The 56160-nt window shown below is 70.2% G+C and carries 54 protein-coding genes, 1 tRNA gene and 1 pseudogene (2 of these 56 running past the window's edge); 20 read left to right on the top strand and 36 right to left on the bottom strand.

Annotation, left to right across the window (positions count from 1 at the left end):
- From prfA to NGB36_RS07280, 10 genes are all read right to left on the bottom strand, one after another.
- Nucleotides 1-753 carry the 5' portion of a peptide chain release factor 1 gene (gene prfA / locus NGB36_RS07325; RefSeq protein WP_255919297.1) on the bottom strand. It extends 318 nt beyond the left edge of the window, so only the first 753 of its 1071 coding nucleotides appear in the window; the start codon lies at nt 751-753; the stop codon falls past the left edge of the window.
- A 227-nt stretch (nt 754-980) separates the two neighbouring features.
- Nucleotides 981-1205, bottom strand: coding sequence for a 50S ribosomal protein L31 (gene rpmE / locus NGB36_RS07320; protein WP_255919296.1), 225 nt, complete (start codon nt 1203-1205; stop codon nt 981-983).
- A 171-nt stretch (nt 1206-1376) separates the two neighbouring features.
- Nucleotides 1377-1553 (bottom strand): hypothetical protein, encoded by a 177-nt coding sequence (locus NGB36_RS07315; protein ID WP_255919295.1) that lies wholly within the window; start codon nt 1551-1553, stop codon nt 1377-1379.
- Nucleotides 1554-1715: 162 nt separating this feature from the next.
- Nucleotides 1716-3752 (bottom strand): transcription termination factor Rho, encoded by a 2037-nt coding sequence (gene rho, locus NGB36_RS07310; protein ID WP_255919294.1) that lies wholly within the window; start codon nt 3750-3752, stop codon nt 1716-1718.
- A 468-nt stretch (nt 3753-4220) separates the two neighbouring features.
- Nucleotides 4221-5207: a homoserine kinase gene (gene thrB / locus NGB36_RS07305; protein WP_255919293.1), complete on the bottom strand. Its 987-nt coding sequence runs from the start codon at nt 5205-5207 to the stop codon at nt 4221-4223.
- Between the two features lie 352 nt (nt 5208-5559).
- Nucleotides 5560-6672, bottom strand: coding sequence for a threonine synthase (gene thrC / locus NGB36_RS07300; RefSeq protein ID WP_255919399.1), 1113 nt, complete (start codon nt 6670-6672; stop codon nt 5560-5562).
- Between the two features lie 41 nt (nt 6673-6713).
- On the bottom strand, nt 6714-8084 hold the full coding sequence (locus NGB36_RS07295; RefSeq protein WP_255919398.1) for a homoserine dehydrogenase: 1371 nt from the start codon (nt 8082-8084) through the stop codon (nt 6714-6716).
- A gap of 117 nt (nt 8085-8201) precedes the next feature.
- Nucleotides 8202-9602 (bottom strand): diaminopimelate decarboxylase, encoded by a 1401-nt coding sequence (gene lysA / locus NGB36_RS07290; RefSeq protein ID WP_255919292.1) that lies wholly within the window; start codon nt 9600-9602, stop codon nt 8202-8204.
- A 16-nt stretch (nt 9603-9618) separates the two neighbouring features.
- Nucleotides 9619-10629, bottom strand: coding sequence for an ArgS-related anticodon-binding protein NrtL (gene nrtL / locus NGB36_RS07285; protein WP_255919291.1), 1011 nt, complete (start codon nt 10627-10629; stop codon nt 9619-9621).
- A 95-nt stretch (nt 10630-10724) separates the two neighbouring features.
- On the bottom strand, nt 10725-11135 hold the full coding sequence (locus NGB36_RS07280; RefSeq protein WP_255919397.1) for a response regulator: 411 nt from the start codon (nt 11133-11135) through the stop codon (nt 10725-10727).
- Nucleotides 11136-11356: 221 nt separating this feature from the next.
- Between NGB36_RS07280 and NGB36_RS07275 the strand changes: the two genes are divergently transcribed.
- Nucleotides 11357-11428: transfer RNA gene (locus NGB36_RS07275), tRNA-Arg, on the top strand.
- 259 nt (nt 11429-11687) lie between these two features.
- On the opposite strand, the gene NGB36_RS07270 is transcribed toward NGB36_RS07275, so the two are convergent.
- The 3 genes from NGB36_RS07270 to NGB36_RS07260 form a co-directional block, all read right to left on the bottom strand.
- Complete coding sequence (locus NGB36_RS07270; protein ID WP_255919290.1) at nt 11688-12083, bottom strand: nuclear transport factor 2 family protein; 396 nt, start codon at nt 12081-12083, stop codon at nt 11688-11690.
- 96 nt (nt 12084-12179) lie between these two features.
- Entirely contained in the window at nt 12180-13121 is a 942-nt protein-coding gene (locus NGB36_RS07265) for a M56 family metallopeptidase (protein WP_255919289.1), read from the bottom strand.
- Nucleotides 13122-13125: 4 nt separating this feature from the next.
- Nucleotides 13126-13545: a BlaI/MecI/CopY family transcriptional regulator gene (locus NGB36_RS07260; protein WP_255919288.1), complete on the bottom strand. Its 420-nt coding sequence runs from the start codon at nt 13543-13545 to the stop codon at nt 13126-13128.
- 234 nt (nt 13546-13779) lie between these two features.
- Between NGB36_RS07260 and NGB36_RS07255 the strand changes: the two genes are divergently transcribed.
- Nucleotides 13780-14427 (top strand): phosphatase PAP2 family protein, encoded by a 648-nt coding sequence (locus tag NGB36_RS07255; protein ID WP_255919287.1) that lies wholly within the window; start codon nt 13780-13782, stop codon nt 14425-14427.
- A 27-nt stretch (nt 14428-14454) separates the two neighbouring features.
- Here NGB36_RS07255 and NGB36_RS07250 read toward each other — a convergent pair whose 3' ends face one another.
- Nucleotides 14455-14874: a hypothetical protein gene (locus NGB36_RS07250; RefSeq protein WP_255919286.1), complete on the bottom strand. Its 420-nt coding sequence runs from the start codon at nt 14872-14874 to the stop codon at nt 14455-14457.
- Between the two features lie 163 nt (nt 14875-15037).
- Between NGB36_RS07250 and NGB36_RS07245 the strand changes: the two genes are divergently transcribed.
- From NGB36_RS07245 to NGB36_RS07225, 5 genes are all read left to right on the top strand, one after another.
- Complete coding sequence (locus NGB36_RS07245; protein WP_255919285.1) at nt 15038-16003, top strand: acyl-ACP desaturase; 966 nt, start codon at nt 15038-15040, stop codon at nt 16001-16003.
- A 148-nt stretch (nt 16004-16151) separates the two neighbouring features.
- Nucleotides 16152-16448, top strand: coding sequence for a hypothetical protein (locus NGB36_RS07240; RefSeq protein WP_255919284.1), 297 nt, complete (start codon nt 16152-16154; stop codon nt 16446-16448).
- 87 nt (nt 16449-16535) lie between these two features.
- A complete protein-coding gene (locus NGB36_RS07235) occupies nt 16536-17030 on the top strand; it encodes an NUDIX hydrolase (protein WP_255919283.1) in 495 nt (164 codons plus the stop codon).
- A 164-nt stretch (nt 17031-17194) separates the two neighbouring features.
- Nucleotides 17195-17980: a VOC family protein gene (locus NGB36_RS07230; protein ID WP_255919282.1), complete on the top strand. Its 786-nt coding sequence runs from the start codon at nt 17195-17197 to the stop codon at nt 17978-17980.
- A gap of 26 nt (nt 17981-18006) precedes the next feature.
- Nucleotides 18007-18249 (top strand): DUF2277 domain-containing protein, encoded by a 243-nt coding sequence (locus tag NGB36_RS07225; RefSeq protein ID WP_255919281.1) that lies wholly within the window; start codon nt 18007-18009, stop codon nt 18247-18249.
- On the opposite strand, the gene NGB36_RS07220 is transcribed toward NGB36_RS07225, so the two are convergent.
- Nucleotides 18212-19798 (bottom strand): glycosyltransferase family 39 protein, encoded by a 1587-nt coding sequence (locus NGB36_RS07220; protein ID WP_255919280.1) that lies wholly within the window; start codon nt 19796-19798, stop codon nt 18212-18214. The two genes, NGB36_RS07225 and NGB36_RS07220, sit on opposite strands and share 38 nt — an antisense overlap.
- 176 nt (nt 19799-19974) lie before the next feature.
- A complete protein-coding gene (locus NGB36_RS07215) occupies nt 19975-22260 on the bottom strand; it encodes an NEW3 domain-containing protein (protein ID WP_255919279.1) in 2286 nt (761 codons plus the stop codon).
- Between the two features lie 194 nt (nt 22261-22454).
- Here NGB36_RS07215 and NGB36_RS07210 point away from each other — a divergent pair, with 194 nt between their 5' ends.
- Genes NGB36_RS07210 through NGB36_RS07200 form a run of 3 tightly spaced genes read left to right on the top strand, consistent with a single transcriptional unit; the run spans nt 22455 to nt 25653 of the window.
- On the top strand, nt 22455-23774 hold the full coding sequence (locus NGB36_RS07210) for an ABC transporter substrate-binding protein (protein ID WP_255919278.1): 1320 nt from the start codon (nt 22455-22457) through the stop codon (nt 23772-23774).
- On the top strand, nt 23771-24733 hold the full coding sequence (locus NGB36_RS07205) for a carbohydrate ABC transporter permease (RefSeq protein WP_255919277.1): 963 nt from the start codon (nt 23771-23773) through the stop codon (nt 24731-24733). The genes NGB36_RS07210 and NGB36_RS07205 overlap by 4 nt, the downstream gene beginning before the upstream one ends.
- A complete protein-coding gene (locus tag NGB36_RS07200) occupies nt 24730-25653 on the top strand; it encodes a carbohydrate ABC transporter permease (protein ID WP_255919276.1) in 924 nt (307 codons plus the stop codon). The genes NGB36_RS07205 and NGB36_RS07200 overlap by 4 nt, the downstream gene beginning before the upstream one ends.
- A gap of 11 nt (nt 25654-25664) precedes the next feature.
- Here NGB36_RS07200 and NGB36_RS07195 read toward each other — a convergent pair whose 3' ends face one another.
- From NGB36_RS07195 to NGB36_RS07180, 4 genes are all read right to left on the bottom strand, one after another.
- The gene (locus NGB36_RS07195; protein ID WP_372509389.1) at nt 25665-26093 is read right to left on the bottom strand and encodes an MFS transporter; all 429 of its coding nucleotides are present in this window, start codon (nt 26091-26093) and stop codon (nt 25665-25667) included.
- 354 nt (nt 26094-26447) lie between these two features.
- Nucleotides 26448-28529 carry a DUF6114 domain-containing protein gene (locus NGB36_RS07190; protein WP_255919275.1) on the bottom strand — a complete coding sequence of 694 codons (2082 nt, stop codon included), beginning with the start codon at nt 28527-28529 and terminating at the stop codon, nt 26448-26450.
- Nucleotides 28530-28627: 98 nt separating this feature from the next.
- Nucleotides 28628-29263, bottom strand: a complete 636-nt coding sequence (locus NGB36_RS07185) for a DUF6230 family protein (RefSeq protein WP_255919274.1) — start codon at nt 29261-29263, stop codon at nt 28628-28630.
- Nucleotides 29264-29442: 179 nt separating this feature from the next.
- Complete coding sequence (locus tag NGB36_RS07180) at nt 29443-30075, bottom strand: DUF6230 family protein (protein ID WP_255919273.1); 633 nt, start codon at nt 30073-30075, stop codon at nt 29443-29445.
- Between the two features lie 262 nt (nt 30076-30337).
- Here NGB36_RS07180 and NGB36_RS07175 point away from each other — a divergent pair, with 262 nt between their 5' ends.
- Nucleotides 30338-30532 (top strand): hypothetical protein, encoded by a 195-nt coding sequence (locus NGB36_RS07175; RefSeq protein WP_255919272.1) that lies wholly within the window; start codon nt 30338-30340, stop codon nt 30530-30532.
- Between the two features lie 355 nt (nt 30533-30887).
- Here the strand turns inward: NGB36_RS07175 and NGB36_RS07170 are convergent, their stop codons facing one another.
- From NGB36_RS07170 to NGB36_RS07160, 3 genes are all read right to left on the bottom strand, one after another.
- Nucleotides 30888-31379 carry a hypothetical protein gene (locus NGB36_RS07170; RefSeq protein ID WP_255919271.1) on the bottom strand — a complete coding sequence of 164 codons (492 nt, stop codon included), beginning with the start codon at nt 31377-31379 and terminating at the stop codon, nt 30888-30890.
- A 91-nt stretch (nt 31380-31470) separates the two neighbouring features.
- Nucleotides 31471-33708 carry an MMPL family transporter gene (locus NGB36_RS07165; RefSeq protein ID WP_255919270.1) on the bottom strand — a complete coding sequence of 746 codons (2238 nt, stop codon included), beginning with the start codon at nt 33706-33708 and terminating at the stop codon, nt 31471-31473.
- Complete coding sequence (locus NGB36_RS07160) at nt 33705-38129, bottom strand: type I polyketide synthase (RefSeq protein WP_255919269.1); 4425 nt, start codon at nt 38127-38129, stop codon at nt 33705-33707. Before NGB36_RS07160 ends, NGB36_RS07165 begins: the two co-directional genes overlap by 4 nt.
- A gap of 167 nt (nt 38130-38296) precedes the next feature.
- Here NGB36_RS07160 and NGB36_RS07155 point away from each other — a divergent pair, with 167 nt between their 5' ends.
- Nucleotides 38297-38605 carry a hypothetical protein gene (locus tag NGB36_RS07155; RefSeq protein WP_255919268.1) on the top strand — a complete coding sequence of 103 codons (309 nt, stop codon included), beginning with the start codon at nt 38297-38299 and terminating at the stop codon, nt 38603-38605.
- Nucleotides 38606-38689: 84 nt separating this feature from the next.
- Here the strand turns inward: NGB36_RS07155 and NGB36_RS07150 are convergent, their stop codons facing one another.
- On the bottom strand, nt 38690-39667 hold the full coding sequence (locus NGB36_RS07150) for an FAD-dependent oxidoreductase (RefSeq protein WP_255919267.1): 978 nt from the start codon (nt 39665-39667) through the stop codon (nt 38690-38692).
- A 199-nt stretch (nt 39668-39866) separates the two neighbouring features.
- On the opposite strand from NGB36_RS07150, the gene NGB36_RS07145 reads away from it, so the two are divergent.
- Nucleotides 39867-41042: a PP2C family protein-serine/threonine phosphatase gene (locus tag NGB36_RS07145; RefSeq protein WP_255919265.1), complete on the top strand. Its 1176-nt coding sequence runs from the start codon at nt 39867-39869 to the stop codon at nt 41040-41042.
- Here NGB36_RS07145 and NGB36_RS07140 read toward each other — a convergent pair.
- The 6 genes from NGB36_RS07140 to NGB36_RS07115 are packed head-to-tail and all read right to left on the bottom strand — an operon-like array spanning nt 41017 to nt 46125.
- Nucleotides 41017-41352: a DMT family transporter gene (locus tag NGB36_RS07140; RefSeq protein ID WP_255919263.1), complete on the bottom strand. Its 336-nt coding sequence runs from the start codon at nt 41350-41352 to the stop codon at nt 41017-41019. The genes NGB36_RS07145 and NGB36_RS07140 overlap by 26 nt on opposite strands.
- A 10-nt stretch (nt 41353-41362) precedes the next feature.
- Nucleotides 41363-42025 carry an HAD family hydrolase gene (locus tag NGB36_RS07135; RefSeq protein WP_308288814.1) on the bottom strand — a complete coding sequence of 221 codons (663 nt, stop codon included), beginning with the start codon at nt 42023-42025 and terminating at the stop codon, nt 41363-41365.
- Entirely contained in the window at nt 42022-43140 is a 1119-nt protein-coding gene (locus NGB36_RS07130; RefSeq protein WP_255919394.1) for an ABC transporter ATP-binding protein, read from the bottom strand. The genes NGB36_RS07135 and NGB36_RS07130 overlap by 4 nt, the downstream gene beginning before the upstream one ends.
- A 47-nt stretch (nt 43141-43187) precedes the next feature.
- A complete protein-coding gene (locus NGB36_RS07125) occupies nt 43188-44063 on the bottom strand; it encodes an ABC transporter permease (protein ID WP_255919262.1) in 876 nt (291 codons plus the stop codon).
- The gene (locus NGB36_RS07120; protein WP_255919261.1) at nt 44051-44971 is read right to left on the bottom strand and encodes an ABC transporter permease; all 921 of its coding nucleotides are present in this window, start codon (nt 44969-44971) and stop codon (nt 44051-44053) included. Before NGB36_RS07120 ends, NGB36_RS07125 begins: the two co-directional genes overlap by 13 nt.
- A complete protein-coding gene (locus NGB36_RS07115) occupies nt 44968-46125 on the bottom strand; it encodes an ABC transporter substrate-binding protein (protein WP_255919259.1) in 1158 nt (385 codons plus the stop codon). The genes NGB36_RS07120 and NGB36_RS07115 overlap by 4 nt, the downstream gene beginning before the upstream one ends.
- A gap of 222 nt (nt 46126-46347) precedes the next feature.
- On the opposite strand from NGB36_RS07115, the gene NGB36_RS07110 reads away from it, so the two are divergent.
- The gene (locus NGB36_RS07110) at nt 46348-47109 is read left to right on the top strand and encodes a GntR family transcriptional regulator (protein ID WP_255919258.1); all 762 of its coding nucleotides are present in this window, start codon (nt 46348-46350) and stop codon (nt 47107-47109) included.
- Nucleotides 47110-47302: 193 nt separating this feature from the next.
- Nucleotides 47303-47632 carry a helix-turn-helix domain-containing protein gene (locus NGB36_RS07105; RefSeq protein ID WP_255919257.1) on the top strand — a complete coding sequence of 110 codons (330 nt, stop codon included), beginning with the start codon at nt 47303-47305 and terminating at the stop codon, nt 47630-47632.
- 17 nt (nt 47633-47649) lie between these two features.
- Here the strand turns inward: NGB36_RS07105 and NGB36_RS07100 are convergent, their stop codons facing one another.
- The 3 genes from NGB36_RS07100 to NGB36_RS07090 form a co-directional block, all read right to left on the bottom strand.
- Complete coding sequence (locus NGB36_RS07100; protein WP_255919256.1) at nt 47650-48585, bottom strand: bifunctional helix-turn-helix transcriptional regulator/GNAT family N-acetyltransferase; 936 nt, start codon at nt 48583-48585, stop codon at nt 47650-47652.
- 114 nt (nt 48586-48699) lie between these two features.
- On the bottom strand, nt 48700-48900 hold the full coding sequence (locus NGB36_RS07095) for a DUF397 domain-containing protein (RefSeq protein ID WP_255919255.1): 201 nt from the start codon (nt 48898-48900) through the stop codon (nt 48700-48702).
- Between the two features lie 10 nt (nt 48901-48910).
- The gene (locus NGB36_RS07090) at nt 48911-49786 is read right to left on the bottom strand and encodes a helix-turn-helix domain-containing protein (protein WP_255919254.1); all 876 of its coding nucleotides are present in this window, start codon (nt 49784-49786) and stop codon (nt 48911-48913) included.
- Between the two features lie 236 nt (nt 49787-50022).
- Here NGB36_RS07090 and NGB36_RS07085 point away from each other — a divergent pair, with 236 nt between their 5' ends.
- On the top strand, nt 50023-50412 hold the full coding sequence (locus NGB36_RS07085) for an ATP-binding protein (protein ID WP_255919253.1): 390 nt from the start codon (nt 50023-50025) through the stop codon (nt 50410-50412).
- Between the two features lie 48 nt (nt 50413-50460).
- Here NGB36_RS07085 and NGB36_RS07080 read toward each other — a convergent pair whose 3' ends face one another.
- The 3 genes and pseudogenes from NGB36_RS07080 to NGB36_RS07070 all read right to left on the bottom strand — a co-directional run bounded on the left by NGB36_RS07080 (nt 50461) and on the right by NGB36_RS07070 (nt 52682).
- Nucleotides 50461-50835 carry a four-helix bundle copper-binding protein gene (locus tag NGB36_RS07080; RefSeq protein WP_255919252.1) on the bottom strand — a complete coding sequence of 125 codons (375 nt, stop codon included), beginning with the start codon at nt 50833-50835 and terminating at the stop codon, nt 50461-50463.
- Nucleotides 50796-51430 (bottom strand): annotated as a pseudogene (locus NGB36_RS07075) (class I SAM-dependent methyltransferase). The gene NGB36_RS07080 and the pseudogene NGB36_RS07075 overlap by 40 nt, the downstream one beginning before the upstream one ends.
- A gap of 145 nt (nt 51431-51575) precedes the next feature.
- Nucleotides 51576-52682, bottom strand: coding sequence for a ferritin-like domain-containing protein (locus tag NGB36_RS07070; protein ID WP_255919251.1), 1107 nt, complete (start codon nt 52680-52682; stop codon nt 51576-51578).
- 167 nt (nt 52683-52849) lie between these two features.
- On the opposite strand from NGB36_RS07070, the gene NGB36_RS07065 reads away from it, so the two are divergent.
- From NGB36_RS07065 to NGB36_RS07050, 4 genes are all read left to right on the top strand, one after another.
- Nucleotides 52850-53782 carry an AurF N-oxygenase family protein gene (locus tag NGB36_RS07065; protein WP_255919249.1) on the top strand — a complete coding sequence of 311 codons (933 nt, stop codon included), beginning with the start codon at nt 52850-52852 and terminating at the stop codon, nt 53780-53782.
- A 116-nt stretch (nt 53783-53898) separates the two neighbouring features.
- Nucleotides 53899-54639 (top strand): TetR/AcrR family transcriptional regulator, encoded by a 741-nt coding sequence (locus NGB36_RS07060; RefSeq protein WP_255919248.1) that lies wholly within the window; start codon nt 53899-53901, stop codon nt 54637-54639.
- 15 nt (nt 54640-54654) lie between these two features.
- Nucleotides 54655-54915: a DUF8847 domain-containing protein gene (locus NGB36_RS07055; RefSeq protein ID WP_255919247.1), complete on the top strand. Its 261-nt coding sequence runs from the start codon at nt 54655-54657 to the stop codon at nt 54913-54915.
- 60 nt (nt 54916-54975) lie between these two features.
- A protein-coding gene (locus NGB36_RS07050) for an outer membrane protein assembly factor BamB family protein (protein ID WP_255919246.1) crosses the window boundary here: on the top strand, nt 54976-56160 show its 5' portion. Its footprint extends 48 nt past the window's final position; only the first 1185 of its 1233 coding nucleotides appear in the window; its start codon is at nt 54976-54978; its stop codon lies off the right edge, out of view.

Below are 56160 nucleotides of genomic sequence, written 5' to 3'. Positions count from 1 at the left end.
GCCCGTCGGCAGGTGGGTGATGCGCACCGCGGAGTCGGTGGTGTTGACGGACTGGCCGCCGGGCCCGGAGGAGCGGTAGACGTCGATCCGCAGGTCGTTGGGGTTGACCTCGACCTCGACCTCCTCCGCCTCCGGGGTGACGAGCACGCCGGCGGCGGACGTGTGGATGCGCCCCTGGGACTCGGTGGCGGGCACGCGCTGCACGCGGTGCACGCCGCCCTCGTACTTCAGCCGCGCCCAGACGCCCTGGCCGGGCTCTGCGTTGCCGCGGGCCTTGATCGCGACCTGGACGTCCTTGTAGCCGCCGAGGTCGGAGGGGTTGGCGTCGAGGATCTCGGTCTTCCAGCCGATGCGCTCGGCGTAGCGCAGGTACATCCGCAGCAGATCGCCCGCGAACAGCGCGGACTCCTCGCCGCCCTCGCCTGCCTTGACTTCGAGGATGACGTCCTTGTCGTCGCTGGGGTCGCGCGGGACGAGCAGCAGCCGCAGCTTGTCGGTGAGCTCCTCCCGGTGGCGTTCGAGCTGCTTGACCTCGACGGCGAAGTCGGGGTCGTCCTGGCCGAGTTCGCGTGCCGTCTCCAGGTCGTCGCCCGTCTGCTTCCAGGCCCGGTAGGTGCCGACGATGGGCGTCAGCTCCGCGTAGCGCTTGTTGAGCCTGCGCGCCTCGGCCTGGTCGGCGTGGACCGCCGGGTCGGCAAGTCGCTTCTCGAGGTCGGCGTGTTCGCCGATCAGTTCCTCGACCGCCTCGAACATTGTCGGTTCCCTTGTATGAGCTGTGTGAGCGGGCCTGCAGGACACAGACCCTTGGTTCGCTTCTCCGCCCGCTCACAAGCTTCGCGGACGGCCTGTCGTGCCGGAGGCACGCCCCTCGATCGGGGTCTCGGCCAGCCACTACGCCTGCTCGCGTGCGTCGCTCACGACAAAGCGCCGGTCCGGCCGCCCTTGGTCGAGGGCGGCCGACGACCGGCGCCTGCGGCTCGCTACTTCTTGGCGGAGCCGGCGTTCTTGCCGAAGCGGGCCTCGAAGCGGGCCACGCGGCCGCCGGTGTCAAGGATCTTCTGCTTGCCGGTGTAGAAGGGGTGGCAAGCGGAGCAGATGTCGGCTCGGATCGAGCCGTCGGTCTTGGTGCTGCGGGTGGTGAACGAGTTGCCGCAGGTGCAGGTGACCTGCGTCTCGACGTACTCCGGGTGGATGTCGCGCTTCAAGGGTTCTCCTAGGTTCGGGAGGGCGCCGGGTCGTGCCGCGGGATTGCGTCACGTGAACCGGGGCCGACGGACCAGTTTGCCAGGACCGGGCCGTACTCCCAAAACCGGGGGCGCACCCGAAGTATTCCGGCGGTGGTTCGGGGGCGCACCCGGGCCGTGGTCACGGCCGGGTCAGGGCCGTACGACGCCCCTTGGCCTCGGTGCTGTCACCCGCCGAACCCTGTGTGGCGCGGAGGCCGGCACCGGCGCGCCGGCCTTGAGGGCGTCCCAGACCTGCTGGGCCCGGCCGGTGAGCGGTACGACGCGGTTCGGGTCGGTGGTGTCGTAGGTGACCGGCATGGTGCTCATGGTGAGATCGCCTGCCTTGATCGCCTTTAGGCTCTCTGTCCTGTACTGGGGACGTTGGGCCATCCGGACCAGTTCCGGTTTGGGCGGAATGTGACGCGGCGGACACGACGAAGCCCCCGGCGTGTGCACGCCGGGGGCTTTGTTCGTGTCCGTCGTACCGGATCAGTCGCCGTTGCCGTTGCCGGGCGTGGTCTTGGCGATCTGCATCAGGAACTCGGCGTTGGACTTGGTCTGCTTCATCTTGTCCAGCAGCAGCTCGATGGCCTGCTGCGAGTCGAGCGCGTGCAGCACCCGGCGCAGCTTCCACACGATCGCCAGCTCGTCGTTGGCGAGCAGGATCTCCTCCTTGCGGGTGCCGGACGGGTCGACGTCCACCGCGGGGAAGATCCGCTTGTCGGCCAGCTTCCGGTCGAGCTTGAGCTCCATGTTGCCGGTGCCCTTGAACTCCTCGAAGATCACCTCGTCCATCCGCGAGCCTGTCTCGACCAGTGCGGTGGCCAGGATGGTCAGCGAGCCGCCGTCCTCGATGTTCCGCGCGGCGCCGAAGAACTTCTTCGGCGGGTAGAGCGCGGTCGAGTCGACACCACCGGACAGGATGCGTCCGGAGGCGGGAGCCGCGAGGTTGTACGCGCGGCCCAGACGGGTGATGGAGTCCAGCAGCACGACCACGTCGTGACCCAGCTCGACCAGGCGCTTGGCCCGCTCGATGGCCAGCTCGGCGACGGTGGTGTGGTCCTCGGCCGGGCGGTCGAAGGTCGAGGAGATGACCTCGCCCTTCACCGACCGCTGCATGTCGGTGACCTCTTCGGGACGCTCGTCGACGAGGACGACCATCAGGTGGCACTCGGGGTTGTTGCGGGTGATCGCGTTGGCGATCGACTGCATGATCATCGTCTTGCCCGCCTTCGGCGGCGAGACGATCAGGCCGCGCTGGCCCTTGCCGATGGGCGCGACCAGGTCGATGATCCGCGGCGTCAGGTTGTTCGGCTCGCTCTCCAGGCGCAGCCGCTCCTGCGGATACAGCGGGGTGAGCTTGCCGAACTCCGGTCGGGCGCGGCCGGTCTCTGGCGACATGCCGTTGACCGAGTCCAGGCGCACCAGCGCGTTGAACTTCTCGCGGCGCTCGCCGTCCTTGGGCTGGCGCACGGCGCCGGTGACGTGGTCGCCCTTGCGCAGGCCGTTCTTGCGGACCTGGGCGAGCGAGACGTACACGTCGTTCGGGCCCGGCAGGTAGCCGGAGGTGCGAATGAACGCGTAGTTGTCGAGGATGTCGAGGATGCCGGCGACCGGGATCAGCACGTCGTCCTCGGCCACCTGCGGCTCGCCGTACTCGTCACGGCCACGACGGCCACGACGGTCACGGTAACGGCCGCGCCGGCCACGGCGGCCGGCCGCGAACTCGTCGTCGCCGCCGTCCTGCTGGCGCTGCTGGCGGCCGCCCTGGTCCTGCCCGGCGCCGCCCTGGCCGCCCTGGCCGCCCTGGTTCTGGTCGCCACCGTCCTGGCGGTCACGGCGGTCGCGCTGACGATCGCGGCGGTCGTTCTTCTGGCCCCGCTCCCCGCGGTCGCGACGCCCGTCGCGGTCGCCCTGCTGCTCGCCACTGTCGGCCTTGCCCGCGGCCTGCCCGCCCTCCTGGCCGTCCTTGGTCTGGACGGCGGTGGCGGTGGCGGTGGCCGTGCCGGCCTGCGCGGATCCGGCGGACGCCGCCGCGGGCACGCTCGCGGCGGCCTGCTGCGCGACCTTCTCGGCGGCCTGCGGCTCATCGGCGGCGGCGCGGCGCGTACGGCGCTCACCCGCCTTGTCTCCGGCCGGCTGGCCGGGGATGTCGATCTGCTGCTGGCCCTCGGACTGCGGCGCGGACTTCTCGGCAGCAGCGCCGCTCTGGCTCTCGCCGGTGCGGGCCCGGGAGGTGGTCCGGCGCTTGGGCCGCTCGGCCGCACCGGTGTCGACGACGACGCCGCCGCCCGCCTGCCTCTCCTTGATGACCTCGATCAGCTGGCCCTTGCGCATACGCGCAGTGCCCCTGATCCCGAGTGCGGACGCAACCTGCTGGAGCTCGGCCAGCACCATGCCCTCGAGGCCGGTGCCCGACCGGCGGCGCCGCGTGGCGGTACCGGCGGCAGCGGCAGGCGCGGCAGAGGCGTCCGAAGCGGGCGCGGTGTCGTTGGCAGCGCCCATCAGATCGGTGGTGTCGCTCACGAAGGGTCCTTCCCTGGAGCGGGCGTCGGCCTGATCGGCTCGGCGACCGGTTGTGCTGTCCGGATTCGGGCTTTCGTTGCGCTGCCCGGATCCGGGGCGGTGGTCCGCCTGACGGCGGCAGAATTCATGCGTGGTTCCGGCGCGAAGAGGTCACACGGAGGTGGCGTATCGCTCGCACCGACTCCGGAGCGGGCTCGGCACTGCAAAGGCAGGCTGCTCAGGCAGTGTGGGAGGCTCCCGGAAGAATGACGGTCCCGAGACGGGACGCTCAACAGCGTGCCCTTGGGGCATCGTCTGCAGCATTGAGGTTAACACTACCGGATCCAACAAACATTCCCCCTCTCCGCGCCCGGCAATCGTGCATCGGGTTCGAGCCGGACCCGCCGCATGGGCCTGTCCTGCCGGTACGGGGCGCGGTTCCGCCGCGCGCAGTTCTTCCCTTGTCGTACACCGGCTCAAACCCCCAGATCATCGCAGGCCGGCTCCCGGCCCCGTTCCCTGCCCGGCGGCCGGGGCGCCGCCCGGGTCCGCGGGGCCCTTGCCCGTCAGCGGCAGGACGGCCGCTCCGTTCGCGTCGAGCGCGAGCCGCGCGGCGGCCCAGCCCTCCCCCGCCACCTGGGCGACCTTCTCCGCCTGCGCCTCCTCGGTGAGCGCAAGCACCGTCGGGCCCGCGCCGGAGATAACCGCCGGTACTCCGTCCGAGCGGAGGCGGTGCATCAGGGCGAGGCTCTCCTCCATCGCGGGTGCGCGGTACTCCTGATGGATGCGGTCCTCGGTGGCGGTGAGCAACAGCTCGGGGCGGCGGGTGAGCGCCTCGACGAGCAGTGCGGCGCGCCCGGCGTTGGTGGCAGCGTCCACGTGCGGCACGCTGCGCGGCAGCAGCCCGCGCGCGGTCTCGGTGAGCAGCGGCTGTCCGGGGACGAAGACCACCGGTACGACGGACGCGGCCGGGTCCATACGGACCGCGCGAGCCGCTCCGGCCTCCGTCCAGGCGAGGGTGAAGCCGCCCATCAGGCACGCGGCCACGTTGTCCGGGTGGCCTTCGATCTCGGTGGCGAGTTCGAGGAGCGCGGCGTCGTCGAGCTTGTCGGGGCCGCCTATCGTCACCGCGCGCGCCGCCGTGATGCCGGCGCAGATGGCGGCGGAGGAGGAGCCGAGGCCGCGCCCGTGCGGGATGCGGTTGGCGCAGACGATCTCCAGGCCGCGCGGCTGGCCTCCGAGCAGGTCGAAGGCGGTGCGCAGGGACCGTACGATCAGGTGCTTCTCGTCACGGGGCAGGGTGTCTGCGCCTTCCCCGGCGATGTCGACGTGGAGGCCGGAGTCGGCGACCCGGACCACGACGTCGTCGTACAGCCCGAGGGCCAGGCCGAAGGCGTCGAAGCCGGGTCCGAGGTTGGCGCTGGTCGCGGGGACGCGCACTCGGACGGCGGCGGCGCGGAAGGCGGGACCGGCCATCGGTGGATGACTCTCCTTGTGTGGGGCAAGTGCGGTACTGCCTCGGGGCCTTGGGCCTGGGTGGCCTGATGGGCGGCGCGAGGGCTTGTCCGTCACGTTCGACCGTCGCCCAGGGGCAGCGACGGCGGTGACTGGGGGCCAATGCCGGTGGCTGAAGCCGGTGGCATGAACCGGGACGGTACTCGGCGGTGCCGAGCCGATGAGTGCAGCCTATCGAAGGAAGGTTCTGCTGCGACATAGGGCGCATGGAGAGCGCGCGTTGCGTGTCGCACGCCGGAGCGTGCGCCCCATGTCGCATATGGGGACGTACGGGATGTGCGGGGCGCAGGGCCGATGGGCCAGGTGGTGGGGCTCAGGCGAGGCCGAGGCGCTCGGCGGCTGCGTCCGCGTCCACCGGGACGGTGATCGGCTGGGGGGCGCCGGCGACGGCCCAGTCGGGGTCCTTGAGCCCGTTGCCGGTGACGGTGCACACGATCCGCTGGCCGGGGTCGACCTTCCCCTCCTCGGCGGCCTTGAGCAGGCCGGCCACCGATGCGGCGGAGGCGGGCTCCACGAAGACGCCCTCGCGAGAAGCCAACAGCCGGTAGGCGGAGAGGATCTGACGGTCAGTCACCGCTTCGATGAGGCCGCCCGACTCGTCCCGCGCCGCCTCGGCGAAGGACCAGGAGGCCGGGTTGCCGATGCGGATCGCGGTGGCGATCGTCTGCGGGTTGCGCACCGGCTCGCCGCGGACGATCGGCGCCGCGCCCGAGGCCTGGAAGCCCCACATCCGCGGCCGGTGCGTCGAGATGGCCGGAAGGATGTGGCTCGAAGCGCCTCCGTTGAGGGTGGCGGCGGGCGACGGGCGCGCGTATTCGCAGTAGCCCTTCCAGTAGGCGGTGATGTTGCCCGCGTTGCCCACCGGGAGGATGTGGATGTCGGGCGCGTCGCCGAGCGCGTCGACGATCTCGAACGCGGCCGTCTTCTGACCCTCAATACGCGCCGGATTGACTGAATTGACCAGAGCGACCGGGTACTTCTCGGACAATCCACGGGCGAGATCAAGACAATCGTCGAAGTTCCCGTCCACCTGCAGGATGCGCGAGCCGTGCACCAGCGCCTGGCCCATCTTGCCGAGCGCGATCTTGCCCTGCGGCACCAGCACGGCACAGACCATCCCGGCGCGCACCGCGTAAGCGGCCGCCGACGCCGAGGTGTTGCCGGTGGAAGCGCAGATCACCGCCTGCGCGCCCTCTTCCTTGGCCTTGGAGATGGCCATGGTCATGCCGCGGTCCTTGAACGAGCCCGTGGGGTTGGCGCCTTCGACCTTCAGGTAGACGTCGCAGCCGGTGCGCTCGGAGAGCAGCTGCGCGGGAACGAGCGGGGTGCCACCCTCCAGCAGCGTGACCACGGGGGTCGCGGCGGTCACCGGGAGCCGGTCTCGGTACTCCTCGATGAGGCCTCGCCACTGGTGGGTGCCGGACATTCGGGGCACCGGGGGTTGCTCGACGGGTGCATTCATCTGGGTTACTCCCCTTCCACACGCATGATGCTCGCGACGCCGCGTACGGTGTCGAGTTTCCGCAGGGCCTCGACGGTTGCCGACAAAGCGGCGTCGGGCGCGCGGTGGGTGACGACGACGAGGATGGCGTCGCCGCCCGCCCGTCGCCCGCCCCTGGCCTTCGGCATGGGGGACCCCGCACCCTCAACGGAGGCGTCTACGGCGCCGCTGTAGTGGTCCTTGCCCTGCTGGCGGACGGTGTCGATGGAGACACCGTGCTCGGCGAAGACGGTGGCGACCTGGGCGAGAACACCAGGTTTATCCGCTACATCCAGATTGATGTGGTAGCGGGTGACCACCTCGCCCATCGGGCTGACCGGCAGCTGCGTATACGCGGATTCACCCACGCCGGTGGTGTTGGCCAGCTTGTTGCGGCACGCGGCGACCAGGTCCCCCAGCACCGCCGAGGCGGTGGGCGCGCCGCCCGCCCCCGGCCCGTAGAACATCAGCTGTCCCGCAGCGTCCGCCTCTACGAACACCGCGTTGTACGCCTCACGGACGGAGGCGAGCGGATGGGTGAGCGGGATCATCGCCGGGTGGACGCGAGCGGTCACCGACTGCCCGTTGGCGCTGCGCTCGCAGATCGCCAGCAGCTTGACCGTGCACCCCATCTGCTGGGCGGAGGCGATGTCGGCGGCCGTGACCTCGGTGAGGCCCTCGCGGTGGACGTCGCCGATGGTCACCCGGGTGTGGAAGGCGATCCCGGCGAGGATCGCGGCCTTCGCCGCGGCGTCGAACCCCTCGACGTCGGCCGTCGGGTCCGCCTCCGCATACCCCAGTGCCGTGGCCTCGTCCAGCGCCTCCGAATACCCGGCCCCCGTGGAGTCCATGCGGTCCAGGATGAAGTTCGTCGTCCCGTTGACGATGCCGAGCACCCGGTTGACCTTGTCGCCGGCCAGGGACTCGCGCAACGGCCTGATCAGCGGGATCGCGCCCGCCACCGCCGCCTCGTAGTAGAGGTCGACGCCGTGCTCCGCCGCCGCCGCGTGCAGGGTCGCGCCGTCGGCGGCGAGCAGCGCCTTGTTGGCGGAGACCACGCTCGCGCCGTGCTCGAACGCGGTGGTGATCAGGGTGCGCACCGGCTCGATACCGCCGATCACCTCGACCACGACGTCGATGTCCCCACGCTTGACCAGCGCCGTCGCGTCCGTGGTGATCAGCTCCGCCGGCACCCCGCGGCGCACCCGGTCCGGGCGCCGCACCGCGATCCCGGCCAGCTCCACCGGGGCACCGATGCGCGCGGCGAGGTCGTCCGCGTGCGTCGTCATGATGCGCGCGACCTCGGAGCCGACAACCCCGCAGCCCAGCAGCGCCACCTTCAGCGGACGCGTACGCATCATCCGACCTCGCTTCTCAACGGCTCAACAGCTCCGACAGCACGTGATGTGGGATCCAGTCTCACCCACCGGACGGGAAATTCCGTCCCGCGTCCAATATCCGAGACCAAGATCTTGCTAGCCGACATCGAGACGCAGGAGATCCTCCTCCGTCTCGCGCCGGACGATCAGGCGCGCCTGCCCGTCCTTGACCGCGACCACCGGCGGACGCAGCGCGTGGTTGTAGTTGCTCGCCATGGAGCGGCAGTACGCCCCTGTCGCCGGCACCGCGAGCAGGTCGCCCGGCGCCAGGTCAGCGGGGAGGAAGGCATCCCGCACGACGATGTCACCGGATTCGCAGTGCTTGCCGACGACACGGGAGAGCATCGGCTCGGCATCCGAGGTGCGGGAGACGAGCGCGACGCTGTACTCCGCGTCGTAGAGCGCGGTACGGATGTTGTCCGACATTCCGCCGTCCACGCTCACATACGTACGCAACGTCTCCAGCGGCTTGGTCGTGCCGACCTCGTACAGGGTGAAGGTCGTCGGCCCGACGATCGCCCGGCCCGGCTCGACCGAGAGCCGCGGCACCGCGAGCCCGGCGGCCGCGCACTCGCGGGTGACGATCTCGGTGAGCGACTTGGCGATCTCGTGCGGCTCGCACGGGTCGTCGTCCGGGGTGTACGCGATGCCGAGGCCGCCGCCGAGGTCGATCTCCGGCAGCTCCACGCCGTGCTCGTCACGGATCTGGGCGAGGAGGGCGACGACGCGGTGCGCGGCCACCTCGAACCCGGACATGTCGAAGATCTGCGAGCCGATGTGGGAGTGGATGCCGACCAGTTCGAGCGAGCCGTGCCCGAGGACGCGGCGCACCGCCTCCGCGGCATGCCCGCCCGGCAGCGCGATGCCGAACTTCTGGTCCTCGTGAGCGGTCGCGATGAACTCGTGCGTGTGCGCCTCGACACCCACGGTGACGCGGATCTGCACGCGCTGGCGCCTGCCGAGCCGCTCGGCGATGCCGGCGACGCGCGCGGTCTCCTGGAACGAGTCGAGGACGATCCGGCCGACACCGGCCTCGACCGCCCGCTCGATCTCGGCCACCGACTTGTTGTTGCCGTGCAGCGCGATGCGCTCCGCAGGCATCCCTGCGGACAGGGCGGTGGCCAGCTCGCCGCCCGAGCAGACGTCGAGATTCAGCCCTTCTTCGTAGAGCCAGCGCACGACGGCCCGGGAGAGGAAGGCCTTGCCCGCGTAGAAGACGTCGGCCTGCCCGCCGAACGCCTCGTGCCAGGCACGGCAGCGGGCGCGGAAGTCGTCCTCGTCGAGGATGTAGGCGGGGGTGCCGAACTCCTCGGCGAGGCGCACGACGTCGATGCCCCCGACCGTGACGACGCCGTCGGTGTTGCGGGTGACGGTGCGGGACCAGACGCGCGGGTCGAGCGCGTTGAGGTCGGCGGGCGGCGCTGCGCTCGTCATGGAGCGCCCTTCGGGCAGTACGTCGGCGTGGCGGGGACCGGCGGGGTGTGCGGAACGGGACATGGTGCTCTGAAGCTCCTCAGAGATGTACGGGGGCGCTGATGCCGAGCAGGGTCAGGCCGCCTGCGAGCACCGCGCCGGCTGCTTGGGCGAGGGACAGCCGGGCACGGTGGGCGGCCGAGGGTTTCTCGTCGCCGCGCGGCAGCACCGGACACAGGTCGTGCATCTGCCAGAACGCATCCGCCGTCCGTTCGAGATGACGGGCGACGCGGTCGGGGCCGCGGTGCCGGGCGGCCGTCTCGACGATGCGCGGGAAGTCGGCGACGGCGCCGATGAGCTCCGTCTCGGCCGGGTGGTGGTAACCGCCGTCGGGAGCCGGATCGATGCCCAGGTCATGGGCGTTGCGCAGCAGGGCGCGGGTGCGGGAGTGCGCGTACCGGACGCGGAAGAGCGGGTTCGACTCACGCTGGGCGAGCAGCTCGGACCGCGCCTGCGGGCCGAGCCGGGGTTCGTCCTCGGGCGCCGGGCGCAGGAGTGCCCACCGTGCGGCGTCGCGGCCGAGGTGCGGCAGGGGGTCCTCCGCTACAGGGACGGGGCGCACGCGGACGGGCTCTCCGTGCGGGCCCGTGTCGGCCCGGCCCGTGTCGGCCCCGCACGCCCGCAACAGCGCTCCGACGGCCTCGGCGACGACGGCGGCGCGGGGCTCGCCGTCATGGGCGAGGGCGACGCGGGTGCCGGCGAGCGAGGCGTTGCGGCCGTATCCCGGCCCCTGCGCGACGACGTCCCGCACCAGCCGGGCGTGGGCGGCGGCCCGCAGCGTGATGTTGAGGAACCCGGGGCCCTCGACGTCCACCTGGGCGATCCCGGGGCACGCGGCGAGGCGCCCGGCGAGCACCTCTGCGACCTGACGCGGGCGACACCCGGCGGGCCCGGCCAGCCGCAGCGCGACGTTGGTGGCGTAGTCCCCCCGTCTGTGCCCGGGCGGCCGCTCGACGACGACCCGCTCGGGAACATCCACCCGCAGCTCGTCCGCCTCGACGGCACGACGGACCGCGGACAGCACGGTCCGGGAGAGCTCGGCGGGGGTCACAGGGCAAGCGTAGGCGAGGTGGGGGGTGACTTAGCGAATGCGTTTCGCCGTACGGACGGTAGGGACGCAATCGGGGGCGCCGTGGCCGGATCGTCTCAGCACCGTGGCGTGGACGCTCGGGCATCCGCCGCGCGCGGCCCCCTCGCGGGCATCAGCCGCCGCACCAGCCGCACCAGCTCCGTCGGCTCGAACGGCTTCCCGAGGAATGCGTCCACCCCGATCCGCTCTCCCCCCTCGACATCGCACCGGCTGCACGCACTGACGATCGCGATCGGCAGATGCGCCGTCCGCGGGTCCGAGCGCAGCCGCGCCGCCGTCCGCAGGCCGTCGAGCCGCGGCATGACGACGTCGAGCGTCACGACATCCGGCCGCACCTGATGCACGACGTCCAGGCACTCCGCGCCATCGCCCGCGGTCACGACCTCGAAGCCCTCCAGCTCGAGATTGACCCTGATCAGCTGTCGGATGACCTTGTTGTCGTCCACGACGAGCACCCGACCGGACATCCCATGCACAGCTGAAGCCTAGGCGCGCCCCTCCGGTTGCGTCCGCGTTTTTCCCACTTCTTCCCCGTCCGAGGGAGCTTTCTGACCCCGCCGCATACCCCCGCGACAACCGGGGTACCACGCACCGCCCCCAGCCGCCCCACACACCGCAAAAACCCTGTACACGCGCACCCTCCGCAAGCTGGTAGGGTTCTACCCGTCGCCGCCACAGCGAATGACACGCCCCCGTAGCTCAGGGGATAGAGCAACGGCCTCCGGAGCCGTGTGCGCAGGTTCGAATCCTGCCGGGGGCACTTCGCACGAAGTGCCCAAAGACCCCGTGACCAGCGGAGACGCCAGGTCCGGGGTTTTCGCGTGTACGCAGCCGGATGCCGCCGTGAGCGGCCGTATGTCGGGCGCTGTGGACTATTTGTGGACGGGATCTTGGACCCGTCCACCCAGGTCAGCCCCAGAAATACCGAAACCCCGGACGGGCCGTCCGGGGTCCACTGTGTCTCGCGAGTGAGGGGCGAATAAGGCCGTCGGCTCATAGTCCGGGCTCACCCCCGTCATCTACGACCAGAACTCGTTCACCGCATCCAGGTCCTCGACGCACTCGTCCAGGTCGGTTGCCTTCTCGCCGACGATCCTGAACACGATGCCGCCCATTTGGTCCAGCTTCTTACCGCCTCGCTCGGCCGTGACGCGGTGGACGGCCATCACGTGTCCCCTGCCGTCCACCATCAGGTTGCGCAGCTCCACCCGGAGGGTGCCCCCGGTCTCCTCGGCGAGCCTCCCGAAGTGGGTGAGGACGGCGTCCAGCCCCTTGTGGTCACCCGAAAGAGGATGCGTGCCCGGGGAGTGATAGGTGGCGTCCTTGGCGATGATCTGTGACAGCGTGTCCGCGTCCGCCCGCGAGAAGGCTTCGTAGCCCCTGCGAACCAGTGTGGCGTTCGGGTGTTCAGCCATGACAAATCCGACCTTTCTGATGGAATTTCCTGATATTCATCACCATCTCACCGATACTTCGGACAGGCCAACCGGTGGCTAGTCACGGTATTGGGTCTAGCCTGCGCCGGCGAGTTCGAGGAGCAGGTGGAGGTCGCGGGCGGCGTCGAAGGCCGACAGGCCGGCGGCGATGAGGACGACCGCAGTGGCGGCCAGAGGCAGCAGGCGAAGTTCAGGAGGCGGGGCGAGCAGGGCCGCGACGCGCCGGGGTACGGGGCCTGCGGACTTGAGGGCGTCGCGTCGCCCGATCAGGCCGAGGGCGGCGGCCGGGATGCGGCGGCGGGCGGGGGCGTGCTTGGTGGCGAGAGCGGCCTTTCCGACAGTGCGGGCCACTCGGTGCCGGTCGCCGAAGACGGTGGCGGCGTGTTCGTCGGCCCAGCGTTCCACCGTGTACGTCACGGCGGTGGCCAGCGGACGCAGGAACGGGTTGGCGGCGGCGCCGAGTTGGGCGGACGCGACGAACAGGTAGTGGTGGGCGGTGAGATGGGCGCGTTCGTGGGCGAGCAGGATGTCGCGCTCGGTGGTGTCGAGAGAGCTGAGCATGCCGGTAGAGACCACGATGCGGCCGGGGAGGCCGGGGATGGCATAGGCGTCGGGGGCGGGGTCCTCCATGACGGCGAGCTGGTCGGGGCCGGGCATGCAGGCGGCGTCGAGTCCGGCGGCGAGCAGGGCGCGCAGGCGGCGCCAGAGCATGCGCACTGCTGTGGCGGCCGTGACGACGAGCAGCAGCCCGGCCGCTGCGGCGATGCCGAGCGAGACTGGGTCGTTGTGCTGGATGACGGCGGCTGACCAGTGGCCCAGGTCGGCGACGAGTGGGATGCGGGCCAGACCGGTCAGGGCGAGCACGGCCAGCGCGACCCAACTTGCCGCGGCCAGGACGACAGCGGAAATGGTGAGCGTCCAGGTGGCGGCGCGCGGTTCAAGCCGGTTGCCCAGCGGCCGGGCGAAGACGCCCGCGAGTACGGGGCACAACAGCGGCAGGAACATGGCCAGCTGCACGAGGTCAGCCTCCCCGCGCGCCGGTGCCCAGGTCGGCGCCTCCGTCTCCGTCGAGCAGCCGACGCAGCAACTCCTCGTCGCTGGTGGACAGCTCGTCGACGAAGCGGGAAAGCACCGACTCCCGGTCCGGGCCGCCCTCCATGACCTGGCGCATCCGCCGCGCGGTCAGGCCTGAGGCATCGGTGACGGGTGCGTACGCGTACGCCCGGCCGCGTTTGGTGCGCGTGAGCATTCCCTTGTCGTGCATCCGGGACAGAATCGTCACCACGGTGCTGTAGGAGAGTCCCCCGCCGAGTCGCTCCAGGGCCTCGGCGGGCGTCAGCGCCTGCGGCGACGACTGCAGGGCGGCCAGCACCTCCGCCTCCAGCGCACCGCTGGGCCGTCGCCCGCCCGCGGCCGCCGGCCGATGCCGGTCCGGTCCCATGGGGTGCCCTCCCTCCGATCTCCATTCGGTTCCGCGGCCAGAGGCCAGCAGCCAGCAGCCAGCAGCCAGCAGCCGCAACTTCTACATCACCGTAGAACCTATACCCGCCCGAACGTGCACGGAGCGACGGACACCCGGGCTAACTTCTACGCCACTGTAGATGTTAGTCTGCCGTTCACCTTGCAGCTGCTCAGTGTTGTGCGGCTGTTCCTCGACTTCGAAAGAGCGCGCTTGATGACAGCTCACTCTGCGGTCCAACTGGCCTTCGACGGTGCCGGGATCGACGGTTCGCTGTTCACCTCGATCACCGATTTCGCCAAGGCCACCAAGTGGCTCAACACGCCGCTTGACTTGTGGACCAATGCGGGCCTGGCGGTGTTCGCGGTGCTGATGATCGTGGGTTGGTGGAACGCCCGTCGCCGCGATACCGCGGCCATGGCCGTGGCGCTGGCCGCACCGGTGAGCGTCGGGACCGCCTTCGCCGTCGCCGAGGTGATCAAGAAGTTCGTAGCCGAGGTGCGGCCGTGCTACTCGTTGCCGCACGACTATTTCGTCTCGGCCTGCCCGGCGCCGAACGACTACGCCTTCCCCAGCGGCCACACCACCGTGGCCACGGCGACGGTTGCAGCGCTGTTCCTGCTCGACCGCCGCCTCGCCGTGATCGCCACGGCCTTCGCCATGTTCGAGGGTTTCACCCGCGTCTACCTCGGCGACCACTACCCGCACGACGTCATCGGCGCCGCCGTCATCGCCATGCCCGTGGCCTACGTGACCAGCGTTGCCCTGCGCCGCTGGGCGGCCGGGCTGGTCGGCTCCCTGCGTCAGGGGGCACTCCAGCCGCTGCTCACGGCCGGCCCTTCCGGCGTGCACGCCGCACGCTGAACTCCCGTCGGTGCCGTTGATTGCGACTCACTGCCGCTCGGCGGACAGGCGGGTCAGCGGGTCAGCCGATGACGTTGAGCAGGATCTCGCCGTCGGGGCCGGTTGCCACCCGCTGCACGGCAGGGTCGGACGGTACCAGGCCCCCGTCGTGGGCAGTCTGGAGAATCCGCCGCACGTAGTAGGCGCGCAGATGCGCAGCCGCTCCTCGCGCGACGCGCCCGGGGCGAAGTAGCGGTTGGCGTCGTCGGTGCGCTGTTGCTGATCCCCCAGGAAGACGTCGGGGTAGGCGGATTCGACGATGTAGGCGCCGTAGGCGGGGAACCCGCCGCTGAGCGTGGCGAGCACGGCGGCTCCTGCGAAGAGCAACGGCCCTCCGGCGTCGCCGAGTTCATGCCCTGATCCGGCGGCGCAACGCCTGATACGGCGAACGGCACCGGGCTCACGCATGGCGGGCATCCTTGCCGGTCACGGCCGTCCCGACGATGTCACGCCGGAGATGTCACCCGGAGCACCCCTCACGTGGCGCAGGTCACATGGAGCCAGGCGTGAACTTCTACATCATGTAGTAGCTTGAACGGAGCCGCCCTCCCCTGCAACGCCAGGAGCACCCTTGACCACAGCCTCCGTTCCCCGCATCCGCACCGCGAAGGAGTGGAGCGACGTCCAGCTGCTGCATGCCCTGGAAGAGGCGGTCGAAACCGAACTCAACCGCCATCTGGAGGCCGCCAGGGAGTGGATGCCCCACGAGTACGTTCCGTGGAGCGACGGCCGCAACTTCGACGGGATCCTCGGCGGTGAGGCATGGTCGCTGGATCAGTCGAAGGTCACCGACGTCGCCAGGACATCGCTGGTCGTCAACCTGCTGACCGAGGACAACCTGCCCAGCTACCACCACGAGATCGCGACCCTCTTCGGGCGCGACGGCGCCTGGGGCACCTGGGTTCACCGCTGGACCGCGGAGGAGGGCAGGCACGCCATCGTCATGCGCGACTACCTCCTCGTCTCCCGCGCCGTCGACCCCGTGGAGCTCGAACGACTGCGCATGCAGCACATGTCGACCGGATTCGAGGCCGACAACAGCCACAGCGTGCTGCACCAGATCGCCTACGTGGCCTCCCAGGAGCTGGCCACCCGCGTCGCGCACCGCAACACCGGGCGCGCCTCCGGCGACCCGGTCTGCGACCGGATGCTCGCCCGGATCGCCACCGACGAGAACCTCCACATGGTCTTCTACCGCAACCTGCTGGGCGCAGCCCTCCAGCTCGCGCCCGACCAGACGATGCGCGCCATCGCCGATGTGGTGACCGGCTTCCGCATGCCCGGCCACGGGATGCCGGGCTTCGAGCGGGCCGCCGCCCGGATGGCCATCGGCGGGATCTACAACCTGCGCATCCACCACGACGATGTACTCCAGCCGGTCCTCCGCCACCTGAAGGTGCTGGAGGTCGGCGGGCTCGGCCCGGACGGTCTGCAGGCCCAACAGGAGATCGGGATGTTCATGGGCGGCCTGAACGACCAGGCGGCCAGATTCGAGGAGCGCCGGGAGGCGCTGCTGGCCCGCCGCCGCACGAGCTGAACCGCGGGCCCGCCGGGCACGCCCTCGTCGCCCCTCGCCGCGCAGGTGGTGGGCCTCTTGATCCGTCGACGGGCAGGCGCCGGAGTATCGGCAGGCATACCGTGGGCATGAGAGCACCTTCGGGCCGAGTCGATCTGGAGGAGCCGTCATGGAGGAGCAATTCGTCTGGATCACGGCGCGCCGCATCAAGCCGGGGACGCTGGACGATTTTGAAGGGGCGTGGCGCCCGGAACCCGCCCCTCAGGGCCTGCGCCGCGCCTTCGCGTACTGGTCCGAGGACGGTGCGGAGATCATCGGTGTTTCGTTCTGGGACACCAGGGAATCGTGTGACGCGTACCGCGCCTCGGAGGCGGAGGTGCGACGGCGCCAGGCCATGGCCCCGTACGTCGTCGAGGAGCGCGAAAGCTTCTACCGGGGGCGCGAACTGGCCATCCCGGTGCGGTAGTCACGCCCTGTGCCTCGGCCGCGGTCACGGGGCGACCGGGTCGCGCCGACCGGAGCGCAGCATGCCCGAGGGCTTAGTCTCGCTGCCATGGCTATCCCCCAGTTCCTGGCCGAGTTGCGGTCCGTTGTCGGTACGCGTCCCCTGTGGCTCTCAGGTGTCACCGCAGTCGTCCTCGACGACGAAGGGCGGGTGCTGCTCGGGAAACGGGCCGATACCGGTGAGTGGGCACTGATCAGCGGAATCATCGATCCCGGGGAGCAGCCCGCCGATGCGGCGGCCCGGGAGTGCTGGGAGGAGACCGGCGTACTGGTGGTTCCGGAACGGATCAGCTCGGTCGGCGTCTCCCCGGAGATCGAGTACGCCAACGGGGACCGGGCGCAGTACCTGGACATCACCTTCCGGTGCCGTGCGGTCGGTGGTGAGGCGCGCGTCAACGATGACGAGTCACTCGACGTCGGCTGGTTCGCGCTGGACGCGCTGCCCGAGCTCTCCGGGAGCGCGCGGCGGCGGCTGGCGCTTGCGCTGGACGAGACGCAGGCGGCGGCCTTCGACTTCTCCGGAGTGCCGGCCGCGGCCGAGTAGCACCGCTGGGCACGGCGTCGCAGGTCAGCGCGGGTGGCCGGCGCAGCGGACGGCGATTGTCAGTGGTGGGTGCCAAGCTGAGGGCGTCAAGGGAATCCGCCCGGGGTCCTCGTGCAGGCGGGCGGTTCCGCGATGGAACACGCACGCCTCGGAGGCTCAGGGTCATGCTCACCACAAACTACGTGCCCGGCGCACCCGTCTGGGTCGACCTCAGCACGCCTGACATCCCTGCCACGGCCGCGCACTACCAGGCCCTGTTCGGCTGGGAGTTCCAGTCCGCCGGGCCTGACGCCGGCGGCTACGGAATGTTCGTGCTCGACGGCAAGACGGTCGCGGCCGTGGGTCCGTGTTCGGAGGAGGGTGCCGCCTCCGCATGGACGGTGTACTTCCATACGCCGGACGTGGATGCGACGGCCAAGGCGGTCGAACAGGCAGGAGGGGTGGTCCGGTTCGGGCCGTTCGACGTCTTCGACCGAGGTCGGATGGCCGGCTTCACCGATCCCACCGGCGCCGAGTTCGCCGTCTGGCAGCCCGGGAAGACCAAGGGCCTGGACGCGGTCAACGATCCGAACACCCTGTGCTGGACGGAGCTGCACACCACCGATCCGGAGCAGGCGAAGTCCTTCTACCACTCGGTCTTCGACTGGGAGAGCCAGGACGCTCCGATGGGGGGCTTCACGTACACCGTTGTCAGCCCGTCGGGCGGCGGGCAGGAGGCGAGCCAGGGCGGGATCATGGGGCTCAGCGACGAGGCGCGGAGCGCGGGGGCGACGGCGCACTGGCTGCCGTACTTCGAGGTGGCGGACTGCGATGCGGTGGTGGCCAAGGTCTCCGGAATAGGCGGCACCGTCCTCATGGGGCCCGCCGATCTCGAAGGCGTCGGGCGGATGGCGGCCCTGCGCGACCGCTACGGCGCGGCGTTCTCGGTGATCACCAGCGCCTCCGCCTGACGGGCAGGGCGGGAGACACTGGGGACATGTGCCGCAGTATCAAGACGCTCCGACCGCCCGCGATGCCCGGGGCCGGCGAGGAAGACATCCGGGCGGCGGCGTTGCAGTACGTACGCAAGGTATCCGGGTTCCGCGCACCCGCAGCGCACAACCGGCTGGTCTTCGATCAGGCCGTGGACGCGGTGGCGGAGGCGACGCGGCAGCTTCTGGAGGGGTTGGAGGTGAGGGGCGTCACCGGCCCGGCGGCAGGTAGGCCGACCAGCCGCTGACGAGTCGCGATCCGGTGAGCTGGTGGCGGACCCAGTGCGGCGCGTACGAGGGTGCCGCGCCACCGGGTGGCACGAGGACGGCGACTGTCTCGTGAGCGCCCGCGCGCAGCGCATCCGGGCCGGAGACCATCGAGGAGTCGGTCAGCAGGTTGGAGGAGACGGACGAGGAGCAGCCGGCGTCGTACGCGATCGGCTCGGTGTTGCCGGCGACCAGGCACGGGGGGTGGACGCCTGCGCGGTGGAGGGCGTCGGCGAGCGCGCGGTAGTGGTCGTTGTCGTGGCCGAGGTTGAGGGCGTGGCGGCGCGCGAGCTGCTCCTGGAACGACAGGTGCTGCCCGAAGACGGCGGCCGCGAGGAGGACGGCCGCCACGCCCCAGGGGGTGGGACGGGCCCGTACGGCGTTCAGGCCCTGCGCGATGAGCCCGGCGACCGGCAGTGCGAGCAGCGCGTAGGCGGGGAGGAGGAAACGCGGCGCCGAATAGTTGATCATGAAGAGGTAGGGGACGGAGAGCGAGAGCGCACACACCACTGGCGTCACCGTCACCGCGCCCCGGCCTGGACCGCCCTGCCTGAGCGGACCGCCCTGCCTGAGCGGCCCGCCCGCCCGCGCGGCCGCCGGTGACGCCAGTGCCGCCAGGACCAGCACGGGGATGGCCAGCCACCACAGGACGTCGCCGAGGGGCGGGTAGCCCACGAGGCAGGGGCGGCACAGCAGCGGACCGTCGGCCGCGCGCAGGGCGTTGGCGACGTTCCACGTCAGCCCTACGCCGCCCTCGATGACGCCGGAATCGGCGAGCCGTTGCTCCACCCCGCCGAAGCGTACGTATGCCTCCGTCACCCACTCGGCGAGTCCCGCGCCGAGCCCGGCGGCGACGGCCGCCGCCACGCCGGGGCGGCGCCAGGCGCGTACCAGCAGGGCTGCGCCCAGCAGCGGCAGGGCCAGATAGGCACCGTCGGGTGCGCGGACGAGTGCCGCCCAGCCGACGGCGAGAGCGAGGCCGAGGAGGTGACGGGGGCGCGGCCGCTCGTGGACTGCGCGCAGGAAGAGGCCGACGGCGGCCACGGCGCTGAACGCCACCCAGATGTTCGGCATCAGTTGCGCGCCGTAGTCGACGGTCACCCACAGCGTGGCGAAGAGGAGCGCGGCGAGTGCGGCGGTGCGGGCGCCGATGAGGCGGCGCCAGGTCCCGAAGGCCGCGTGGAGCAGGATCCCGGAGACGACGGCGAGACAGAGGCGGATGACCAGCGGGTTCGAGGTGAACAGGGCCACGGGAGCGCCGAGCAGGGAGACACCGCGCGAGCGCGGGGCGCTGAAGAACGTGGCGACGGAGTGCGGGTCGATCTGTGAGAAGTAGATCGACTCGTCCCAGGCGAGACTCCGGTGGTTGACGGGGACGGTGAGGACGAGCTGGGCGAGGACGTAGACGACGGCGACGGCGGCGAGCTGCCGGTGGTTGTGCTCGCGCGGCCGGTGGTCGGGGCGCGGTGCGGTGGCGGGGGTGCCGTTCCTGTGTCGGATCCGGTGTCGGAGCGGACCGGCGAGTGTCATGGCTCTCCTGGTCGTGTGACGCAAAGCCTGTCGTACTTCCTTGAACCACGACAATCATGGATTAACAGACCGCGGAAGAGGCGGTATCGCCACGAAGCAATGGCCGGTGCTCATACGGGCGATGAGCACCGGCCACGCGGTCACGGACCGGTCGGGGGCGGTCCGGGGCCGGTCGGCTACGACTGGGAGAGGGTGAAGTGGTCGAAGTCGGTCTCGCCGATCGTGCCGGAGTTGTGGGCGGTGGAGAACAGACCGACGTCCTGTGTGGTGGCGGCGCTCGGCACCGAGACGGTGTCGATCAGGGTCCACGTCTTGTCGTCCGTCGAGTAGTAGCCGCTGTACGACGTGCCGTTGCGCACGAGCTTCAGCCACGTGGGGTAGGAGGCTGTGCCGAGCCCTTCGTTGGACGGGGCGCTGTTGGAATCGAGTTGGCCGTTGCCGGTCGAGTCCCACTGCACGACGTAGCCATGGCCGGGCGTGACCGCGACGATCAGATAGCCGGGTGAGGTGTTGGCGGCGGTGATGTCGTTGCGCACCATGATGCCGGCCTTGGCCCAGGCGTTGGTGTCGCTCTGCGAGGTGATCTCGACGGTCGCGACGGTGCCGTTCTGCTCCGCGCCCTGCTGGTAGATCGCTCCGTACTCATTGGTCGAGCCGAAGACGTCCGCACCGGAGGCGCGGACGCCGAGCTCCGTGCCGACCTGCCCGAAGTCCGCCGTCGTCGACGCGACCGTCCTGTACGGGGCCTGGACAGGCGAGCTCACCGTGACGCTCTGGCTGCCGTTCCAGCTCTGTTGCGTTCCGGCGGGCCAGGTGTAGGTGACGCCGTCGGTGGCCGTGCCGGTCTCGAAGAGCTGTGCCGCGGTGGGGGCTTTCACCTGGAAGGTGGCCTGGACGGTGCGGCCGGTCGGCACCGCCGCGAAGGTCGTGGGGGTGCTGGGGGTGGCCGACCACCCTGCGGGCAGGCGCAGGGCGAGCCGGACGCCCTGGGCCGGTTCGCGGCCGTTGTCGGTGAAGGACTCGGTGGCCGTCACGGTCTGGCCGGAGGCCACCTCGGACAGGCCGCTCAGGGAGAGGGTGGTGCTGGGGGGCGCCGCCGCGGGGTTGCTCGCCGGTGTCGCCCGGTACAGCGCGACGCCGTGGGAGGGAATGGTGGCGCTGATGGTGCCCGCGGTCTCCGTCGTCTTGTGGCTCCACAGGTCGTTCAGCAGATACGACGGCGCCGAGGAGAGCCCGGCCGCGGAGGCCGTGGTCGAGATGGTCTCGGTCGACGACCCGGTGTTGAACAGCGCGACGATCGCGTCGCCGTTGCTCTCCTTCTTCACGAAGACCTGTTCGGTGCTGCCGTTGACGATCCGGGAGGCGTCGATGCCGTCCTGGTCGACGGCGAGCACATCGGTGTTCTTCAAATAGTCGAGGTCGGTGGGGTCGAGGCTGGTCAGGTCCGTGCCAAGGATCAGCGGGGAGGCGGCCATCGCCCACAGGCTCATCTGGGTCTGCCGTTCGACGGGTGTCAGACCGTCGTTGCTGCCGTTGCCGACCTCGGTGGAGTCGTAGTCGTTGAACGCCCCGGGCCCGCCGTACGGCTGCCACGCGGCTACCTGGTTGAACCGGCCCGCCACATTGTTCCAGTCGGTGAGCGGATAACTGCTGCCGCCCGAGCCGCAGTAGCACTCGATGTCGCCGCCGGTGCGCCAGCCATTGGCGTACTGCTCCCAGGTGGAGGCATTGGAGACGGACAGGCTGTTGGAGAGTTCGAGGTGGATCGGGCGGCCGGTCTGCCGCAGGGCGTTCGACCATGCCTCGACGTCCGGGATGTCCCAGGAGCCGACGCCGTCGATCTTGACGTAGTCCACGCCCCAGGACGTCATCTCGTCGGCCCAGGAGTTGATGAACGCCTGGGCTCCGGGCTTGCTGTAGTCGATGCCGACCATGCCGCCGCAGTTGTAGTTCTTCTCCGACACGCTTGGCTCGGCGATGTCGTCGGCGTGGTAGGACGTGCCCTGGATGGGCGTGTTCTGGGCGACGGCCTGCTTCGAGATGCCGGGTGTGACGTAGAGGCCGAACTTCAGGCCGTCGGCGTGCACGTGGTCGGCGACGGCCTTGATCCCGTTCTCCGAGCCGGAGGACGGGAACTTGGCGGGGTCGGTCACCCAGCGGCCGTACTGGTCCACGTTCGGGCCCTGACTGCCGGGGCATTCGTAGTAGAAGTCGTCGAGGTTGACGTACTGGTAGCCCTCTTTGGCCAGGCCGCTGGACTTCATCGCGTCCGCCTGGGCGTCGATCGCCGAAGCGGTCGGGTGGCTGCGCAGGAAGCTCCAGCTGCTCCAGCCCAGCGCAGGCTTGAGGCCGACGCCGTTGTTCTCGGCGTTCGCGGACGGGGCACTGGACGCAAGCGCGGCTCCGGCCAGCGTCAATGTCGCGGTCAATGCGGCCATCACCGCACGTATGTGTCTAGGCATCGTCTCCCCTTGAGTGGCAGGTTCCGCCTCTGATGGGTCATCACGATCCTCCAGGGGACACCAAAGTTAAACGTGTCCGAACAAAATCACAAGGAGTCGTGCGCCGTGGGCCTTGACAGGCGGATCTCTCGGCGGTGGTATCTGGAAGCTCACGTTTGGTTGTGTTCCACCCATCACACCCCTCGGGAGGGGTCATGGCACAGTCAACCTCCGGCGGACACCAGCTGTCCCGGCGTTCCCTGCTGCGCACGGCGGCGCTCGGCACGGGCGCTCTGGCGCTGCCGCCGGTTCTCACCGCCTGTAGCAGCGGCTCCGGAAGCGGCGGTTCCGGCACCGACAGCAAGACCGTCAGCTTCGGGTCGAACGCGGCCGTGCCGGAGCCGAAGGGTGCATACGAGACCGTGTTCGCGGCGGCGAAGTCGGCCACCGGCATCTCGGTCGACGTCAACTGGGTGGACCACAACACCTTCCAGCAGAACATCACCACGTATCTGCAGGGCAATCCGCAGGACGTATTCAACTGGTTCGCGGGCGAGCGCATGCAGTTCTTCGCCGGGCAGGGCCTGCTCAGCACCGTCGACGACGTGTGGTCCGCGATCGGCTCCAACTACACCGACGCCATGAAGGCGCAGAGCAAGGGGACCGACGGGCACTACTACTTCGTGCCGTTCGACTACTACCCGTGGGCCGTCTTCTACAACAAGAGCCTGTGGCAGTCGAAGGGCTACACCGCCCCCACCACTTGGGACGAGTTCACCGCGCTGGCGAAGAAGATGAAGTCGGACGGGCTGATCCCGATCGCCTTCACCGACAAGGACGGCTGGCCCGCGATGGGCACGTTCGACTACCTGAACATGCGCATGAACGGGTTCACCTTCCACATCAACCTCATGCGCAGCGGCCAGGGCTGGAACTCCCCGCAGGTCAAGGCGGTGTTCGACCAGTGGCGTGAGCTGATCCCGTACTACTCGCCGGGCTTCCTCGGCCTGACCTGGCAGGAGGGTGCGCAGCAGATCCTCAACAAGCAGGCCGGGATGATGGTCCTCGGCCTCGACCAGATCGGCACCATCTTCACCGGCTCCAACGCCGGCAACCTGGGCTTCTTCCCGTTCCCGACAGTCAACCCCAGCTACGGGCAGGACGCCGTCGAGGCCCCGATCGACGGGTTCATGATGGTCAAGTCGCCGAAGAACCACGACGGTGCGGTCAAGCTGCTCGAATACCTCGGCACGGCCAAGGCCCAGCAGATCTGGCTCGGCTCCAACCCGGCGGACATCGCAACCGCCAACGGCGTGGACACCTCCAAGTACACGCAGCCGCAGACCGATGCCATGAAGCTGATCCAGGGCGCGAAGCAGATCTCGCAGTTCATGGACCGCGACACCCGGCCCGACTTCGCCGACCCGGTGATGCTCCCGCAGATCCAGTCGTTCCTGAACGACCCGGGCTCGATCTCCGGGATCCTCTCCAACATCGACAAGCAGGCCAAGTCGATCTGGGCGAGCAACGGATGACGACCGTCCAGGATGCACGCAGCGCGCCGCCGTCCGCGCGTACGGGGACCGGCCGGGGGCGCCGCCGCTCACGACGGCTGACCTCACACGACCGGATCACGCTGACGCTGATGGGCGGCGTGCCGACGCTGCTGACCGTGGGGCTGGTATGGCTACCGGCCCTGCTGTCGGTGGCGTTGTCGTTCTCCAGCTGGCCCGGGATCGGCGGGGTCTCCTCGATCCACTGGGTGGGCCTGGAGAACTACCGGAACATCTTCACCGAGTACCCGCAGTTCCCGCCGGCGATCGAGCACAACCTGCTCTGGCTGGCCGTCTTCTTCCTGCTCCCGGCGCCCTTCGGACTCTTCCTCGCCGTCCAGCTCGATAAGCAGATACGGTTCTCCCGCCTCTACCAGAGCGTGCTGTTCCTGCCGGTTGTGCTCTCCCTCGCCCTGATCGGCTTCATGACGGAGCTGATCTTCTCCCCCACCCAGGGGCTGATCAACAACCTCACCGGGGACACCCACCAGGGCAACATGATCGACTGGCTGGGCGACCCCCACCTGAACATCTGGGCCGTTCTGGTCATGGCCTGCTGGCGCCAGACCGGCTATGTGATGATCCTCTACCTCGCCGGGCTGAAGAGCGTCGACCCCTCGCTCAAGGAGGCCGCGGCACTCGACGGCGCCAATGGATGGCAGGCGTTCCAGCACGTCGTATGGCCCGCGCTGCGTTCCATCAATGTCGTCGTCCTCGTCATCACCGTCATCGAGTCGCTGCGCGCCTTCGACATCGTCTACATCATCAACCGCGGCACCGACGGCCTGGAACTGCTCTCCGTCCTCGTCACCGACAACATCATCGGGGAGGCCAGCCGCATCGGCTTCGGCTCCGCCCTCGCCACCATCCTCCTGGTCATCTCGCTGGCGTTCATCGTCCCGTATCTGATCACCATCTTCCGGAAGGACGAACGCGAATGACCGCGACCACCGTCCACCGCCCCACGTCGCGGCCCGCCCCGCCCGTCGCGGCGCACCGCCCGCGCCCGGCGCGCATCTCGCGGATCGCCCTGCACGCCTTCCTGGTGGGCACCTGCGTCATCTGGCTGGCGCCGCTGATCTACGCCTTCTACACCGCGCTGCGCCCGTACGACTCGACGGCGACTCGCGGCTATGTCTCCGTCGGCGGCCCGTACAACCTCTCCAACTTCACCACCGCGTGGAGCCAGGCCGACCTGCCGCGCTACTTCTGGAACTCCATGGTGATCACCGTGCCCGCGCTGGTGTTCACCCTGCTGCTGGCGAGCATGGTCGCCTTCGTCGTCGCCCGCTACAGCTTCCGCATCAACATCGCGCTGCTCCTGCTCTTCACCGCGGGCAATCTCCTCCCCCAGCAGGCGATCATCACCCCGCTCTACAAGATCTACCAACTGGTGCCGCTGCCCACCTGGCTGGCCGCGTCGGGCAAGCTCGACGACTCCTTCCTCGGGCTGATCCTCATCCATGTCGCCTTCCAGACGGGCTTTTGCGCCTTCGTCATGTCCAACTACATGCGCACCATCCCGGGCGAACTCGGCGAGGCCGCCCTGATGGACGGCGCATCCGCCTGGCGCCAGTACTGGCAGATCATCCTGCCGCTGTGCAGGCCGGTGCTCGCGGCGCTGGCCACCCTCGAATTCACCTGGATCTACAACGACTTCTTCTGGGCGACCGTCTTGATGCAGACCGGCGCCAACCGCCCGATCACGGCGGCCCTCAACAACCTCACCGGCGAGTTCTTCGTCAACAACAACCTGATATCGGCCGCCTCGCTCATCGTCGCCGTACCGACCCTCGTCGTCTTCTTCGCCCTGCAGCGGCAGTTCGTGGCGGGACTGACCCTCGGTTCGTCGAAGGGCTGAGCCCGCAGCGTTCAGCGCTTGCGCAGGAGGGAGACGATCCAGAGCAGGCAGGTGGCCGCGCCCAGCGCCGCGCCGAGCAGCGCCACGCCCGTCCAGCCGCCGCGGGTGTAGGCGAGGGTGGAGAGCCCCGAGCCCGCCACGCCGCCGACGAAGTAGCACGTCATGTACGCGGAGGTGAGCCGGGCACGGGCCTCGGGGCGCAGGGTGTAGATCTGGCTCTGGTTGGTGATGTGCAGCCCCTGGACGACCAGATCGAAGGCGGCGATGCCGGTCACCAGCAGAGCGAGCGAGTGCTGGCCGAGCCCCATCGGCAGCCACGTCGCCAGCAGCAGCAACGCGCACACCCCGGTGGTCAGCCGCGCCCCGCCCCAGTCGGCCAGCCGCCCGGCCAGTGACGCGGCGACCGCACTGGCCGCCCCGGCGAGGCCGAACAGGCCGATGACCGCCGGGGGGGTAGTGGTACGGGGGTCCGGCGAGCATCAGGCCCAGCGGCGTCCACAGCACGGTCAACTGCTCGGCCGTGTAGCGGCCGAGCTTGTTGACTCGGTCGTAACGGCTCCGCTTACGCTCCCGACTGCCCCCTACGGCAGGGCGGTCACGGGTCGCATCTACCGGTTGCGGCTATGCCGGGGCCGGTACGGGCATGGTGACGAATACCCACGCCGGGATCGTGGCATGCAGCACACCCGTCTCGGCGACATCGACGCGGGTGATGGTCCGTCCGCGTCCGCAGGAGTCTAGGACGTGCCTGTGGCTCTCGATGTCCGCAGGTTCCGGTACGGATCAGGTCCGGCTCACGGGCTGACGTACAGGTGCAGCCCGGGAATGGTGAGCCTTTCGGTGCTCAGGAACTGGTTGTAGGCGACGACGTTGGTGAAGAAGATCGGGATCGGCAGGGTGAGCCCGGTCGGCAGCGGCGGCGGCATGCTCGGGGTGAAGACGACCGGGAGCAGGCCGAGGAGGCTGCCGCTGAGCACCTTTGTCAGCAACACGACGGGCCGACCGGTGCCGACCGTGGTGCTGCCGGGCGCGGCGTCGGTATGCACTCGTCCCTGACACACGCTCCACGGTCCGTCGGCGTGCCGGTCGACCTTGCCGATGCCGTTGATGCCTTGGATGCTGGAGTCGTCGTCGAGGGGGAACCGCACGCCGGGGAGTCCGCGGAAGCGCGGGTAGTGAATGCGCGGTCCGCCGTGTCCGCAGTCGGGCGGCAGCAGCGGGTTGGTCTGGCGCAGGCTGTCGATGTCGACCTGAGTCGCCGTGAAGACCAGCACCTTCGTACGGCCCTCGCTGGTCGGCAGCGAGGTGATGCCGTGGAACGTCAGGTTGACCAGGACGAGCAGCGGTGTGAGCACCTTGAACGGCTGGGCGGCGACCGGTGGCCTGAACTTGTGGGCGTCGGGGACGAAGTCGTACTTGAGGGACGGGATGCACCAGGGCGAGTCGTGGTCTGCCTTCCCCGACGCCGTGAACTGCAGCGGGAGATTCGACAGCAGCTTGTCCATGCCGCCGTCGCGCGGGAGCGGGGGGATCTTGAGATGCAGCAGGTGCGGGGTGAGGGAGTTGCCGGAGAGCAGGCCCTGCAGACTCGATGCGTCGCTTGTATCGCCTTTGCCTCCCTCATCACCCTTGTCGTCCTGGTGATCGGAGTTGCCCGGCTCGCTTCCGTCATGGTGCGGGCTCGCGTCGCTGTGCTGCGGCGCGGTGAGCGCCCGTACGCTGGCGCGCGACGGCGCCGCCGGGGAGTGGACGGCCCGGCTCGTGGAGGTCGCGTCGTGTGCGTGATGTCTGGAGTTTTCGTCGAGGCCGAGCAGGTCGGAGACGGCGCGCAGCAGTCCGCCTCCGGAGTGGTGGCGCACGGTGCTCCTGTGCGAGCCGCCGTCGTGGTCGCCGCGGTCGTCCCGCTGGCCCGGGAAGTGCAGGCGGACGGAGGTGTGCAGCCCCAACGGGGCATGCACGCTCACCTGGTAGAGGTTCGGACGGTCGGGTGATTTGCCGGAGCTGCGGTCGCTGTCGTACGAGTGGGTGCCGTGTCCGTGCGATGTCGAATCGCTCGCGCCCATCAGCCCGTCGAGCAACGAGCAGATGCCGTGGTCCTGTTGCTTACCGTGCTTCGAGTCGATCTGCAGTACGTCGCTGAGCATGCTGAGCGGGTCGTAGGCATCGGGCGGCAGCCGGGATCCGGGATCGGGCAGCGGGTGCAGCCCGCCGGCGATCAGCGCCCCGACGGGCAGCACCCCGAGGACCCGCAGCCGGTCGCCGAAGAGGCGGCGGTACGCGACGCTCGGGCCCGACGGGCGGTCCGACCCGCCGCCCGAGGCGCCGGCGCCCGGTCCGCCCGTGCCGCTGATGCCGCCGGAGCCCGGCGTACCCCCGTTGCCCCCGGCGCCTCCGTTGCCTCCCGGGCTGCCCGCTCCCCCGCGACCGTCCCCGCCGCCGCTACCCGACCAGTCCGGGACGATCGGCGGGGGCTCCGGCGTACCGTCCGGCACCCAACTGATCGCCATCGTCCCGCCGATGATGCCGAGCAGGAATCCGATGATGAATCCGCCGAGGTTGGACAGCACGAGCGAGGCGATGGCGAGGATCAGGGTCGCGATCCCCGCGAACGCCCGGTAGTTCGGGGCGGCCCACATGCTCAGCCCGAGGACGATCATGAAGATCCCCATGAGCCCGCCCGCGACGCCCGCGACCCCTTCGTGGATCATCAGGGGCAGCGGTGCAATGGGGATGGAGAGGATCTCCAGGCCCGCGAGAAGCGTCCACAGTCCAGCCCAGAACGGACGGCTGTGCCGCCAGTCCCGGAACGCCCTCCAAGGGGAACGCCGACCGCCGGACGGCGTCTCGTCCCCCGCGCGCACCGGCGCACTACTCACATCGAACTCCCCGAGTTGGTGGTTGTCTGAGAGCCCGGCACCGCAGCGGCGTCCCGCCGCCGCGGTGCCGGGCTCCCCGGTTCGGTGCAGCGGGCGGATCAGAAGCAGGAGTGGTCGCCCCTCCTCACCGAGAGGTGCAGGTTCGGGAAGGTGAACGTGGCCGCGTGAATCGCACGTGTCGCCTGCCGCAGATGGTTGACGCGCGTGAAGTCCGCCTGCTCGGCGAATCCGCCCGGTTCGCCGCGAATTCCCGGCACTCCATGGACGGTTGACGCATCCTGGCCGATGTTGATGTCGCGGAAGAAGGCGTCGCCGCGCAGGTCGTGCGCCCAGACGAGCAGCCGGTCGGCGTGCACGGGGGTCGAGGTCGTCTTCAGCGTGTACTCGCCGACGAGCGGGAGGTGCTGGACGACGGACTGGCACAGGTTGAAGAGGGTTGCCGACCTGATGCCGGTGAACGCCTCGGGGAAGGACTCGAACTTGCCGACGGAGACGGCGCCGAACTGGACGAAGCCGTCGCCGTCGAGTTCACTGGCGGCGATCTCGAAGGTCTTGCCCGAGACGATGAACGAGTTGGCCGAGACGCCGAACGATGCGGCGAGCGCGCCCCGCGCGACGGCGACGAACACCATCGCCGAGGCGAGGAGGGTGGGAACCATCACCACGGCCAGCCGCTTCCAGCGCGTGCGGCCGGCGGGGCCGGAAAACAGGGTGCTGTCCGTACAGATCGTCATATCTCTCCCCGTCGGGCCACAGCGGACCGGGAACTCCGGCTCCGGAGTCGCTTGCGGTATCGCACGGTGTGCGGTACATGGCCTCCAACTCCGGGAGGCCCGACGGGTAACTCACGCCTTCGAGGCGTCACTCCGACGGGCGGGCAGCTCCACCCGTACGGCCCAGCGGGGGAACCCCGTCAGTAGCAGGACTTGTCGCCCGCCTTGACGCTCAGATGCAGACCGGCGAGCTTGAACGACGAGGCGGTGACCGCAGGGGCCGCCTGCTTCAGGTGATCGATGGTCACGGCGTCGGCGCGCTGCCCCCAGGTGCCGGCCGCGACGTTGGACAGACCCGGCATCGTGGAGACGTCCTGGCCGATGGTGAGGTTCTGGAACGAGGCGTCGCCGGAGAGGTCGTCGGTATGCACGACGAGGTTCTCGGCGTGCGCGGGATGCCCGCCCCCTCCGGCGGAGACGCGCAGCGTCGCCGGGCCGAGGAGCGGCACGTGGACGGCGACCGACTGGCACAGGTTATACAGGTCGGCAGACTTGACACCGGTGTACGCCTCCGGGAAGTACCCGGTCTTGGAGTGGTCCGCGACCACGTACTGGACGAAGCCCGTGCCGTGCAGCCGGTCGGCGCTGATCTTGAGCCTCTGCCCGGAGAGGGTGAGGTTCTGGGCGTTGACCGCGAGGCTCACGGGAATGATCCCGGCGTCGACACCCGCCAGGACTGCGCCCGAGACCAGCAGGGTCGGCACCATCACGATGCCCAGCTTCTTCCACCGGGTGCGCCCAGCCGTGCGAGGGGTGTCATTGCTGATCGTCATCGCTGCCTCCCGATCCGGTCCGGCGGGGCGGGGATGCGCCTGTGCCGCGGGCTGCGGCCGCCGGTCACTCGGAGATCCGGGGCCCGCGGACTGCAGATCAATTGCAACCCGCCGGAGCGCGGTCGGCAACCGGAAGCGACCCGATTATCCGACATATTTATGCTATATGCGTTATCGTCCGATATGCGACATCCGAGTCGTCGTGCCACGCTGGGGGGAGCCCATGAATCCGGGGATGCAGATATCCAGGAAGGATCCACCGATGCCCGGCATTGAGGACTTCAGGAAGCGGGCCCACCAGATGACGGAGAAGGCCCGGCGCCACGACCAGGAGAGCCCGGAGGGAAAGAAGGCGCGGCAGCCCGAAGAGGGCCCGGAAAGCCCCGCCGAGCGCGCGAAGCTGCGCGACGCGGAAGAGACTCCGCAGCCGGAGCCCGAGCAGAACGAAGATCGGTAAGAGCGTCGGCGCGTCATCGGCGCCGCCGTCGTAGGCGAAGCCGTCGGCGGGGCGGCACCTGCTGTGCGCACCTACATGGTGATCGTCCGGGCCGCACCGAGCCCCCGCAGGATGTCGCTACCGCAGCCTGACCTTGACCGCCTCCGGCGCCGATGGTGGCATCGCAGCGCAGGACGAGCCGGCCCTCCTCGTATGCCGGGCGGCCACGCCCGACCAGACCCAACGCGCGAGGGGCAGGACCGCGCCCGCAATTCCGAGAGCTGACCCAGAAGAGGCGAGCCGCCCCACGAAGGGACGGCTCGGCTCAGCGGCACGAACCCGGGCTTGCGCGCGGGACAGCGCTCAGGCTCCGGGATCACAGCCCCAGAAGCTCCCAGGGGCACTTCTTCTTGTGGTGGTGACGGCGGTGGTGGTGCCGGTGATGGCAGTAACCGGCGTCGTAGTAGCCGTCGTGGAAGCGGCTGCGACGGCATTCGCGCCCCTTCTCCTCATGGCGACGCCTGTGGCGTTCGCCGAGCCGGTAGCCGTCGCGGAAGCCGATCCAGTAGGACTCGGATCTTCTGTGCTTGCCGCCGTCGTCGTCGAGATCGCGTCGGGCGCCGAGGGCGAAGCCGTCGCGGAAGCCCTCCCAGTAGCCGGCCCGCGATCGGTCGCCGCGGTAGTTGCCGTAGCCGGCCCCGTCGCCGTCTGCGCCGTCTGTGTCGCCGCCGGCGCGCTGACTGTGTGACGTGACGGCGCGCGGCCCCTGCTGAAGGGGCGTGTTCGCCTGCGACACCCCGGCGAGCGGGACGAGGGCGGCGACGGAGAGCACGGTGCCTACGGCCCCGTGGGCGATGAACTTCCTCACGATGGATACAACTCCTCGTTGTGCACAATAGGGGCATACAACATATGCGGATAGTCTTTTTGTGCTCCGTCCGAGCACCGCCGCATGCTTCTCACGACGTCGTCCGTCGCCAACGGGCAGGTGCCCACCACGCGGCCCGGCCGGCCAGCCGGAAGAAAGCGGGCACGAGCACACCGCGGATCAGCACCGCGTCCATGACGATCGCGATACCGGTGCCGAGGCCGAAGAACTTGGCCAGAGAGACCCCGGACAGGCCGATGGCGAAGAATGAGACAGCGAGCAGCCCTGCGGCCGCGCTGATGATCGGTCCGCTCTCGCCCAGACCGGCCCGAACCGCATGTTCCGTGTCATCCCCGGCGTCGTGCCGCTCCTTGATCCGGGACAGCAGGAAGACCTCGTAGTCCATCGAGAGCGCATAGGCGACGCAGACCAGTAGAACCGGCATGGTGAGCGCCAGCGGTGACGGAGTGAAACCCAGCAGCCAGGACAGGTGCCCGTCGTTGAACACCCACACCATCGCGCCGAGCACGCCGGTCAGGCCGAGTGCGTTGAAGAGCACGGCCTTGACGGGCAACAGCACGCTGCCGGTGGCGAGGAGGAGCAGGACGAGGGTGATCAGCACGGTCAGGCCGAGTGCCAGGGGCAGTCCGCTCGCAAGGGACGAGGTGGTGTCCTTCAACTGCGCCGCCAGCCCGCCGACATAAACCCTCCGCCCGCCCGGGACGGGCACGGCCCGCACCCGTTCGGCAAGACGGCTGCCCGTGTCCGAGAAGGGCACCACCCGGGTGCGCACATCGAGACGGATCGCTCTGCCGTTGCGCAGGCCCGGCATGGGCGGTCCGGCCGGGTGACCCGCGGCGAAGCCCCCTTCCGCGCTCTCCACCCGGTCGATTCCGGGAACACCGGAGAGCGCACGGGCGTACGCCGACAGCGCGGTGCCCCCCGGATCCGCCGACCACGAAGGCGCGACAACGGTGAGCGCATCGCTCGCCTGGCTACCGGGGAAGGCGCTGCGCAGCACCTCGGATGCCTGACGGCTCTCGGCGCTCTTCGGCAGCGCTCGCTCGTCGGGGATGCCGAACTGGGCGTGGCCCAGCCGCAGCGCCAGCATCACCAGACCGGCGGCCACGGCAAGCCCGCAGAGGGCGGGACGCCGCATTGAGCCACCCGCGATCCGGCCCCACAGCCGCTGCTCGGGCGCGCTACGCACCGTCGGGGGCCGGCCGAGCCGCCAAGCGTCCACCCGGTCCCCGAGCAGCAGCAGTGCGGCGGGCAGCGGCCCCAGTGCCCCCAGTACCGTGATCGCCACAGTGGCCACGCCCGCGTAGGCGAACGAGCGGAGGAAGTAGAGGCGGAAGATGACCAGCGTGAGCAGCACGGTGGCCACGATGGTGGCGCTGAACAGCACCGTCCGCCCAGCGGTGCGCAAGGTGCGTAGCAACGCCGCCTGGTCGCCCCCGCCCTGGGCCCGCTCCTGCCGGTAGCGGGCGACGATCAACAGGCTGTAGTCGACGGCGAGTCCGAGGCCGAGCGCGGTGATCAGGGTCGTGGAGAAGACCGATACCGAGGTGAACGCGGCAACGCACCGCAGCACCGCCAGCGCGCCGAGGATCGCCACCACCCCGACGGCCGTCGGCAGCAGTGCCGCCACGACACCGCGGAAGACCAGCACCAGAAGCAGCAAGGTGAGCGGGAGCGCTACGGACTCGGCCACCGTGAGGTCCTGCGCGGTGCGGTCGTTGAGGTCATTGTTGATCTGAGTGATGCCGCCGAAGCGCACCTGCACCCCGTCATGCCCGCCGGCCAGCCTGGTGTGCAACGCTGCGACGATCCGGCCCGCTGCGTCCTGGTCACCGGCCACGTTCACCGCGGTCAGTCCGACCGACCCGTCCGCCGAACGCAGTGCCGGGGAGGGGGTGCGGTAGTACGACGCCACCAGATGGACCCCCGGGCGGTGCGACAGCTGCTTGACCACCGCGCGGCCGACGCGGACCGCGGCGGGGTCGGCCGCATCACCTGAGTCGTCGCGGACCAGTACGAAGAGGTTGGGCTGCGCGGTCGGGAACTTCTCCCGGAGCAGCTGGGCGGCGGCGGCCGAGTCGGTGGAGGGGTCGTCGAAGCCGCCGGCCTTCAACGCCTTGAGCGTGCCGCCGGCGACGGCCGCGGCGACCACCAGGAAGAGCAGGGAAACCGCGAGGACCGTGCGGGGGCGGCGCAAGGGCAGCGGTGCTCGGCCCGGCCACCCGACGTCGGGGGCACGGGGGGAGCCCTTCCCGGTGTCCGCGAACGGCTCGGCGGAGACTGCAGAGGAGACGGTGGGAGTATTCACCTGGCACCCGTTCGGATCGGCTTCGACCGAATAAGTCGCCACTGCTCGGCGAGCGAGGCGACGCTGTGCTCGATGTGTCGCTGCGTGTGCTCGCTGGTGACGAAGAACCGCAACCGCACCAGATCCTCGGCCACCGCCGGGTACAGGATCGGATTGACGCTCACACCGCTGTCGAAGAGCGCCGCGGCCAGCCGTACCGCCTTCTCCGAGTCCTTCACGATCGCCGGGATCACCGGTGTCCCGTCGCTGCCGCCGGTGTCGATCCCGGCTTCTCGCGCCAGAGAGAGGAAGAGGTCGGAGTTGACGCGCAGGCGCTTCAGCCGTTCGGGCTCCTCACGCATCACCCGGATCGCGGCCAGCGACGCCGCCGCGTTGGCAGGGGTCATGCCGACGCTGTAGACGAACCCGGGCACCGAGTACTTCAGGTACTCGATCACCCGCCGCGTCCCCGCCACGAAGCCGCCGCACCCCGCCAGCGACTTCGACAGCGTCCCCGACCACAGGTCCACCGTGGCCCGCTCCACCCCGAAGTGCTCGCCCACACCGCCGCCCGTGCTGCCCAACACGCCGATGCTGTGCGCCTCGTCGACCATCACGATGGCGCCGTGGCGCTCCTTCACCTCGGTCAGCGCCGGCAGGTCGACGATGTCGCCGTCCATGCTGTACACCCCCTCGACCACGATCAGCACCCGCCGGAACTGGCCCCGGATGCTGTGCAGCAGGCGGTCGAGCGCGGCCATGTCGTTGTGCGGGAACGACCTGCGGCGTGCCCCGGAGAGCGTGCACCCCTGCAGGATGCTGTCGTGGGCGAGGGCGTCATGCAGGATCAGGTCGCCCGGACCCGTCAGATGGCCGATCACGGTGACATTGGTGGCATGGCCGCTGACCAGGGCGAGCGCCGCCTCGGAGCCGGTGAGAGCGGCTAGCTCCGCCTCCAGTTCGCGGTGAAGCGGCCGGTCGCCGGACAGGAACCTGCTCGCCGAGACCGAGGTGCCGTACCGGTCGACGGCCTCCTTCACCGCCGAGGTGACCGCCGGATGGCCCGAAAGGCCCAGGTAGTTGTAGCCGGAGAAGGAGATCAACTGCCGCCCGCCGACCACGGTGGTGTCCCGAAGCATGCCCTCGTGGAGCAGGAAGTAGGGGTTGTGGCGGCTGGCGGAGATTCGCTGCTCCAGATCGAGGAGCTCGGGAAAGTCCTCGATACGCCGTTCGGCGGGCACCGTGGCGAGGGGAGCGGCAGCGGGGGGTGCGACGATGCGGCGCTCGCCTGCATGGGCCGCCGGGCCAAGACCCAGCAACCGGGCAGTCGCCTCGACGACCTGAGCGATCGTCGGCCGCTGCAGCAGGAATCCCTCCTTGAGCTGCGTCGCCGCCTCAGGGAAGGCCCGGCGCAGCCGCTCCGCCAGCTCCGACACCATCAGCGAGTCGAAGCCGAGGTGCTCGACGATGAGCAGGTCGTCGGTGAGCTGATCCGTACGGAAGGCACTGACCGCAGAGACCTCGGTATAGACCCGGGCACGTACCTGTTCGTGGTCGTGGCAACGAGGCAGGTGCGGCCGCTGCACGGAAACTCCGTTCACCTGGTGCTCCCCGTGCGGGCCGGGGACGGACGCCGTTTGTTGTTGCGCCTGGGGCCTCGTGTGAGCAACGGCCGCGGCGTTGTCCGCTGCGCCGAGTGCGGGAACGGTGGGAGGCGGTGGTACGCGCGAGGCGACCCTGGGATACCAGTGCGAACTCGGCACCAGCGGCGAAGCTTCCAGGGTGACCAGCGCCGCCCCCTCCGGTACAAGCTTGGTGGCGTCGAGTTCCACGCCTGCCACGGCGAGTTCACCCAGCGCGGTGAGAAATGTGCGCGCCTCGTCGGGACCGTCTCCGGTGAGCGCGACGTACCTGGCCGCACCCGGATCCGCCAGGCTCTGCCGTACCGCGCCGAGCAGCCCGCGCCCGCCGCAGACCTGTACGAACAGCCGGGCACCCGCGTCGTATGCGGCTTGCGAGGCGTCCGCGAACCGCACCGGCGCGCAGGCGTGGCGGCCCCACAACCCCCGCAGGACATCGGGGTCGTCCTCAACCGCTCCACTCACCGACGAGACGAACGCGCCTGCCGGACGGGTGACATGGCGTGAGGCGGCATCGGCCACCAGGTCGTCGAGGACGGTATCGATCAGCGGCGAGTGGAAGCCGTTGGAGACCTGCAGCGCGGTCACCGGCAGGCCCGCGTCGGCACACCTGCGGGCCAACTCCGCGAGCGCTGGGGCGGTGCCGCTGTAAACGGTCTCCTTCGGGTGGTTCCAGCACGCGGCCCAGACCTCGTCCAGATTCTCGGCCAGCGGCGTGATCTCGTCGTGTCCCCCGCGGACCGCCAGCATGCCGCCGCGTCCGGGCGACTCCGCGCGGCGCATCACGGCGCCGCGTGCCAGCAGCAGCCGCAGGCAGTCGGCGTCGTCGAGGGCTCCGGCGGCCGCCGCCGCGGTGAACTCGCCCATGCTGTGCCCGAAGCAGACATCGGGTTCGGCTCCGAGAGCGCGCAGGAAGCGGGAGACGGCCATGGAGAATGCGCCCACCACGGGTTGGCACACATCCGTCCGGGTGAGCCGCTCGCGGCCTGCGGGCGTCGAGCCGCCCGGTCCGTACACCGCGTCGAGCAGTGAGAAACCTCCCTCGTGGTCCACGGCGACCGCGTTCAGGCCTTCGAGGCAGGTACGCACAGCGGGGAAGCGCGCGTACAGATCCCGAGCCATGCCGGGGCGCTGGGTGCCCTGGCCGGGAAAGAGGAAGGCGGTGCGGCGTTCGGCGGCGGGTAGCGGTTCGGCCGCCGCGTGCATTCCCTCGCCCAGCGGCCCCACCCGGCCCTGCGCCAGTGCGGACCGGGCTTGCTGGACCCGATTGCGCAACTCGGCATGGTCGCCCGCGACAAGGGCGAGTCTGGCAGGAAGCAGCTGCCGCACCGCGAGCGTGCGGGCGATCGCGGGCAGCGGCATGGCGGGGGAATCCTGCAACGTCTCCAGGAATCGGACCAGGTATGCCTCCAGCTGCAGCAGCGAGCCCGCGGAGAAGAGAAACAGCTGAGCCTCCGCAGGGGAGTTGCCGCGCTTTCCGGTCCGGACGGCTGCCTGCGGCTGCGGAGACTCCTCCACGATGATGTGCACATTGGTGCCCCCGAAGCCGAAGTTGCTGACCGAAGCCCGCAGCGGCTGTGTGCCGGAACGCCGCCAGGGTTCCTCCGAGCGGGGGATGCGCAGGCCGGCCGCCTCGAGGAGCCCGCGGTCGGCCGGGGTGGTGGCGGGCATCGGCACGATGGTGCGGTGATGGAGGACGAGGGCGGTCTTGATCAGGGAGGCGATGCCGGAGGCGCCGAGTGAATGGCCCATCAGCGCCTTCGCCGAGGAGAGACAGGCGCGGCCTGCCGTGTCGTGCGGCGGCGCCCCGTGCATGGTCTCGGACCTCAGCCGCGCGAGCGCCTGAAGTTCCACGGAGTCCCCTACCGCGGTCGCCGTACCGTGGGCCTCGAGAAAACCGATGGACAGCGGCGCCACCCCGGCATCCGCGTAGGCCCGGCGCAGCGCCATCAGCTGGCCCTCGACGGACGGGGTCATCGGGCCTTCGGCGGTCCCGTCGTTGGAGGTTCCGATGCCCCGGATCACGGCATACACCCGGTCACCGTCGGACAGTGCCTCCTCCAGCGAGCGCAGCACCACCACGCCCACGCCGTCGCCCAGCACGAAGCCGTCGGCGTCCCGGTCGAAGGGGCGGCACACGCCGGACGGGGAGACGGCGCCGACCTTGGAGAATCCCAGCAGGGTGCGCGGATCGAGGGCCAGATACGCACCGCCGACGAGGGCGACGCGGCACTCCCCGCTGCCGAGGTGGGCGAGCGCCTGATGGAGCGCCACCAGGCTGGCGGAGCATGCGGCGTCGACGGTGAAGCTCGGCCCGTGCAGGTCGAAGAACCGGCTGACATTGGTCGCGGCCATGTTGTGCAGCACACCCGGCATGGTGGCGGCCGGGGCGGTGAGCACGTCGGGCAACAGCTCCAGGTACTCGCTGACGTTGAGACCGAAGAAGACCCCGGTCGAGTCGTGGTCGAAGGCGCGCCGCTCCCAGCCGGCATCCTGCAATGCCTCACGGGAGGCGTCGAGCAGCAGCCGGTGCTGCGGATCCATCGCCTGGACCCGGCGCGGCGACATCCGATAGTGGCGGGCGTCGAAAAGGTCGGCGCCGTCGACCGTCGCGAGCCGGTCGGTGTAGGTCCCGGCGCGCGCACGCCGGTCCTGCGGCGTGTGAATCAGTGAGTGGTCCCAGCGCTCGGGTGGGACGGCACGGAACTGCGGCGTGGCTCGACGCAGCATCCTCCAGTACGCGGGAACGCTCCGCGCGCCGGGAAATCTGCACCCCATGCCGACGATCGCAATGTTGCGCAACCTAGCTCCCCGTGCATCGGATCAGTCTCTTCTACAGAAGCTGCATACCGCCTTATTTCACGAAGAAATCCAGATAGTTACACATATCACCCGAGTGAACGCTCAATGATGACGTCCAAATCGGGGACTTTCGTACCGAAAGCGGCCCCGAAGTCGTTGACCCGACCATGAGGACACGCGCATGGATCCGTACCGCTGCTGTCGGCGCCGTCGTGGCCGGCGCCTTTGCAACCGCCGCCCCCGCATGGGCAGACGGCCTCGGTGACACCGCATCACCATCGCTCGCTCACGGCTGCGTCACCCGTACCGCCGCCGGGACCGTGGGAGCCACCACGGCCGGCGGCGGCGCGGCGGTATCGAACGTGTTGAGCACGCCGCTGTCCGGGCCGCTGAACCACTGCGGCAATGCCGACATCCCCAGCAACGTCATCGACACCATCCCGTTCCTGGCGGCCAACAGTGTGGTGAAGCCCTGACCGGGTGACGTGCCGTGCCTCGCGCCTGTGGCGCAAGGCATATGCGGGCGGGGTGCCCGGTGCAGGAGCAGGCGACGCCGGAAGTCAACAGCGAGCGAGGGCGGCCGCTTCCTCGGCGCAGCCCCAGGAGACGGTGATCCCGGCGCCGCCGTGTCCGTAGTTGTGCACGCAGGCGCGGCCGTCCGCCAACGTCTCGCGTTCGAGCCGGACTTCGTCACGGTAGGGGCGCAGCCCCACGCGGTGGCGCAGGACCCGCGCCTGTGCCAGGCGGGGGTCGATGCGCGCGCAGCGCCGCACGATGCCCTCGGCAGTCACCGGGTCGGGGGTGCGCTCCCAGACGCCCTCCCTCGCGACCCCGCCGAGTACAACGCCGTACGGCTGCGGGATGACGTACACGGCCTCCTGGGACGCGGGGGCCTCCTCGCCCTCGCCCTCGTTCTCGCCCTCGACGAACCATTCCGTGACGCCCGGGTTCTCCACGATCACGATCTCGCCCTGGACCGGGCGCACGCGAGGGTCGGGCACGAGGTCGTGAGCGCCGAGGCCGGTGCAGTTGACGATCCGCGGGGCGTGCTCCGCCGCGTCGGCGAGGGAGGCCGCGGTGCGCTGTTCGAGCTCGCCGCCGGCCGCCTGGAGGCGGCGGATCAGGTAGGCGAGGTGGGCCGGGGTGTCGACCACCGGGACGCGGGCGCGGAACCCCGAGCCGTAGCCGGGCGGCAGCTCGTCGGGACGGGCCTGCCTGAGCCCTGGGACGGCGCGGGCCCAGTAGGGGAGGGTGAACTCGCCCGGCCACGCCGAGATGCCCTCCCGCATCCGCACACCCGTCTCGTCCGGCTTCTCTGCGAGCTCCGCGAACACCTCGAAGGCGCGGCGCGACCAGGCGGCGACCCGGTCCTGCGGCTCGACCCGGTACGGCTCCCACAGGCCGCCGGCCAGCGCCGACGTGGTCTCGTCGGCCACGTCGCGGCTCCAGACCCGCACCCGCGTGCCGTCCTCGGCGAGGCGTACCGCCGTGGTCAGTCCGATGATCCCGCCACCGATGACGATCACGTCGCAATCCATGACGGGACCGTACAACGACCGTTCAGACTCGGGCTATGGTGCAAGCTGAAACAATCTTTGCCACCCTCTGGCGTTATGTCTACAAGCGTGTAGTAGATTGTGCGTACTCGGCCCGGGCGTGGCAGCACCCCCCGGATGCGCCCGGGCCGGGCCCTCGTTCTCGCATGCACAGTGCACATACGGGGTGTAAGCAGGTTTTATGCGCAATCACCGGCGGGTCGACCTCAGGGGGTCGATACAGCCGGGGCACGCGTTGCTGGCGATACCGCTCGTCCTGATCGCAGTGATCGCGACGGCCGACATCCTCTCGCCACCCGACATACACCTCGGCCCGCTGCTGATCGTGGCCCCCGCCTTCACCGCCGCCTTCTCGGGGCCGCGCATCACCGGGCTGATCGCCCTGTTCGCCGTGGCGGGCCTGGCGATGATAGGGGTCGAGCGGGACGTCTTCTACACCGAGAACATCCAGGTGCAGATCGCCTCGCTGGTGCTGATCTCGGCCCTGCTCGTCGTGTTCTGCCAGGTGCGCGAGCGGCGTACACGCGAGCTGCGGCGCATTCGAGCCGTTTCGGAGGCCGCCCATAAAGTCGTCATGCGTCCGCTCCCGGAGCGCCTGGGCCCGCTGCTGATCGCCTCGCGTTACCGGGCGGCCGACGCCGCGGCCGCCGACACGCAGATCGGCGGCGACCTGTACGCGGTCGCCCGCACCGCCGGCTCCACCCGGCTGATCATCGGCGATGTGAAAGGGAAGGGCATCGCCTCGATCAGCGACACCGCGCTGCTGCTCGGCGCGTTCCGCGCGGCAGCCCACCGCCAGGCCCCGCTCGCCGAGCTCGTCGTATATCTGGAGGGCAGCGTCGCCTGGGGCCTGGCGGAATTCGGCGCCGCCGAGAACGCCGAGGAGGATCAGGACATCGGCGAGCGCTTCGTCACCGCCGCAGTGCTCGACATCCCCGACGACCGCAGCGTCATCCACATGATCAGCTGCGGCCACCCCCCGCCCCTGCTGCTGCGCCACGGGCGCGCGTCCACGCTGAAGGTGCGCCGCGCCGCGCCCCCGCTGGGCCTCGGCGAGCTGTGCAACCCCGTCTACGAGCCGACCACCTTCGACTTCGCCCCCGGCGACCTGCTGCTGCTCTACACCGACGGCGTGAGCGAGGCACGCGACGCCAACCGCGACTTCTACCCGCTCACCGAGCGCGCCGCCCGGTGGAGCGGCGGAGGCCCGGACCGGCTGCTCCAGCACCTCGCCGACGACCTGGCCGTCCACGTCGGCGGCCCCATGGACGACGACGTCGCCATGATCGCCCTGGAACGCGGCCCCGTGGAGCTGCCGGCTCTCTATGCGGTCAGTGCGTGGCCCCGCCCAGGTTGAGGGCCACCACCCCCGCGATGATCAGCAGGATGCCGATCACCTGCAGACGGCCGACGGGTTCGCCGAGGAAGGTGAAGCCGACCGCGGCGACCACCGCGGTGCCGGCGCCCGACCAGATCGCGTACGCGATGCTCACGGGAATGGTGCGCAGCGCGCGGCCCAGGAGGATGAAGGAGACCACATAGCCGGTGACGGTGATCGCAGTCGGCAGCAGGCGGGTGAACCCGTGCGTGTACTTCAGTGCGACGGTGGAGCAGATCTCGCTGGAGATGGCGAGCGCGAGCACCAGATACGGCGGGATCGGCGGCATGGCGGCCAACCTAGCGGGTAGCCAGCGCGTGCAGCAGCGCCGGATCGGCGTCGGACAGGCTGCGCACGACGGCGCGGCCCGCGGCCGGGGGTATCGGGGCCAGCGAGGGGACGGCGAGCACCCGGCATCCGGCCGCCTCGGCGGAGGCGACACCGGTGGGTGTGTCCTCGACGGCGACACAGCCGCCGGGTGCGGCACCGAGCCTGCGCGCCGCCGCCAGGTACGGGTCGGGTGCCGGCTTGGTGCGGGGCGTCTCCCCCGCGGCCACTGTCACGGCGAACCGGCTGCCGCCCAGCCTCCCCAGCACCAGGTCGACGACGGAGCGCGGCGAGGCGGAGACCAGGCCGAGCGGCACGCCGTCGGCGGCGAGCGCGTCGAGCAGCGCCAGCGCGCCGGGCAGCGGGCGGAGCCCTGCGGAGACGAGCGCTGTGAAACGTGCGTCGAGGCGTTCGCCGATCAGGCCGGCCGGCTGGTCGCCGCCCGTGACGCGATGCAGGTGGGCGGCGGTGTGGCCGACCGCCCGGCCGAGCACCTCGGGGACGTCGGCGTCACCGAGCCGGTGACCGAGCCGCGCCGCCTCCTCCTCGGCCGCCTGCCACCACAGTTGCTCGGTGTCGACGAGGGTGCCGTCCATGTCGAACAGAACGGCCTGCAAAGCCGCGGGTGCGCTCACGCGCGACGCTCGTCGACGAGGACCGGGCGCTCCGGCAGCCCCACGGTGACGGCGGTGCCCGCCGGGAACGCGGTGGCGGTGTGCGTCGTCATGTCGGCCTTGACCAGGGTGCCGTCGGCGAGGCGCACGCTGATCCGCGTGACCGCGCCCAGGAACGTCGTGCCCGTCACCCGCGCCGTGCCCTCCGCGCCCTTCGTGCCCTTCTCGGCCACGGCGAGTTCGACCGCCTCCGGCCTGACCAGCACGTCCACCTCCCGGTGCGGGGCCGCCCCCGGCCCGTCCACCGGAAGCCGACGGCCCACCACCTCGACGACGCCGCCGTCGTCCCCCGTACGGCCCGGGATGCGGTTCATCGTACCGACGAACTCGGCGACGAAGGCAGTGGCCGGTCGCGCATACAACTCGCCAGGTTCGGCGCACTGTTCGAGCCGCCCGGCGTGCATCACCGCGACGCGGTCGGCCATCGACAGCGCCTCCTCCTGGTCGTGGGTGACGAAGAGCGTGGTGATCGCCAGTTCCCGCTGCAGCCGTCGGATCTCCTCCCGCAGCGCGAGCCGCACCTTGGCGTCGAGCGCGGACAGCGGCTCGTCGAGCAGCAGGACGCGCGGGCGCAGCGCCAGTGCGCGGGCGAGCGCGATGCGCTGCTGCTGTCCGCCGGAGAGCTGGTGCGGGTAGCGGTCGCCGTGGTGCGGCAGGCCGACCAGTTCAAGCAACTCGGCGGCGCGGGCACGGCGTTCACGTGCGCTGACCTTGCGCATACGCAGCCCGAAGGCCACGTTGTCGGCGGCGCTCAGGTGCGGGAAGAGGCTGTAGGACTGGAAAACCATCCCGGCGTCGCGGCGGTTCGCGGGCACCGAGGTGACGTCCTCGCCATCGACCACCACCTCGCCGGATTCGGGGGTCTCGAAGCCGGCGAGCATGCGCAGGGCGGTGGTCTTTCCGCAGCCGGACGGCCCGAGCAGGGCGAGCAGTTCACCCGGGCGCACGTCGAGGTCGAGGCCGTCGAGCGCGACCGCTGCTCCGAAGGCGCGCCGCACCTGGCGGAACTCCACGGTGGCGCCCGTCTCCCGGTCCTGCCGGTCCTCCTGGGCGGCTGTCGCGGCCTCCCCCTGCATTCGGCGGGAGGTACCCCCCGTCGTCGCGGGCGCTGCTGAGCTGGACATCAGGTTGTTCCCTTCGTGTTGCGCGACGCAGGCGCGCTCGTATGGCGCCGTCCACCGCTCGCGGAGAGCACGAGCAGCAGCGCCCAGGTGAGCAGCAGGCTGAGGACGGAGACGGCGATGGTGACCGGACCCTGCGCGCTGGCCGAGCCGTTGACGATCCACACCGTGAAGGGCTGGAAGCCGAGGATCGACGCCACCGTGTACTCACCGAGCACCAGCGCCAGGGTGAGGAAGACGGCGTTGAGCAGCGCACCGCGCAGGTTCGGCAGGATCACGCCGGTCACGGCGCGGATGCGTCCCGCCCCGTTGTTGAGCGCAGCCTCCATCAGGGTGGGCACGTCGAGCGTGCGCAGCCCCGCGTCGAGCGCGCGGTAGGCGAGCGGCAGCGACATGACCACGTAGGCCAGCACCAGGACGACCGGGAAGCCGGGATTCTGCAGCGCGACGATCGTCTGGAAGAACGGCGTCCGGGCCAGGTACTCGGGCCCCCACTTGAGCACGGTGGTGAGCCCGGCGGCGAGTGCGATCGGCGGGACGACCAGCGGCAGCGTGCACACCACCTCCACCGCGGCGCGCAGCCTCGACCCGCCGAGCCGCACCGCGATGGCGGCGGGGACCAGGATCAGCAGCACCACGGCGATCGTGGCGGCGGCGAGCTCGAGCGAGAGCAACAGGGCCGGCAGGAATCCGCCCGCGCCGAGGATGCCGGTGTATGCGGAGAGGGTGACGCCCTTGACCGGGTCGTCGACGGTGTAGACGACGGCGGCGAGCAGCGGCACGGCGAAGTACGCCGCGCTCACCGCGAGCACCGCGCCCCGCCCGAACCGCGGTCTGCGCGACGGGATCGACGGGATCGACGGGATCAGACGAGCCATCGTGCGCTCCTCCGCTGCAACGGGATGTAGACGGCCATCACCAGGCCGGCGACCACGACCATGTCCAGGCTCATCGCAAGGCCGACGTTGCCCTGCCCGGCGAAGACATTGCCGTTGAGGGCGTTGGCGATCTGCAGCGTGATCAGCGGCACCGAGGCGCCGACCATGGCGCGCGCGGTGGCGTATGCGGCGAAGGCGCTGCCGAAGAGCAGCACGAACCCGCCGAGCAGCGACGGCGCCAGCACCGGGAGCGCGACGTGCCGCCAGTACTGCCATGTCGTCGCGCCGTTGTTCTGCGCAGCCTCCCGCCACTGCGCGCGCAGCCCGTCGAGCGACGGGATGACGGTGAGTACCATCAACGGGACGAGGAAGTAGAGGTAGACCAGGACCAGGCCCCAGAAGCTGTAGAGGCTCCAGCCCGCCTTGTCCAGGCCGAGATGCTGGGTGAGCACGCCCGCGTTGCCCAGGGTGGCGACGAAGGCGAACGCCAGCGGCACACCGCCGAAGTTGGCGAGCACGCCGGAGGCGCTGAGCACCGCGTGCCGCAGCACTGCGTAACGGGAGGTCACCACCGCCTGGGCGAGCAGGAGCCCGGCGACGGTGCTGATCAGCGCCGCGGTGAGGGAGAGTTTGACGCTGCCGAGGAGCGCGGTGAGGTAGGCGCCCTGCAGGGACGCGGTCAGGTTCCCGGTCGTGTAGTGGACGGCGGTGCCGGGACCGTTGTCCGTCGTGGTGAACGCGCCGCCGAGCATCGCCAGCGCCGGGATACCGAAAGCCACGGCGACGACGATCAGGAGCGGGGCGACCGCGAGCGGGCCCGCCGCCGCATGGGCGCGGCGGCGGGCCGTGGCCGGGGCTGCGGCCGCCGCCGGGGCGGCCGTCGCCGTGACGTCGGTGCTCGCACTCATCCGGAGACGGCCTGTCCCCAGCCCTGGCCGAGCACCTGCTTGGCCTTGTTGAGCTGCGCCTGGGTCGGGAAGCTCGGCGTGCCGCTCACCGCGGGCAGTTTGGCGGCCGCGGCCTTGTCGAGCGAGCCGTCCTGTTCCATGGCGGCCATCAGCACCGGGCGGGCGAAGCCGCCGAGGAAGAGGTTCTGGCCCTCGGTGCTGTACAGGTACTCCTCCCACAGCCGGGCAGCGGCCGGGTGCGGGGCGTTCTTGTTGATGGCCTGGTTGTAGTAGTTGGCGTACTTGCCGTCGGTCGGGATGTTGACCTGCCAGTTGATGCCCTTGGACTTGAACTCGTCGGAGTAGCCCGCGTTGAGGTAGTCCCAGTCGATGGTGATCGGGGTCTCGCCGGACTCGACGGTGGTCTGCTTGGCCTGCACCGGGTTGAAGTTGCCTGCCTTCTTCAGCTTGGCGAAGAAGTCGATGCCCGGCTGGATGTTGTCGAAGCTTCCGCCGCTCGCGAGGGCAGCGGCGTAGACGGCGGCGAAGGCCGCGCCCGCCTGGGTGGGGTCGCCGTTGAGCGCGACCATGCCCTTGTACTCGGGCTTGAGCAGGTCGGCGAAGCTCTTGGGGCAGGACGGCACCTTCGAGGCGTTGCAGCCGATGGAGATGTAGCCGCCGTAGTCGTTGTACCAGGTGCCGTCGGTGGCGGCCTGGCCCGCCGGGATCTTGGCGAAGCCGGCGACCTTGTACGGGGCGAACAGGCCCTGCTGCTGGCCGCTGAGCGCGAAGGAGCTGCCGACGTCGACCACGTCCGGGGCACGCTCCTGGCCCTGACGGGAGGTGATCGCGTTGATCTCGTCCTGGCTGGTGCCCTCGGGGTTCTCGTCGTTGACCTTGATGCCGTACTTCTTGGTGAACCCGTCCATCAGGGCGCCGTAGTTGGCCCAGTCGCGCGGCAGGGTGATCGCGTTGAGCGTGCCCTCCTTCTTCGCCGCGGCGATCAGCGCGTTCATGCCGCCGAAGTCGGCGGCGGAGGTCGCGGTGGCGGCGCTCTTGCCACCGGAGGTGGTCTCCGTGGTGGGGGCGGCGCCGCACGCGCTCAGGGCGAGGGCGGCGCCGGTCAGGCCGGCGGCGAGGCCGACCAGGCGGAGGCGGAGTCTTGACGTCGTCACGAGGGTCTCCCGAGGGGGCGCAGGGGCGCGGGCGCAGGGTTCACTTGTCCGAACAAGTGGGCCTCAGTACGCCGTATGTTCATGTCGTGACGATGAACGGGGCATGACCTTTTCGATGCGATAGCGCGGCTTCTTGGCCGTGCCCGAGCGGGTGGGCGGACGCCAGGATTCGTCACATACAGTGGCCGACGGAAACGTTGGTGCGTCCTGAGGGGTCATTGCGTGAGCGCACGGCACGAGGAGATCGCCGAGGCTCTGCGGCAGGCGATCGACGGCGGGGTCTACGCCGTGGGCGCGCTGCTCCCGTCCGAGAGCGAACTCGCCGCCCGCTACGGCGTCGCGCGCGGCACGGTCCGGCAGGCGGTCGCCGCACTCACCGCGGAGGGCCGCGTCGGCTCCCGCCAGGGCGCCCGCAGGGTCGTGCTCGGCAACCACCGCAGCCAGAGCTTCGCCGAGCTGCGGAGCTTCGCGCAGTGGGCGCAGTCGATGGGCCGAACGGCCACCGGGCGCGTCATCGAGCAGTTCCGGCGCCCGGCGGACGACGAGGATGTGCTGCGGCTGCAGTTGGAGCCGGGTGCCGAGGTGCTCCAGGTCCTGCGCGTGCGCGGCCTCGACGGCGAACGGGTGCTGGTCGAGCGCAATGTCTACCCGGCCTGGGTCGCCGACACCGTCGAACGGCTGCCGCGCGACTGCAAGTCGGTGGTCCAGGCGCTCTACGACGAAGTGGGCCTGGTCTTCGCGTACGGCGAGCACGTCATCGACGCGGTCGCGGCGGGCACCCGCGACGCTGAGCTGCTCGGCATGCGCCGCGGCGCTCCCCTGCTGCGTATCCGCCGCGTGACGACGACGCACGCGGGTCGCCCCATCGAGTGGTCGGACGACCGCTACCGCCCGGGTTCAGTCACCTTCGCGATCCACAACTCGATCGGTTCCAACCCGCTGTCGCGCAGGGCCGCCACGGACGACCCGCCGCGTGAACTGTGAGGTGCCCGTGGCGAGCACGGGAACGGCACCAGCTGATCGGTAGTGCATCGCCTACCCCTGCCGACGACCGCTCTGCGCAGGAGGGCCGTCCCGCCGCCTGCGGGGCGGCCCGTCGTCTTCCCAGCCACCTCCGCCAGGGCCACAATGCGCGGTGGATCGGCCATCAATCGACCGTCAGCGAAGGGCACCTGCAATGGACCACGCACGGTGGAAGACCGCACGGACCCGTGAGGTCCTCAGAGACGAAGTGCGGGAAAGCCCCGCGGTCACCGCCATCCGGCTGGAGGTGCAGTACGCGAGAGCCCTCGGCGAGGCCGTCTGCGAGCGGCGTACGGCGCTGGGCCTGACGCCCTCCGAGGTCGCCCGCCGCGCCAACATGTCCCAGCCGCAGTTCTCACGCATCGAGGGCGGGGACACCGTTCCCACGCTGCCGCTGCTGGAACGCCTGGCGCGGGCGCTCGACTCCGAGCTCGACATCCACCTCGCGCCCGGCACCGGCGCGACGCTGAACTTCACGGGCTGAACTTCACGGGCTGGGCCTCACAGGCTGAGCCGCCAGTCCTGCCCGACCAGCTCCTTGCCGAAGCTGTGGTGCGGCTTCTCCGCGACGAGCTCGAATCCGGCGCGCTGATAGATGCCGCGCGCCGCCGCGAGCACGTCGTTGGTCCACAGCACCATTTCGCGGTAGCCCGCTCGACGCGTAAACTCGATGCAGGTACGGACGAGGCGGTCGCCGATGCCGTGGCCGCGCGCCTTCGGATCGACGAGCAGCAGCCGCAGGCGTGCGGTGCCGGGGGCCTCGTCGCGCACGCAGAAGACGCAGCCGACCGGCTCGTCGTCGAACGTCGCGATCCACGCGGCCTCGCACTGCGGATCGTGCTCGGCGGCGAACTCCGCGACGATGCGCGCGACCAGCGCCTCGTACTCCTCGTTCCAGCCGAACTCCTCGGCGTAGACGGCACCGTTGCGCTGGATCACCCATCCCAGATCGCCGGGTTGCGGACGGCGCAGGCCGACGAGGCCGAGTCGGGGCCGGGTGAGCACGTCCTGCACCGTCCGCAGCGATTCGGTCAGCCGACGCCGCTCACCTTGCGGGAGCCGGCCCACGAGGTCGCCGATCGCCTGCTGGGAGCGCTCGTCCAGCACCGCCGCGGCCTCACGCCCCTGCGGGGTGAGCCGTACGACGTGGACGCGACCGTCGATCGGATGCGTTTCGCGTTCGACGAGACCGGCCCTCCCCAGCCGCGTCAGCACCCGGCTCAGGTGCGCCGCCTCCGCCCGGATCGCATCCCGCAGCCACGGCACCTGCATCTGCTCGACCCGGTTCAGCTCGTAGAGCACACGCGCTTCGGTGAGCGAGTACGGCGTCCCGAGCTTCCCGGAGTAGTCGACGGCACCGATGACGCTGGTGTAGAAGCGGTTGAACGACCGGATCGCGTCGATCGCCGGTTCGAGATGCGGTTCGCCGATGCCCATCGGGGAGCACCCCCCAGCGCGGAATTACTTGCTTGTTCCTTGTCGGAGACAAGGGTAGTCCCGCATCGCGGACACCACCAGGTGAGCGAAGTTGGATATACGGCGCAAAGAGGGTCAGTCCGCGAGGTCGTCGAACTCCCCGGCTTTGACCCCCTTGAGGAACGCCTCCAACTTCCGCGCGGTCGTCGTGAGGACCTCACCGGGACGGTCGCTCTCGCGGAGGTGGATTTGCCCGTGAGCGCTCGCCGCGACCTCGACGCATTCACCCTGACCACCGGTGCTGAACGAGGACTTCTGCCACGCGAGCTGGGACATAAGGCTCCCTCTACAACTCGTACATGATGTGCTGGATGAGGCTCAGCGAGTCCTGACCCTCATGGGACTCGGGGGCCGACTCCGGATCCACCGGCCCGAGCGCCAGCGCGCTGAGCCGTTCAAACATTCTGTCGTACTCGTCGATGCGATCCCTATCCCCAAGAAATACGGTATCAAGCGGGTGTTCGAGATACACCGTGTCCAACTCTGGCGTAGAGCTGCCGAACAGGATGAACGGACGACTGAAGGCCGCATACGGTCCCGCTTCGAACGGGAAGATCTGCAACGTGACGTTGGGCCACCGGGCCACCTCGATGAGCCGCAAAAGTTGCTTGCGCATGATCTTGCCATCGCCGACCCGGACACGTAGCGCCGACTCATGGATCACCGCATGGTAGGCCACCATGGAGCTGAGGATCCGCTGCCGAGCAAGCCGGAACTTGACGTAACCCGCAACAAGTTCCGAGTCGTCTTCGACCGCCGAGATCACCGCATGTGCGTAGTCCGGAGTTTGCAGCAGTCCGGGAACGAACAACGGTTCATGGATACGGATGCGGGTCGAACGTGATTCCAGCTCCGCGACATCCCGTGCAGCGCGCCCCATCACGCTCCGATGGTCGTCCCACCACCCCTTGCCCCGGTCCTGCGCCATCGCCATGAGCCCGTCGAACAGTGGGCCTTCGGGACAGCCGTACGCACGCAACAAGCTGTGCAGGCCATTGCGCGGGACATCCGCCCTCCCAGCTTCAATATGGCTGATCCGGGTGCGGTCCGCGTCAAGAAGCACGCCGGCCTCATCACCCGACAGGCCCGCGTGCGTCCGCAGCTTGCGCAGCTCTGCCCCGAGTCGGCGCTGCCGCTCGCTGGGGCTGGTCCTGGGTGCCATGGATCCCTCCTCGTGGCCAGGGGCAGTGTGCCGCGCAGCCTCCCGCTGGTCCACCAGCAAACGATCACGTCACCCGCACGAGGTGAGTTTGTGGTACACGGTTGCGGCATTCTCACGCGTGAGATTACCGTCGAAGACAGCGCACGGTACGGAAGTGCACCCGTTCTCAAGAAAGTTGAAGCGGGCAACGCCACCGCTGCCGCGCAGCGCCCTGTACCGTCCAGAGAGGCGCCCCCATGCCACCAACTGACTGCTCGCTCGTCTTCCCGCCCGACCCGCTCTGGGTCCGTTCCGCCCGCGAAGCCGTCCGTACGCTGCTCACAGCCGTCAGAGCCGACGAACTCGCGGACACTGCCGCCCTCCTGACGAGCGAGGCAGTGACCAATGCTGTCAACGCATGCCGCACCAGCGGGTGTTCAGCCCCGCTCACCGTGTACGCGAAGTACTCGGGCGCGCTGCGCGTGCTCGTCCACGACGAGGCACCGGGACGCCCGACGCGGGTCGCCCCCACCGGGGACGCCGAGACCGGACGCGGGGTTGCGCTGATCGACGCGTGTGCCGCCGAGTGGGGTGTATGCCGCTACGACCCGGGGCCCGGCAAGACCGTCTGGTTCGAGCTGACGTGACAGGGGGCGCCGGTCAGGCGACCGGCGCCCCCTGGACGCGGGGGCGCGTCAGGCGGCCGCGCCCGCCATCGCGCGGCACATCTCGGCGCAGCGGCGACAGCTGTCCGCACATTCCGCCAGGTGGGGGGCTTCGGGCATGCGCATACACGCCTCGGCGCACATGTCGCAGGCGCGGGCGCACATCGCGCACATCTCCGCCATCATCGGCGACCTGCGCATCATCATGTCGGCGCACGTCCGGGTCATCTCGCTGCAGTCCATGATGGCGCGCATGACCTGCATCTCGGCCTGGCCGCCGCCCTTCTGCAGGCAGTCGGTCATGGCCTGCTCACACATGTTGTGGCAGGTGAGGCACGCCTCCAGGCACTGCTGCATCTCCTTGGTCATCTTGGTCGCCTGGCCGGCCTTCTGGGTCTTCTGCATGACGTCTCCTCGAGGACAGGGGAACCGACTTGCTCGGTTCCGTCCGGTTCTGTCCTACGTCGGCGCCGGGACCCCGGCAACCGCCTGGACCCACTCGGGCAGGTCGGGCCACGCGGCGTCACGCCATGGCCTTGCGGCCGAGCAGGCACGCCTGCGGCCGCATGGCCACCCGGGGCCAGCGTCCGATGGAACTCCGCGAACACCTCCGGCAGCACCTGCGGTGGCGTGTGGATGACCGACCACCAGGCGACGATCCCGCCGAGTCCGCCGTCGGCCAGGTCCAAAGCGGTCATCGAGCCTACCTCGACCGCAGATCCGGGTATCTCCGTCGGGCGATCTCCACCATCCTGGGCGACAGGTCGATGCCGAAGGCGCTGACGCCGAGCGAGTCCAAGTGTGCGGTGACGTGACCCGGACCGCACCCGAAATCGGCGACCGGCCGCCCGCCGTCGGCTCGCACCAGCTCCGCAAACCCGGCCAGCATCGCCCACCCGAACACAGACTTGGCGAACAGCGGGCTCACTCGTTCGGCGTAATCCTCGGCAACCGCGTCGTAGGACGACCGGGCCCTGGCCAGGTATCCGTCCTCACGCAGCCGCGGCTTGCGTTTGCCGCCTGGTCCCCGTGTGCCCGTCCGTTCACCCCGTCACATCGGTCGACGCCATGCAGGCAGCGTCAGCCGGTGGTTTCCGCCGTGTCAAGCAACGTTTTCCGGACTCTCACCCGGGGATGACCGCACGTCAGGACTGCGTGCCCTGGGCGATCGCGTCGGCCACCTCCGCCTTGCGCTCCGCCTCCTCGGCGGCGAATCGTTCCGCGTCGAGCTTCTCGGCGATCTCCTCGTCCTGGGCCATCAGCAGGTCGAGGTTGGAGTCGCCCATCTCGAAGACACCCATGTCGAGGTAGGCGCGCTGCAGCCGTTCGCCCCACAGCCCGATGTCCTTCACGCACGGCACGATCCGGCTGAAGAGGAGCTTGCGGAAGAGCGCCAGGTACTCGGACTGCTCGCTGAGTTCGTTCGCCTCCTTCGCCGGTATGCCGAAGTTCTCCAGCACCTCGGCGCCGCGCAGCCGGTCGCGCATCAGGTAGCAGCCCTCGATGACGAACTCCTCGCGCTCGCGCAGTTCGGCGTCGGTGAGCTGCTTGTAGTAGTCGCGCAACGCCATCCGCCCGAAGGCCACGTGCCGCGCCTCGTCCTGCATGACATATGCGAGGATCTGCTTGGGCAGCGGCTTGTCGGTGGTGTCGCGCAGCATGCCGAACGCGGCGAGCGCAAGACCTTCGATGAGCACCTGCATGCCCAGGTAGGGCATGTCCCAGCGCGAGTCGCGGAGCGTGTCGCCGAGCAGACTCTGCAGGTTGTCGTTGATCGGGTAGAGCATCCCGATCTTCTCGTGGAGGAAGCGCGCGTATATCTCGGCGTGCCGCGCCTCGTCCATGGTCTGGGTCGCGGAGTAGAACTTCGCGTCGAGGTCGGGGGCGGACTCCACGATGCGCGCCGCACAGATCATCGCACCCTGCTCGCCGTGGAGGAACTGGCTGAACTGCCAGGAGGCGTAGTGGCGGCGCAGGTCACGCTTGTCCTGCTCGCTCATCTTCTCCCAGTACGGCGTGCCGTAGATCGTCATGTTCTGGTCGGGCACGCCCAGCGGGTCGTACGGGTCGACCTCCAGCTCCCAGTCGATCCGCTTGGTGCCGTCCCACTGTTTGTCCTTGCCCTTCTGGTACAGGGCGAGCAGCCGGTCACGGCCGTCGTCGTACTCCCAGGTGAAGCGGGCCTGACCGGTGGCCTGGACATCCCACTCCTGCTCTGCGGGGCCGTGTACGTACAGCTCGTGCGTCGACACCGGCGCCTCCCCTCGCGTTTGTTACTGAAGCGTCACATGACGCGGCGGCCCGGTCAACAATTGGTCGGCAAGGTCTTGACGGTCTTGCTGACAAGTAGTCTCATAAAGGTGTGACCGAGGGTAACCCCTCGTGCTGTCCAGCTCCGGCCGTCAGAGGTGACAGTCCCATGAGCTCTTCCGTCAGCGTCGCCGGCGCCGCCAACGACCGGATCGGCGCACTCAAGGAACGCGAGCAGGTCGCCGAGCGGCTGCTCGAAGCATCAGCCCGGCACTCCTTCGACCCCGACACCGAGCTGGACTGGGACGCCCCGTTCGAGGACGGCAAGTGGTTCTGGCCGCCCGAGCTGTGCTCGCTCTACGACACCCCGCTGTGGAACCACATGTCGCAGGAGCAGCGGATCGAGCTGAGCAAGCACGAATCGGCGTCGCTCGCCTCCGTCGGCATCTGGTTCGAGGTCATCCTCATGCAGCTGCTGATGCGGCACATCTACGACATCGACCCGACCAGCCGCCATGTGCGCTACGCCCTCACCGAGACCGCCGACGAGTGCCGGCACTCGATGATGTTCGCGCGCCTTGTAGGCAAGTACGGCACGCCCGTTTACCGGCCGAGCCGCCTCCACCACAACCTCGCCCGGGTGATGAAGACGATCTCCACGACGCCCGGCTCGTTCACCGCGACCCTGCTGGTCGAGGAGATCCTCGACTGGATGCAGCGCCAGACCTTCCCGGACGAGCGCATCCAGCCGCTGGTGCGCGGGGTCACCCGCATCCACGTGGTCGAGGAGGCCCGGCATGTGCGGTACGCGCGTGAGGAGCTGCGGCGGCAGATGGCCACCGCCCCGCGCTGGGAGGCCGGCCTGACCCGGCTGATGTCGGGCGAGACCGCGCGCGTGGTGGCGATGTCGCTGATCAGTCCGCAGGTCTACGCCTCGGTCGGCCTCGATCCTGCCTACGCGCTGCAACAGGTCAGGAACAGCCCGCACCGGCAACAGGTCATGCGCCGCTCCTCGCAGCGGCTGACCGACTTCCTCGACGAGATCGGCGTGCTGCGCGGCCCGGCGAAGGCGCTGTGGCGCAGCTCCGGCCTGCTGGGGTGACGGAGCGACGCACGCGAGCAAGCGGCGGGGGTCCCCCCGGGAAGCAGGGGGAGGCCGGCCGAAGGACGAGGGACGAGGCCGTCCGCGGAGCGCGGGAGCGGGCGGAGAAGCGAACGATGGCACAGGAGACGAGCGGGGCCTATACGCTGCCCGGCGTGGGCGGTGACCAGCGAAGAGCGACGGCGTACCGGAGGCTGCCGGTGGAGGAGAGGCGCCGGCAACTGCTCTCCACCGCACTGGAGCTGTTCAGCCACCGCAGCCCCGAGCACATCTCGATCGACGACATCGCGGCGGCCGCAGGCGCCTCGCGGCCGCTGGTCTACCGCTACTTCCCCGGCGGCAAGCAGCAGATCTACGAGGCGGCGCTGCGCAGTGCCGCCGAGGAGCTGACGGCCTGCTTCGTCGAGCCGCCCGAGGGCACGCCAACGCAGCGGCTCGCCAATGTGCTCGACCGCTATCTCGCCTTCGTCGCCGGGCACGACGCGGGGTTCTCGGCGCTGGTGCGGGGCGGCTGCGTCACCGAGACCAGCCGGACCACCGCGATCATCGACGGGGTGCGCAGGGGCGCGGCGGAACAGGTCTTCGTCCACCTCCAGGTGGAGGCGCCGGGCCTGCGGCTGCGGATGGCGGTGCGGTCGTGGATCGCGGCGGTCGAGGCGGTGTCCCTGACGTGGCTGGACGAGGGGCGCCGGCCGCCCGCCGACGAGCTGCGCGACTGGCTGGTCGACCACTTCGTGGGGATTCTCGCCGCCGCGGCGGCGAGCGACCGCCAGACGGCCCAGGTCGCCGCCGCGCTGCTCGCCCAGGAGCGCGCGGACTGCGGTGCGGGCGTGCTGGCCCGGCGGCTGCTGGCGTGATGCGATCCTGGTGGTGTGCGCAGCGAGGAGTGCGAGTTCACCGGCGGGCCGCTGGACGGACGGGTGATGGCGGTGCTGGTGGGCGCCACCGGCAAGCCGCCGAAGGTGTACACCGTCCCCGTGCCCGGCGAGGGCGGCGCGCCCGGTCTCGTGCACGTCTACCGGCTCGCCCCGGCGGCGAGGCCACGCCGCTCGCGCTGGCGGTACGCGTACGACGCGGAGGGCCGGCCGCCCCGGATGCGGTGGCCATGGGGACGCAACCACCGTCGCACATAGGACAGTTGGCCATAAACCGATAAACTGTACTTGCTGTGGACGGACACGGTTGGGGGCGCCATGGATCCGCATCGGCCCGATGGCTCAGGCTCCGGCTCGCACGAGAGCGTCCCGTCCCGCCGCGTGCTCGTCGTCGCGGCGATCGGCGGGGTGAGCGCGGCGGCGACCGCCGGTGTCGTCTCCTCGCTCGTCCGCGGCAGCGGCCCCGCCGCCCAGAGCGTCGCCGTCAATCCCTCGGTGCCGTCCACGATCCTGCCCACCACGACGCGCGCGCCCGGCATCGCGCCCAAGCCGTTGTGGACGTACGACAAGGCGCGGCTGACCGGCGCACCGCCCGTCCCCGTCAGCGAATCGCTCGTCGTGGTCAAGGGGGTCGACGGGCTCATCGGCCTCGACGCCGGCAGCGGGCACCACCGCTGGACGACGGCGAGGAACGTGCTGGCCGAGGGCGCCGCGCTCCCCACCGGCGACGGGCTCGTCGCCGGCCTCGCCCGCGCCGCCGGCCACAGCCGGACACCCCAAGCCGTCGACCCGTCGGGGCACGGCCGCACCTGCTGGACGCTCGCCGCCCCGCCGTCGCTGCACTTTCCGCCCGGCGCGTTGCTCGCCTCCGACGACACCTCGCTCTACGTCGCCGCGACGACCGCCGACGGCGAGCCGCTGGTGCTGGCGTACGCCCTCGCGACCCGCAGGGAGCGCTGGCGCGCGCCGGGCCCCGGAGCGGGGGCCGCGCCGCTGGCCGTGCTCGACCGGGCCCGGCTCGTCGTCTGTGACGGGGCCTCACTCGCCGCGTACGACACGCGCACCGGCGCCCGGCAGTGGCTGGTCCGGCTGCCGGGCGCCGGTTACGGCCGCCCCGTCGTCGACGAGGTGCGCGCCTATGTGGCGGGAGACGCGGTCACCGCCGTCGAGCTGGCGAGCGGCCGCGTCGCGTGGAGCACGCCACCGGAACGTTACGGCGATCCCGCGCTCCTCGGAGGCGTCGCCTACGCCGTCGGACGCGCGTCCGGACTGACGGCGCTCGACGCCCTCTCGGGCACTGTGCTGTGGCGCCGCCCGGCGTCGGGCCCCGCCCTGCTCGCCGCCGACGCCCCGATCGCCTACCGCGACCGCCTTTACGCGATCACCACCGACGACCGCACCCCGCTCGCCGTCTTCGACACCACCAGCCGCCGCATCGCCTGGACCTTCCGTCCCGCGCACCGCGCAGCCGGCACCATACGCACCGCCTCGCTCGGCGACCGG

This window comes from Streptomyces humicola (assembly GCF_024436035.1).
Classification (GTDB): domain Bacteria; phylum Actinomycetota; class Actinomycetes; order Streptomycetales; family Streptomycetaceae; genus Streptantibioticus_B; species Streptantibioticus_B humicola.
This window is presented reverse-complemented; position numbering and strand designations above follow the sequence as displayed.

Bases quoted from the DNA above. Each gene is read 5' to 3' on its own strand.
- NGB36_RS07315 (WP_255919295.1), bottom strand. From the start codon at position 1,553: ATGAGCACCATGCCGGTCACCTACGACACCACCGACCCGAACCGCGTC.
- thrB (WP_255919293.1), bottom strand. From the start codon at position 5,207: ATGGCCGGTCCCGCCTTCCGCGCCGCCGCCGTCCGAGTGCGCGTCCCC.
- thrC (WP_255919399.1), bottom strand. From the start codon at position 6,672: ATGTCCGGCACCCACCAGTGGCGAGGCCTCATCGAGGAGTACCGAGAC.
- NGB36_RS07295 (WP_255919398.1), bottom strand. From the start codon at position 8,084: ATGCGTACGCGTCCGCTGAAGGTGGCGCTGCTGGGCTGCGGGGTTGTC.
- lysA (WP_255919292.1), bottom strand. From the start codon at position 9,602: ATGTCCCGTTCCGCACACCCCGCCGGTCCCCGCCACGCCGACGTACTG.
- NGB36_RS07280 (WP_255919397.1), bottom strand. From the start codon at position 11,135: ATGTCCGGTCGGGTGCTCGTCGTGGACGACAACAAGGTCATCCGACAG.
- NGB36_RS07270 (WP_255919290.1), bottom strand. From the start codon at position 12,083: ATGGCTGAACACCCGAACGCCACACTGGTTCGCAGGGGCTACGAAGCC.
- NGB36_RS07260 (WP_255919288.1), bottom strand. From the start codon at position 13,545: ATGGGACCGGACCGGCATCGGCCGGCGGCCGCGGGCGGGCGACGGCCC.
- NGB36_RS07255 (WP_255919287.1), top strand. From the start codon at position 13,780: ATGACAGCTCACTCTGCGGTCCAACTGGCCTTCGACGGTGCCGGGATC.
- NGB36_RS07250 (WP_255919286.1), bottom strand. From the start codon at position 14,874: ATGCGTGAGCCCGGTGCCGTTCGCCGTATCAGGCGTTGCGCCGCCGGA.
- NGB36_RS07240 (WP_255919284.1), top strand. From the start codon at position 16,152: ATGGAGGAGCAATTCGTCTGGATCACGGCGCGCCGCATCAAGCCGGGG.
- NGB36_RS07235 (WP_255919283.1), top strand. From the start codon at position 16,536: ATGGCTATCCCCCAGTTCCTGGCCGAGTTGCGGTCCGTTGTCGGTACG.
- NGB36_RS07230 (WP_255919282.1), top strand. From the start codon at position 17,195: ATGCTCACCACAAACTACGTGCCCGGCGCACCCGTCTGGGTCGACCTC.
- NGB36_RS07225 (WP_255919281.1), top strand. From the start codon at position 18,007: ATGTGCCGCAGTATCAAGACGCTCCGACCGCCCGCGATGCCCGGGGCC.
- NGB36_RS07220 (WP_255919280.1), bottom strand. From the start codon at position 19,798: ATGACACTCGCCGGTCCGCTCCGACACCGGATCCGACACAGGAACGGC.
- NGB36_RS07215 (WP_255919279.1), bottom strand. From the start codon at position 22,260: ATGCCTAGACACATACGTGCGGTGATGGCCGCATTGACCGCGACATTG.
- NGB36_RS07210 (WP_255919278.1), top strand. From the start codon at position 22,455: ATGGCACAGTCAACCTCCGGCGGACACCAGCTGTCCCGGCGTTCCCTG.
- NGB36_RS07205 (WP_255919277.1), top strand. From the start codon at position 23,771: ATGACGACCGTCCAGGATGCACGCAGCGCGCCGCCGTCCGCGCGTACG.
- NGB36_RS07200 (WP_255919276.1), top strand. From the start codon at position 24,730: ATGACCGCGACCACCGTCCACCGCCCCACGTCGCGGCCCGCCCCGCCC.
- NGB36_RS07185 (WP_255919274.1), bottom strand. From the start codon at position 29,263: ATGACGATCTGTACGGACAGCACCCTGTTTTCCGGCCCCGCCGGCCGC.
- NGB36_RS07180 (WP_255919273.1), bottom strand. From the start codon at position 30,075: ATGACGATCAGCAATGACACCCCTCGCACGGCTGGGCGCACCCGGTGG.
- NGB36_RS07175 (WP_255919272.1), top strand. From the start codon at position 30,338: ATGCCCGGCATTGAGGACTTCAGGAAGCGGGCCCACCAGATGACGGAG.
- NGB36_RS07155 (WP_255919268.1), top strand. From the start codon at position 38,297: ATGAGGACACGCGCATGGATCCGTACCGCTGCTGTCGGCGCCGTCGTG.
- NGB36_RS07150 (WP_255919267.1), bottom strand. From the start codon at position 39,667: ATGGATTGCGACGTGATCGTCATCGGTGGCGGGATCATCGGACTGACC.
- NGB36_RS07145 (WP_255919265.1), top strand. From the start codon at position 39,867: ATGCGCAATCACCGGCGGGTCGACCTCAGGGGGTCGATACAGCCGGGG.
- NGB36_RS07140 (WP_255919263.1), bottom strand. From the start codon at position 41,352: ATGCCGCCGATCCCGCCGTATCTGGTGCTCGCGCTCGCCATCTCCAGC.
- NGB36_RS07130 (WP_255919394.1), bottom strand. From the start codon at position 43,140: ATGCAGGGGGAGGCCGCGACAGCCGCCCAGGAGGACCGGCAGGACCGG.
- NGB36_RS07125 (WP_255919262.1), bottom strand. From the start codon at position 44,063: ATGGCTCGTCTGATCCCGTCGATCCCGTCGATCCCGTCGCGCAGACCG.
- NGB36_RS07120 (WP_255919261.1), bottom strand. From the start codon at position 44,971: ATGAGTGCGAGCACCGACGTCACGGCGACGGCCGCCCCGGCGGCGGCC.
- NGB36_RS07105 (WP_255919257.1), top strand. From the start codon at position 47,303: ATGGACCACGCACGGTGGAAGACCGCACGGACCCGTGAGGTCCTCAGA.
- NGB36_RS07100 (WP_255919256.1), bottom strand. From the start codon at position 48,585: ATGGGCATCGGCGAACCGCATCTCGAACCGGCGATCGACGCGATCCGG.
- NGB36_RS07095 (WP_255919255.1), bottom strand. From the start codon at position 48,900: ATGTCCCAGCTCGCGTGGCAGAAGTCCTCGTTCAGCACCGGTGGTCAG.
- NGB36_RS07090 (WP_255919254.1), bottom strand. From the start codon at position 49,786: ATGGCACCCAGGACCAGCCCCAGCGAGCGGCAGCGCCGACTCGGGGCA.
- NGB36_RS07085 (WP_255919253.1), top strand. From the start codon at position 50,023: ATGCCACCAACTGACTGCTCGCTCGTCTTCCCGCCCGACCCGCTCTGG.
- NGB36_RS07080 (WP_255919252.1), bottom strand. From the start codon at position 50,835: ATGCAGAAGACCCAGAAGGCCGGCCAGGCGACCAAGATGACCAAGGAG.
- NGB36_RS07065 (WP_255919249.1), top strand. From the start codon at position 52,850: ATGAGCTCTTCCGTCAGCGTCGCCGGCGCCGCCAACGACCGGATCGGC.
- NGB36_RS07060 (WP_255919248.1), top strand. From the start codon at position 53,899: ATGGCACAGGAGACGAGCGGGGCCTATACGCTGCCCGGCGTGGGCGGT.